Here is a 57,671-nt window from a genome sequence, read left to right on the forward strand (position 1 = left end):
CGGGTGACGGTCGACGGAAAAGCCCGCGAAGGTGTCGTCGTGAGCGACGGTGTCACCGTTGTAGCCACCGACAAGAACGGCGAATACCAGATGCGGTCGAGCGGCCGACAGCACGTTTTCATCTCCGTGCCGGCCGACTGCGAGCTGCCTGTAGAGGAAGGGCTGCCCAAATTCTACAAAACGCTCGACTTCAGTAAGACCCATATCATACAGCGCAACTTCAATCTCAAGAGCAGGGAGCCGTCAAAAGACTTCACGCTCGTGGCCTTCGCCGACGTCCAGATAGGTAGTTCCAAGGATGTTGCCGAGCTGACCAACCCCGTCATGCCGGGCATACTGAGCCACACGAGCACGCTCAAGGGCACCGTCATCGGCATAAACTTAGGCGACATCTGCTGGAACAATCCCGACCTCTACGCCGACTACAAGCGCCAGATCGTCAGAAACGACTTTCCCGTGTTCTCGGTCATCGGCAATCACGACCACACCGAGAAGTACCACAACGACACGGAGTCCGACATCGACTTCCGCAACGCTTTCGGTCCCACCTACTATTCCTACAACATCGGCGACTGGCACATCGTGGTGCTCGACGACATCTTCTATCGGGGCATGACAAGTCACAACGACTACGAAGGCAGCATCACCCAACAGCAGCTCGACTGGCTGCAAAAGGATTTGGCATTTGTCGACAAGAGCAAATCGCTCATCGTGGGATTACACATCCCCACCTCGCGCCGCGGAAGCTCCGAGGCCGGCATTTCCAACCGTGATCGGCTCTACGCGCTCATCAAGGACTATCATCAGGTGAACATCCTTTCGGGCCACGTGCACAACAACTGCACCACGACCCTCGCGCCCAACATGACGGAATACAGTCTGGGAGCCGTCATGGGAGCCTGGTGGAACCACTATGAGCACTTAGGCGTGTGCAACGACGGCAGCCCGCGCGGCTATGGCGTGTTCTCATTCTCGGGCAACGAGCTGAAAAACGAGTATTACATCGGCGACGAGACGGCCCGCGACTATCAGCTAAAGGTCTACGCGCCGAAAGAGGCCTCCATGCGCTTCGGCCGTGCCCAGGGCGCGCTCACGTCGCCTTTCGACGCCATTCCGTTGCTGACCGACGACGCCCACGTGCTCATCAATGTCTTCAACTGGCACACCACATGGAAGGTGAAGGTGAAGGAAGACGACGGTCCATGGACCGTGCTCGAGCAGAATACGCTCTGCTACGACCCGCTGGCCGTGCGCCTGCTGCAATACGGCAATCCCTGGGAACAGCGTCCCTCGGCCGGTCCGGGCTATACCGACCACGTATTCCTCTACCGCCCTTCCAACGACGCTTGGAAAACGGTCACGGCAAGGGCCACCGACCCCTTCGGAAACGTATATACCGCTTCCGCCAATCACGAATAATTTGTCGCCCATTTTCTTATGAAAAAACTATCATTGCTCTGTATTCTTCTATGGGGCAGCTTGCTTCAGGCTGCCGCCATATCCGTAACAAACCCGATTGTGCTGGGCAACAATCGGCTTACACTCATCACGCCGACGCTCTTCCGCTTAGAATACTCCACCAACGGCACGTTCGTCGACGCGCCAACGTACTTCGCTTACGACCGTAAAAGCCTGCTTCGGCCCGATGAAATCGAGGTAAAGGAGCTGGGCGATGACATTTATGAGATTCGCACGAAGGCTCTGCGCATTCGCTACAAGCACGACGGCTACCCTTTCTCGACGTCGAACCTGAACGTGTTTTACCTGAAAAACGGCAAGGAAGCGAAGTTCACCAACCGTTTCATCCTACGCAACAACTTAGGCGGACCCGTGGAGACGCTTGACCGCGTGACCCACGAGATTCCCATGAACGACGGTATTCTGAGCAAGGACGGCTGGTATATGATTGACGACGCCCGCAGCGATCTCATTGTCAACGGATGGCTCCGGCCGCGCGACACCAAGATACATCTGCAAGACCAGTACTGCTTCGTCTACGGCAACGACTACAAGGCGGCTCTCCGTTCGCTGGGCGCCATCAGCGGACGGGTGCCCATGACGCGCAAATATATCCACGGCGTGTGGTACTGCCGCTACTGGGACTACACGTCGGATGAGTTTCTCGACATCATCCGGGGCTACGACAAGCACGACTTCCCGCTCGACAACCTCGTCTTCGACATGGGATGGCACACCAACGACGCCACGACAGGCGCCGGCCACAACGGGCTACGGAACTGGACGGGCTACACCTGGAACCGAAAACTCATCCCCGACCCACGGGCGTTGCTCGACGCCATCCACCGGCAGCACGTCTACGTGGCCCTCAACGACCACCCGCACGACGGCATACGCTCTCACGAGGAATGCTACGGGCCTTTCATGCGGGCCATGGGAGCCAAGCCGGGCGACAACCTGCTCTTCAACCCGGCCGACAGCGTCTATATGCGACGCTTCTTCGAGTTCGCGCATCATCCGTCGGAGCGCGTGGGCGTGGACTTCTGGTGGCTCGACTGGCAACAAAACTACCTCTATCCCTACGTGAGGGGCACCAACACGACGACGCTGGCCTGGATTAACGAACTCTATTACCGTGACTCCGAGCGCAACGGACTGCGTGGTTGCGGCTACAGTCGCTGGGCCGGATGGGGCGACCATCGCCATCCCATCCAGTTCTCGGGCGACGCCCAGGCCAACTGGGACATATTGGCTTTCGAGGTGAAGCTCACTGCCGGCAGCGGAAACGGCGGATGTTACTACTGGGCTCACGACATCGGCGGTTTCCGGGGGCAACCCAATCCCGAGCTGACCACCCGCTGGACGCAGTTCGGAGCGCTCTCGGCAGCCCTGCGCGTCCACTCTACCAAGGACCCGAAGCTCGACCGACGACCCTGGCTCGCCGACGAGGCCAACACCAACGCCATGCGGCGCATGTATCACATGCGATCGCGGCTCATGCCCTACATCTACAGTTGCGTGTGGCAGACACACAACACCATGCTGCCGCTCAACCGCTCGCTCTTCATCGACTATGGAGCACAGAAAGAATCGTTCGAAAACGCGCAGGAGTTCACCTTCGGCGACCTCATCCTGGCAGCCCCGATCACGTCGCCTGGCATGGGCGCGGACAAGCGAGCCACGCAGACCGTGTGGTTCCCCAAGGGCGAAACGTGGTATGACTATTTCACGGCCGAACGCTTCGAAGGCGGTCAGACCCGCCGGATAGAGAAGCCGTTGGACGAGTTTCCGATGTACGTGCGCGGCGGTTGGCTGCTGCCCATGCAGCCCTACACCAACCGACCGGCCTCGGCCCGGCTCGACACACTCGTCATGCGGCTTTATTCTCCCGGCCACGACGCCGACAACAGCTTCACGCTCTACGAAGACGACGGCCTGACGCTCGACTACACGAAAGGTCACTATGCCACGACCCAACTGCAATATACCGCTAAAAACGCCCATTCCATCGTAAAAATTCATCCCACTAAAGGCGAATATAAGGAGCAGACGACACAACGCGCCTACCGGTTGCGACTCTTCGGATTCGACAAAATCAAACAAGTGAAAGTCAATGGCCGCAGCGTGAAACCTAACTACGACACGACCTTGAAATGCTACGTAGTCAATGCCGATAGGCAAAGCATTCGCCAGGGGCTTAAAATTGAATTCTAATCGGCCATACGGTAGCGCCGACAGCGGCTTTTGTCAGAAAAAACTACCTGATTTTAACACTTCTACAACACGTCATTTAGCTGCCGGCACGCCGAAAAAGGCCTTCGGTTTGCCGATTTTGAACCCCTTTTATGCTCAAAGCTATGCTTTTATCGGCTCAAAGCATAGCGATTACACGGCCAAAGCATAGCTTTTAGCGGGTGAAAGGGCCGCAATTATAGCCTGAAAGCATAGCTATTAAAAGGCGAAAAAGCGAGGGAAAAAGACCATGAAAAACGAAAAACGTTGATAACCAGCGTTTTATAAACTCGCGCTACAATCGCTTATTTGCGCCTAAGTCTTTTCTTTCTCAAAATAACGCCACTTTTTTGAGGGTAGATGTAAAGATTATTCAGGGCTCGGCAGATATCGATTGATACTTGTAAACCTGTCTCCATTAATTTTCTATTGCCCCGTTGGCAGGTCAGACCAAAATGAAGCCCGCTTTCTCACGTTTGAGAAGCGGGCTTACTTACGTTAGTATGTTATGAAATTTTTGAGAGAATAGAAACTTCACAGTTTCATTTTTTTTGTTTTACTAAACATGATTTTTATAGAGAAAGCATAGAAATATTTACTTGATAAGATGGGGATCGGGCGTCTCTACGACATCAAGACTACTGTGTTGCATCGAGTCGATGACGGCAGAATCTCCTAATGCCACGCTGACACCACTCTGATGCGTCTTCACCATTTCACCGGTAGGATAGGAATCGTCGTTGAACGGCACCTGAGCGGCATTACCCAAAGTCAGCACAATGGCTACGATGGCGGCGGCCTTGAACAGCGGTTTGAGACGATCGGTCATGGTTATCATACGTGCCTTGACCTTAACGGGGCCTGCTATCTTGGCAAGCACTCGTTTGTCGAAGTCTTCGCCCAATACATCTTCCTTGGTCTCCTGCTGCTGATAGCAGAAAATCTCTTTGTATTTCAGCAATTCGGCCGGAATATCTTCCTGGCTGAAAAAAGCTCGCAATATCGCTTCTTCCTCCAGAGAAGTCTCGCAACGCCAATAGCGCTCTACAAGTTGGTTGATGTATTTATAATCCATAATTGTCTAATTCTTGAAATTTAAGCTTGACAGCCTGCCGTGCCCTGAAGATATTCACCTTGACTTGCTCTTCACTGATCTGCAGTATCTGAGCCACTTCCTTGTATGATTTCCCTTCAAAATCACGCAGTTGCATACAGGATTTCTGCTTTTCGGGCAACTGATCGATGATCTTTCTGACGGTTTCCACTTTATCGTTCCGACTCGTTTGCTCGTAGGGGTCAAAGCTATGGTCAAACTGCTCGTTGCCATTTTCGCCGAGCGAGTCGTTCTGATTGTCGTGTTTTTTAAGGCTGTCGAGTGCCAGATTGCGACAGATCGTGAAGCAGAATGCTTCCATCGAGTCGATTTCACTCCAGCAGTCACGCTTGTTCCAGACTTTAATCATCGTCTCCTGGACAATATCTTCGGCCTCGGCATGATTCACCGTAATACGAAGCGCCAGTCGATACAACTGGTTCTTGAGCGGAAGTATGTCGTTTTGAAAACTGATGATTTTCATCCTCGTTCTGATTAAATGACGTTTGATACGGACAGAAGTTACAAGTTGCTTCTACTTTCTTCTATTTTTAAAGCTCATTAACAATACCGGCATGTTATTGCTCGGCCTTGATGACGGTGCCATGATGGCCGTCGATAGCGTCGGCCCGGGTGATAATGACCTGCTTGACGCCTGTGGCTACGGCTTGCAAGGCGTTCTTCAGCTTCGGAATCATGCCGCCCGAGACGGTTCCGTCGGCCACAAACCTCTCGAAATCGGCAGGGGTTATGACAGAAATCAGACTGCTGTCATCATTAGGATCGCGCAAAACACCTGACTTCTCGAAGCAATAGAGCAGCGTCACGTCGTAGCAATCGGCCAGAGCTTTGGCCACTTCCGAGGCGATGGTGTCGGCATTGGTGTTGAGCAGTTGGCCACGGCCGTCGTGCGTAAGGGGAGCCATGACGGGCGTCATGCCGGCTTCCAGCAATGTCGAGAGCAGCCGGGCGTCGACCCACTCCACATCGCCTACGAAACCGAAATCCGTGCCGTCGGCCGTCACGGGCCGACGGTGACCGCGGATAACATTGCCATCGGCTCCTGTCAGTCCAAGGGCATTGACGCCCTCAGCCTGCAACCGGGCCACCACTCGCTTGTTCACCAGCCCGCCATAAACCATCGTCGCTACCCGGAGCATGCCTTCGTCGGTAACGCGGCGACCATTCACCATTCTGCTTTCAAGCCCGAGCCGTTCGGCCAGGCTCGTAGCGCTGCGTCCACCGCCATGCACTAAGATTTTTCTTCCGGGCAAAGCGCTGAAATCACGCAATAATTGGCCGAGCCGTTGTTCGTCTTCAACAATGGCTCCGCCAACCTTGACAATGTAAATAGATTCCATAAAAAGGGGAGATTAAACTGAAAAAGTAAGCCCCCGCAGCGAAAAGCCTACTCTAAATAGGTATAACCGTAAAGCCCCGAACGGTAGTTGCTGAGGAAGTTCTTGCCTTCCTCCAGACTGATCTTACCCTGTCTGACGCTCTTGGTAACCCAGGTTTCCAATTGGCGCACCAGTTTCTTGGGGTTATACTGCACATAGTCGAGCACGTCCTCCACCGTCTCGCCGTCGAAAATCTGGTCGATATGATACTTACCGTCTTTCACCGAAATGTGAACGGCGTTGGTATCGCCAAAGAGATTGTGCATATCGCCCAGTATTTCCTGATAAGCGCCTACGAGGAACACGCCTAAATAGTAAGGTTCATTGCGCTTCAGCGGATGCACGGGCAGCACATGGCCGATGTGACCGCCGGTCACGAAGTTGGCAATCTTGCCATCACTGTCGCACGTAATATCCTGCAACGTAGCGTTGCGAGATGGCTTTTCGTCGAGTCTTTGTATCGGAACGATGGGGAAAAGTTGGTCGATGGCCCAGCTATCGGGCAGACTTTGGAAGAGACTAAAGTTACAGAAGTATTTGTCGGCCAGTATCTTGTCAAGTCCACGCAGCTCTTCGGGCACATGCTTGATTTGCTTGGCCAGCATATTAATTTCATGACACACGCTCCAATACATACTTTCGATTTCGGCACGAGTCTTCAAATCGACGATACCGTGCGAGAACAGTTCGAGCGCCTCGTCGCGAATCTGCTCCGCGTCGTGCCAATCTTCGAGCATGTTGCGGGTATTCAAGTTGTCCCAAATCTCATAAAGATCCTTCACCAACTGGTGATCGGTCTCTTTGGCTTCAAACTCTTCGGGCATTTCGGGCAGCGAAGCGGTTTCCAAAACGTCGATGACCAGCACCGAATGATGAGCCGCCAGCGAACGACCGCTCTCTGTTATGAGGTTGGGATGCGGGATATTATTCTTGTTGGCCGCGTCTACGAAGGTGTAAACGCAGTCGTTCACGTATTCCTGTATGGAGTAATTGACCGAACTTTCGCTACTCGATGAGCGAGTGCCGTCGTAATCCACGCCCAAGCCACCGCCGCAATCAACGAAGTCAACGTTATATCCCATCTTGTGAAGATTGATATAGAACTGGGCCGCTTCACGCAAAGCAGTTTGAATACGCCGTATTTTCGTAATCTGACTACCGATGTGGAAGTGGATAAGCCGCAAACAATCGTGCATGCCGATGGCGTCGAGCTTCTTCAAAGTCTGGAGCAACTCAGCCGAAGTTAGGCCAAACTTGCTGGCGTCGCCACCGCTTTCGGCCCACTTACCGCTGCCACTCGAAGCCAATTTAATGCGAATACCGAGATTCGGTTTCACGTCAAGTTTCTTGGCAGCCTTGGCAATGATATCGAGCTCATTGAGCTTTTCGATGACAATAAAGATACGTTTTCCCATCTTTTGGGCCAACAACGCCAGCTCAATATAGCTCTGATCCTTGTATCCGTTGCAGACAATGAGCGAATCACTCTGGCACTGCACGGCGATCACAGCGTGCAATTCGGGTTTCGATCCGGCTTCCAATCCAAGGTTAAACTTGCGTCCGTGACTGATAATCTCTTCCACCACGGGCTGCATCTGGTTCACCTTAATAGGATAGATTATGAAGTTCTCGGCCTTATAGTCATATTCCTTCTTGGCCTGCTGAAAGCAACTGGCCGTCTTTTCGATACGATTATCGAGGATATCGGGAAAACGCAACAGCACAGGAGCGGCCACATCGCGCAACGCCAATTCATCCATCACGTCGCGCAGGTCTATCTGCGTGTTGTCTTTACAAGGCGTCACAAAGACATCACCTTCTTGGTTGATACCAAAGTAAGAGGTTCCCCATCCGTTGATGTTGTAAAGTTCCTTGGAGTCTTCTATTGTCCACTTCTTCATTTGCGGTACTTCTATTCGATTGCTAACAGCTGTTTTAAACTTGCTACTGAAAATTTTATTTTCTCGTAATTATCCATCAGGCTTACGTCGAGCGTGTATTTGGCCCGGGCGTAATAAGGTTCACGAGCCCGGAGTTGCTCTCCGATAAATGTCTGCACCTCTTCGGGTGTCTTATCGAGCAACAGAGGCCTGACGGTCTTGCCCATCTTCAGATGTCGGAAGAGCACCTCGGGCGTTGCTTTCAGATAAATGGTGTCGCCTTGGCGGTTCAGATAGTCCATGTTGTCAAAGAAACAGGGGGTGCCGCCACCACAACTGACGATGACATTCTCAAACTCGGCCACCTCGTGCAGCATGTTGCGCTCGATTTTCCGGAAGCCTTCCTCGCCCACTCTGTCGAAGAGCTGCTTCACGCTTTGGCGCATACGGCTCTCGATATACCAATCGAGATCGTAGAAAGGCAGGCCCAAGTCTTTGGAAAGAGCATTGCCGACGGTAGTCTTGCCCGATCCCATGTAGCCGAGAATGATGATACGACGCATGGCGGTCAATTACTTTTTGCCTCGCTTAGCCTTAGGTTCGGGCGCGTTGTTCACGATGTCCATGCACTCGGCATAGGTCAGTTCGCGGGCTCGTTCGTGCATGGCCTTGGGCATACGGTAGTTCTTTCCGTCATAGACGATATACGGTCCGTATCGACCGTTGAGCACTTCGAGTTTGGCGTCTTCGTCAAAAGTCTTCAGATGGCGTTCTTCCTCCTGCTGGCGCTTGTCGACGATGAGGCTGACGGCACGTTCCAAGGTGACCGTCATGGGGTCTTCGCCCTTGGGAAGCGACACGTATTTCTTATCGTGAAGCACATAGGGGCCGAACCTTCCTGCACCAATCACGACGTCGGAGCCCTCATACCGGCCTATGGTACGGGGCAACTTGAAGAGTTCAAGAGCCTCTTCCAGCGTGATTGTCTCCATGCTCTTGTCGGCGGGCATTTGCGAGAAGCGGGGCTTCTCCTTGTCGTCGGCCGTACCGATCTGCACGACGGGACCGAACCGGCCGATCTTCACGAACACAGGTTTTCCCGTCGTGGGATCAATACCCAGTTCACGCTCGCCGGCCTTATGTTCCGAACGGGCATTCATCACGTTTTCCACCGTGGGTTCGAAACCTTTGTCGAAGTCCTTCATCATGGTTGTCCACTGCTCCTTGCCCTCGGCAATGCGGTCGAACTGCCGCTCCACCTTGGCAGTGAAGTTGTAATCCATGATTCCGGGGAAGTTTTCCATCAGAAAATCATTCACCACGATACCGATATCGGTGGGCAACAGCTTACCTTTCTCACTGCCGGCCATTTCCATTTTCGTGCGGCTCGCTATTTTGATTCCTTTCAACGAATCGACCGTATAGGTACGCTCCACCCCTTTCTTATCGCCTTTCTGCACGTATTCGCGCTGCTGAATGGTCGAGATGGTAGGCGCGTAGGTCGACGGACGACCGATACCGAGTTCCTCAAGTTTGTGTACCAGGCTGGCTTCCGTATAGCGGGCGGGGCACTGACTGTAACGCTCGGTCGACACGATTTCACGCCGCTGCAGCGACTGTCCCTTACGCATGGCGGGCAGCATGTGGCCCGATTCCTCCTGTGTGTCATCGTCGTCGGTAGACTCGCGATATACTTTCAGGAAACCGTCGAAGGCTACTACCTCGCCCGTGGCGACGAAACGCTCCGTCGTACCTGACACGTTGATACTGACAGTGGTCTTCTCGATCTCCGCGTCTTGCATCTGACTGGCCGCCGTGCGCTTCCAAATGAGTTCGTAGAGGCGGCGTTCCTGGGCCGTTCCCTCTATCATTCCGCGCCCCATCTCGGTGGGACGGATGGCCTCGTGAGCCTCTTGAGCGCCCTTGGAATGGGTGGTAAAGTTACGGGGACGGCTGTATTCCTTGCCATAAAGACGAATAATCTCATCCTTGCTCGTATTGATGGCCAATCGGGAAAGGTTGACCGAGTCGGTACGCATGTAGGTGATCAAACCGCTTTCGTACAACCGCTGGGCCACCATCATGGTCTGACTTACGGTGAAACCCAGTTTACGGGCGGCTTCCTGCTGCAGTGTCGAAGTGGTAAAAGGAGGTGCCGGCGACCGCTTCAACGGTTTTTTGGCGATGGAATCGATAGAAAACCGTGCTTCCCTGCACTTTTCCAAGAAGGCCAAAGCCTCTTCATGAGTCTTGAAACGGGTATCGAGTTCGGCCTTCAACTCCGATTGCGAACCGTCGGCGTTCTCCATGCCGAAGATGGCATTGAGCCGATAGTAAGGCTCACTGTTGAAGTTCTGAATCTCTCGTTCACGCTCCACGATCAGCCTGACAGCCACGCTCTGCACGCGACCGGCCGACAACGCCGGCTTGACCTTGCGCCAGAGTACCGGCGAGAGCTTAAAACCCACCAGACGGTCGAGCACGCGACGGGCCTGTTGGGCGTTCACCAAGTTCATATTCAGATGGCGAGACCTCTTGATTGCCTCCAGAATGGCCGGCTTGGTGATTTCGTGAAAGACGATGCGGTTGGTCTTTTCCTCGTCCAATCCCAGCACTTCGCAAAGGTGCCAGCTGATGGCTTCTCCCTCACGGTCCTCATCGGACGCTAACCATATCTTATGCGCTTTCTTTGCGGATGACTTCAGTTCCGAAACCAGTTTTTTCTTTTCGTCCGGAATTTCGTAGTCGGGCTCCAGCGTTTCCATGTCTATGCTGAGCTCTTTCTTCTTCAGGTCGCGTATATGACCGTAGCTCGACATGACCTTATAGTCCTTTCCCAAGAACTTCTCTATTGTCTTGGCCTTGGCGGGGCTCTCGACGATGACTAAATTTTCCTGCATGTTAGCTGATGTTATTGATTTTTGGGCGCAAATGTAGTCATTCTTTTGTTTATACCTTATTTATATAGTAATAATTTGACTTTTTTTAAGGAATAGCCTGTTTGCGGACTTCTAAAAACCGCATAAGTCCCTGACGGATAGAGCGCAGGCCAAACTGACCGGGGTCTATTTCGGCAATGGGAATCCACATGACTTCGGCCACGTCGTCCATCGCGCTGACATGGCTCGTGTCGCCCACCCGACAACGGTAAAACAGGTCGAGCGTATGGATGTCAACGCCTGAATAAGGATAGATATTGGGCAACGAAAAGAGATATTCCAACGCCACGACGTCAAGGCCGGTTTCCTCTTTCACCTCGCGACATACTCCCTCTTCGGCCGTCTCTTCCATGTCGACAAAACCGCCCGGCAGGTCGAGTGTGCCCCGAACCGGCTCTTTCTTGCGCCGTGCCACGAGCAATTCGTCACGGTCGTTGACAATCAGGGCCACGGTGGCCGACGAAGGATTGGCATAATAAGTGAAACCACAATCGGCGCATTGCCGGCTCTTTTCATTGTGAACCGAGAAGTGGGAAGAACCGCACAGCGGACAGTAGCGAAAACGTTCTAACGGATGTTGCATAATCGGTATATATGAATGGATTTTCAAAAGGGCTGCTTTGCGTTTCCAAAAGGGCTACTTTTGCAAGGTAAAAGCATAGCTTTTGGGAGGTAAAAGGGCTGCTTTTGCAAGGTAAAAGGGCTGCTTTTAAAAAGCGATTGTTAAACTGTTGATTATCAAGCGATTAAACATCAGCTTTTCGGCATCATACCAAAACGTGCTTTATCAGGGTTCAAAGTTAAGAATTTTCTTTCATAGGACAAAATCCAATACTACGTTCCGCCTTGGCAATCAGGCATTAAACATTGATAATTTTAGAAAAACTTTTGACATAAAGACATGTTTTTTCATTGTTGTTTTTTTGACATAAAGACATAAGGACATATTTTTCTTATGCTGTTTTTTTTGACATAAAGACATAAAAACATATTTTTTAGCCGCGAGGAACAAAGACATAAGGGCCGTAAGCGGCCAAGAAAGACAGAAAGCTAAGTGGGAAATGGGAAATCAGAAATGAGAAATGAAAAGCGTGGAATGTAAAATAGAATGTGAAATGCGAAAAGGTAAGCTATCTACATTTCGCATTTCACACTCTTCAGTTAGTTCTCCCTCCCTTTGGGTCGCTGTTCGCGGAGCGAGATAATTGTAAATCGCTGGCTGGAGGAAAAAGCAAAGTAATCCTTCATTTTGCCTTCAGTCGTAGGGTGGCGGACAGATTACGCCGGGGAGCGCGCACAGTCACACGGATGTCACCTGCTGCCGTACCGCTCTTCACAACGAGGACAAGCTGTCCGGCGAAGAGTTTCATCTGCGGACGGGTGAACGATTCGAGGCTTGTGGCGTCACCGTTGCAGACGGCCTTGAAAGCGCCCGCACCCTCCACGTCGAATATCAGTTGGTCATCGGCCGTGGGAACGAGGTTGCCCGCCTCGTCGGTCATCGACACGGTGATGAAGCAGAGGTCGTCGCCGTCAGCATGAATCACCGGGCGGTCGGGCTCCAGCCGCAGGCGTGCGGGGCTTCCCGCCGTGCGAACCAGCGTGCTGTCGACAGCCTTGCCCGTGGCGTCGTAAGCCACCACCTTCACCTCACCCGGCTCATAGGTCACGTCGGTCCACATCAGGCGATAGCGCCGAAGCAAGTCCATGGTCTCCATCTGTCGCTTCTCCGTGGCCTCATCGGCCGGCGGCAGTGAGTAGATGGTGTGGCGCAGGCGTCCTTGGCTCTTGCCGTTGATGAAGAGTTCGGCCTCGGGATAGTCCGTATAAACGAACACCGGCGTGGTCTGTCCTTCACGTCCGGGCCACGTCCAATGAGGCAAAAGGTGCAGCGTATGTTTCCGTTTGTTCCACACCGAGCGGTAGAGCCAGTAGCGGTCCTTGGGCAGTCCGGCCAGGTCGCATATACCAAAGTAGCTCGACCGGCTGGGCCAGTACTCGTCGTAGGGCGTCGGTTCGCCCAGATAGTCGTAGCCCGTCCATACAAACTGCCCGATGGTGTAGGGCCGGTCGTCTTGCATCAGGAAGTCGGCGTCGGGCAGATTGCTCCATGAGCAGAACTCTGTGTCGTAGCCCGAGCACTGCCCGTCGGGGTAGACGGCGTGGTCACTGATGGTCACGGGAAACTTATAGACGCCGCGCGAAGACACCGTAGAGGCCGTCTCCGACCCTAAGAGGAAGCCTTGAGGCAGACGCCCGATGCCGCTACTGTACTTGTAGTCGCGGTAGTTGTAGCCCGGCACGTCCATCACTTGGGCGAAACCGCTGCGCAGGGCCTCGTCAATACGGTCTATACCCTGCGTCACGGGACGTGTGGGATCGAGACGATGACAGAGGTCCTGCAGCCTTCGGGCCGTCTCACGGCCCTCCTCACTCCACTGCTCCGGTATCTCATTGCCGATGCTCCACATGACGATGCTCGGGTGGTTGCGGTGATTGAGCACTAAGTTGGTGATGTCGCGGTCGGCCCATTCGCCGAAGAAGCGGACGTAGCCGTTCTTACATTTGGGATAGAACCACATGTCGAAGCTCTCGGCCATGACCATCATGCCCAGCGAGTCGCACACCTCCATCTGCATCGTCGACGGCATATTGTGGCTCGTGCGAATGGCGTCGCAGCCCATCTCCTTCATCGTCTCGATCTGGCGAATGAGCGCCGCCTTGTTGACAGCCGTGCCGAGCGGTCCCAGATCGTGGTGAAGACACACGCCCTTGAACTTACGGCTTCGGCCGTTGAGCATGAAACCGCCCTCACGACCGACCGTCACCGTGCGTATACCGAAGCGCGTCGTGTGGCGATCGATCGCTTGTCGGCGGCCGTCGGCCTGCCGAATGTCCAAGGAAAGACGGTAAAGGGCGGGCGACTCGGGACTCCAAGGCCGGGGCCGGGCTACAGTCAGCAGTCGGCTTTCGGCCGTCTGACCCGTCGGTGCCCGAAACGCAGCCACCACATGGCCCTCATCGTCGATCACGCGGCCTTCCACCCGCTTGCCTTTCATCGGTCCCACGGCTTTCCAGTCTATCCTGAGCTGCGCTTCGGCGGGCGTCAGGCTGACCGTGCGCACGAAGACCGACCAGTCGTCGAGACGCGTGGCGGCCGTCGTGATGAGCTTCACGGGGCGGTAGAGACCCGCTCCGGGATACCATCGGCTACTCTCCTCGCGGTTGTTCAGGCTGACGACGATCATGTTCCGCCCGTTCCGGTTCAGAAAGGGCGTGATGTCTACCCGAAAAGCGTTGTAGCCGTAGGCCCATCGGCCCGCCTTGCGGCCGTTGACATAGACCACGGGTTCGCTCATGGCCCCGTCGAAAAGGAGTTCGGCGTGCCGGCAGTCGGCCGGAACGCTGACGGTCGTGCGGTAATAGCCCCGTCCGATCCAGGGCAGCGCCCCCGAACGGCCGCTCTTTTCGGTGGCCTGCCGCTCGCCGTTCTGCTCGATGGCCACGCGCTGCAGGTCCCACCGCTTGTCGAACGGCCCGTCGATGGCCCAGTCGTGGGGCACCTCAACGGTCTGCCAGCGCACGCTGTCGCGGCTGAACGACCAGTGGCGCAAGTCGCGTTCGATACGAGTCTTCGCCTGCAGTGACATGGCGCAGCAGGCGAAGACTAAAAAGAGAATTGATTTTTGAATATTCATGAATCATGTTTTTGGTGTTGTCGGAAAGGAAGAAAAGCCCGGCGAAGACGTGCGCCCGACCCGGCTTCTCACTGTCGGAAGGCGTCAAGAGCCTCAGTGGGCCGCCCGTTGTCGAAGCATCCTTTGTCGTAGCCGCCGTTATAGCCGGCCGGCGCCTCGGGTTCCCAATAGAAAATGCCTTGTAAGTGGCCCGTGGCACGGCCGTCGCGCATGATGGCGGCGATGCACCGGCGGCAGGCCGAGGCTTCCTGATAGCCCATACCGATTTCGCAAAGCATGACGGGCTTGCCATAAGTCTGATAGAGCTTGGCGACGTTTTCCACGCAGGCCTTGGCCATAGCCTGCCAGTTGGAGGCCTCGGGATAGAGCGACATGCCTATCATGTCGTACTTGCCGCCTTGTTGTTTCAGGTAGTCGAACATGCGGGTGTAGAGTTCGAGCCTGTCGCCGCAATCGATATGCACGATGACCTGCGTGTCGGCGAAGACGCTTTTGGCGGTGGCGTAGCCTGCGTTGAAGAGCTGAGCCAGGTTGGCCCCGTTCTCAATCTTACCCAGAGGATAGAGCATTCCGCCCCGCGTCTCGTTGCCTATCTGCACCCATTCAGGCTCTATGTCGTAGGTCTTGAGCAGGGAGAGCATGGCCTTCACGTGGTCGGCCACGGCCGTTTTCATCTGTTCGAGATCGTAGTCGGCCCAGGCGGCGGGCGTCGCCTGGTGAGCAGGATCTGCCCAAGTGTCGCTAAAGTGGAAGTCGATCATCAGGCGTAAGCCCAGACGGTGGGCCCGCCGCGCCTTGACGAGTACGTCCTGCATGTTGTTCCAGCCCTCGGCGGGATTCACCCACACACGCAGCCGGATGGCGTTGACGCCGCATTGCTCCTTGAGCAGCGCCATACACTCCTGCGGCTGTCCCTGTCCGTTGTAGAATACTTGGCCCTCGTGCTCCAGCTGCGTGAGCCAACTGACGTCGGCCCCCTTGGCAAAGGTTCCGCGCTCGACACGCGTCGTGTCGGTGCCGACGATACTCTTCGGGTTGATTTCCTGTTCGCACGAGGCCATGCCGCTCAGTGCGAGAATACTGAAAAGAAAGGAAATGATATTTTTCTTCATCATAACGATTATTTATTTGGTGATGGAATAGGTTGCTCTACAGAGGTCGACTTCGATGGTGAGCGTAGCTCCGATGAGGCTGTCGTCGAGCGGAATGTTCTTGCCCGCGTAGACGGTGGAGCCGTCGGAACCGCCGAAGAACGTGTCCCAGTTGTTATTGACGACGAACTTGAAGCCTCAAGGCGTGGCTGCCGATGGCTTGACGACGGCCCGATAGACGCCTGGCCGGGCGGTGGCTTCCATCTGAACGAGGCTCCAGTCGTCGCCAATGCCCGTCAGCTGAACCGACGTCACGGGCGTCGTGGTGTAGCTCAGCTTCTTCAGCGAAGCCGTGACGAGATAGAGACCGGCCTGTGGGGCGGGCACGTTGTCGTTGCCGTCGAGGACCAGCGTCCCCGTCGCGGCGTCGCCCGAACCCAGTCCGTAGCACGGATTCCACACGTCTTTCTCGGGATAGAACTTGTAGCCCCACTTCGAGTTGACATCGCAGAGGCCCGCGTAGCTCAACTCATCTTCGTTGTAAAGCGTCAGATAATTGTCGAAAGTCCATTTGCCCGACACGCCGTCGTCAATGCCCGAGAGGTAGAGACGGCGGGACGTTTCGGGCTGTACGGCCCCTCCTGTCTCGGCCACGCAGGTCCATCGGTAGGGGTCGGATAAGTCGAGCGTGAGCGTGTTGGGTCCTTTCTGCGCGATGGCGACCATGATATCGCCGGGCGTGGAGCCGAAGACGAGACCGTCGTTTTCCTGCGCGAAGGCCACGGTCCGGGCGATAGCCTTGGCGTCGTCGGTACCGGTGGTGAAGTTGTAAGCCTCTCCCTTACCGGCAATACGGATGGTTATCGTGCCCGACGCGGCCGCGTCGAAGGCGAGTGTCCAGCGGTTGGCCTTGCGGTTGTAGACGAGTTGGCCCGTAATGTCGCCGCTGACGTCGAGCGACGATACGTGAAGGGCGCTCCAGCGGGCGTTCCGCGTGTCGACGACGGTGTAGTAGCAGCCCTCGAGACCGGGATACCAGAAGTTCCACTTGCTGTCGGCACTGCTCATGGCGAAGGGCGTTCCCGTCACGCCATCATTGCCCCAGACCACGCCGTTGCCCTCTTGCAGGTAGTAGTTCCACCAGCCCGTGACGCCGAGGAAGCCGCTGTAGACACCGTCGAACGCCTTGGAGGCCAGCAGCAGGCCCGTATCTTCCCGGCCGGAGTTGAGCACGACGCCCCGGGTCATGTCGATGGTGTAGGGCGTCACCCGCATCGTATAGGTGTTGCTGTAGGTCGGCGGCATGTTATCGGCCAGCGTCGACCTGACGCGCACATAGAGTGGCGAGGCCTTGTCGCCCTCAAGGCCGACCCGGCCGGCGATGGAATTGAGTTCCTCTACCGTGTATTGGCGCGACGTCTCGCCCTTGTTGAGCGGCTGGTCCACGCTCTCGGCGAAGTTGTCCGATGCCGAAAACTGCAGCGTGTTGACCGTGGCGTAGTCGGGCAAGAGCACGCGGCGGTCGTTCGTCTTCATCTTGCTGTTGTCGTTCCAGTGGAGCGTCAGGGCCAGGGAAGCCTTGGCCTTGGCGCTGAGAACGGCGTCGCCCGAACCCGACAGCGTAAGAGCGTCGGGGCCGGAGGTGGCGGTCAGGTCGCCGTCGGCCGTGCAGGCGACGGCAAGAACAAGGGCTGTCACCATGAAAAGGATATGTCTGAGTGTTTTCATCTTGCTTCTCTTATTTAATAGTTGACATTCTTGAGGTTGGGATTAGCGGAGAGCTCGGCCGCGGGGATGGGGTAGACGGCGTATTTGTCGTCGGTGGAACAGCCGTCGCGGACGCCACCCTTCCACTGCCACAGGTAGCTGCTACCCGTGAAGCGGCCATAACGGATGAGGTCGGTGCGGCGCGTAGCCTCCCAGTAAAGTTCACGGCCACGCTCGTCGAGGATGAAAGGCAGCGTGAGCTGAGCGTCGGTGATGAGGCCCGTGGCGTTGCCATAGGCCCGCCGGCGCAACCGGTTCACGCATTCAAGAGCCTCGGCCCGCGTGGCGCCCTGCCCACCCCGGAGCACCGCTTCGGCCAGCATGAGATAGACGTCGGCCAGCCGGAAGACGGGGAAGTCTATGTCGGCGCCCACGGCTCCCGTGTTGGAGGCCGCCTCGCCGGCGTCGTTCAGGTTAGAGAATTTCTCGCCGAAGAAGCCTTGGCTCTGGTCGTCGACGGCTTTGGCGAGCCACTGCTGTTGGCCGTCGGTATAGAACATGGCCCGGCGGTCGCCATTATCTTTCAGGTCATTGAAGAGATGGGGCAGTTCGCCACGCACGCGAAACATTCCCCATCCGTTTGTCAGTCCATAGGCGGCGGGCGACTGTGAGCTGGAGTTGCCACACTGTCCGCAGACGATATAAGTGGTGGCGCCCCATGAAACGGTGTTCACGGCACTGACCACAAAGGGGAAGATGATTTCGTTGACGCGTTTGTCGTTATCGGCGTTGAAAAGTTTGGAATAGTCGCTTTCGAGCGAGTAACCGGCCGCCATGACCTTTTGGCAAGCCGCCACGCAATCGGTGAACCGTTCGCCGGCCCCATAGACCTTGGCGTTGAGATAGAGCTTGGCCAGCAGAGTCCACGCGGCGGGCTTCGAGGCTCGACCGTATTCACACTCGGCGGGGTCGAGCAGGCCGTCGTCGGTTATGCTTTTGAGTTCTGTCTCGATAAAGTCGAAGAGCTGCTTGCCGGTATAGGCGGGCGGCGTATAGGCTCCCACGCCCATCGTCTCGTCAACGAACGACCCCTGACCGAAGAGGTCAAGCACGTAGTAGTAGGACAGAGCACGCAGGAACCGGGCCTCCGCACGGAAGGCCTTGAGCTGTCTTGCCTCGTCGGACGCACCCTTGCCGAAGGCCGCGACTGCCTCATCGGTGGCATGACGGAGAAACTCGTTGCACAGCGAGATGGTGTAGTAGGCCCGGTAGTAGGTGTCGGCCACCCACGGGTCGTTGGCGTCCCAGGTCATATAGGTCAGGTTTTCCATCTTGTCACCTGACAACCAGGTGGCTGCCAGCTCGTCGGTGGGCGCCTCCTGCAGGTTGAAATAGCCGCGCAGGAAGTCGTAACCGCTGTTGCTTTTCAGGTCGGCGTTGCCGCCTCCCTGCTCCTGTCCGGTGATGACGAACGACGCGTAGAGCTTCGCCAGCACCTGTTTGTAGTTTTTCAGCGAGTCATAGACCTCCCGTTCGGTAGCCTGCGAACTCGTGTGGGGCATTTGGTCGAGGTCGGCAGTGCAGGCCGTGAGGGTCAGCAGCAGTGCCACGACAGCATATAATTGTTTGTTTCTTTTCATTGTTCAGGTATTTTTAGGATGTTCGTATGAAGGTTTGGCGGGTTAGAACTCAAGCCCCAGCGTGAGCGAGAAGACGCGGGGACGGGGATAGACGGTCATATCGATGCCGCCGGCGCACTCCGGACCCACACCCGTGTACTTGGTAATGGTGAATACGTTCTGCACCATGGCCGACGCGTTCAGGCTGAACCACTTCGAGATTCGGCCGAAGTTGTAGGCCAGCTGGATATTGTCCATCTTGAGGAAAGAAGCGTTCTCCACGTAATAGTCGGACTCGTGCTGCCGTTTCCTGAACCCCGTGTCGAGATAGCTGGCGTGCAGGCGGTTGAGCTGGTAGCTGTTGTACGACATTGTTTCCCACGCGCCGGTATTCATCGCCATGCCGTTGTAGAGGTAGTTGCCCACATTGGCCCGCAGCGAGGTGGCGACGGTCCACTTCTTGTAGCTGAACGACGTGGTGAAACCGAAGATCCAGGTGGGTGCCGGCGAGTGATAGTGATACAGGTCACGGCTGTCCACGGAGCCGTCGCCGTTGAGATCGGCGTAGAGTCCTTCGATGGGTCGGCCTGTCTTTTCGTCGTATATCTGCTTGTAGACGTAGTAGCTGTAGGGCGCGTAGCCCTCGGAGAGCACCTGGACGTAGTGCGACTCGATGGCGCCGACCGGCGTATTGGGCGACTGGGCGGCGGCGTTGAGGCGAAGGTTGGTTATCTTCGTGTGTTGGTAAGTGGCGTTGAAGCCCAGGTCCCAGGTGTAGTTCTCGGTCTTGACGGGCGTGGCCTTCAGTGAGAACTCGACGCCGCTACTACTGATGTTGCCCACGTTGGAGAGTATTTGCTTATCGAAATTGGTGCCGGCCGCTACGGGAACGGTGGCCAGCAGATCTTCGGTCTTACGGCGGTAGTAGTCGACGGAGCCCGACAAACGGTCGCCCCGGAGACCGAAGTCAAGACCTATATTGAAAGAGCGCGTGGTCTCCCATTTCAGATTGGCGTTGTAGGCGGAAGGCCGGTAGGTAGCGATAGGCTTGCCGCCGAACATGTAGTGGGCGCCGCTTTGGCTCAAGGTATAGAGCGGAAAGTAGCCGTAGTTGGCTATTCCGTCCTGCTGTCCCGTGACGCCGTAGCTGGCCCGGAGCTTCAAGTTGTCGACTACGCGCCGCAACGGTTCGAAGAACGGCTCTTCGTGGACGCGCCAACCCAGAGCCAGCGAGGGGAAAGTGCCCCAGCGGTTGGCCTTGCCGAAGCGGGAAGAACCATCACGGCGGAGACTGAAACTCAGAAGATAGCGCGACGCGAGGGAGTAGTTCAGGCGCCCGTAGTACGACAGCAGCACGTGACGTTGGTCGTCGGCAGCCGACGCGGCCTGCTGTTCCTGCGGATCGGCGGCATTCAGTTCGCGATAGGCGGCATTGGTATATTTCCAGTACTGGTAGTCGTAGCCCACGGTGACGTCGACGTTGCTCTTAATGGTTTCAAAGTATTTGTTGTAGTTGAAGTAGACCGTCGCGAGGCGGTTGGTGTTCTTCTGTGGCCCGTAGTCGTAGTCGCGGCCCTTGGTCAGGTAGTACTGGTAGGCTGCCGCGGGCACGTAGATGTGGCCTTCGCCCCGCGAGTTGTCGAGTCCCACGGTGACATGGGCATGCAGTTCGGGCAGGAAGTGCAGGCTGTAGTCGGCATCGAGGCTTCCCACGTAGCGCCAGACATCGCTCGTGGAGCGGTAGTTGCAGAGCAGTCCCAGCGGATTGCCCGTGGCTCCGGTGATGGGCACGCCGGCAGCGTCGGCCGCCTCTTCGTATCCAAGGAACGCTTCGCGGCCCGAGTGAACCGGCGAGAAGGGACTGCGCGTGGCCGCCGACCAGATGGCGTCGGTATTGGCGAAGCGGTTATCGCTGCGTGTGGCCTTGGCGTTGACCACTAATTTCAGGTGATTGTCGAGCAGTGAGGGCGAGAGGGTGAGGCTTCCGGTATAGCGAGTCACGTTGTCGGTGCGCAGAATGCCGTCCTGATTGCTGTATCCGAGCGACAGACGATAGGGCAAAAGACCGGCCAACTGCCCGGATATACCTATATTATTGTCGGTAGCGAAAGCCTTCTTGTAGATCACGTCGTTCCAATCGGTATTGATGTCGGCGTTGATCAGTGCCTTCTGGGCGTCGGAACCTTGCGCGTTCACCAAGCCGAACATTTCGTCGCGCGCCATCATATCGGGTGTTCTGGTCTTGTATGCCACCGAATTGGTGGTGGAAAAGCTGATCCACGGGCGCTTGGTAGCCGTGCCTTTCTTGGTCGTGATGAGGATCACGCCATTGGAAGCGCGCGATCCGTAGATGGCTGTGGAAGCCGCATCCTTCAATATTGTCATGCTCTCGATGTCGTTGGGATTGATCAGCGATAGGAAGTTGCCGCTGCCACTGACGCTCGCGCCCACCTCCATGGGTACGCCGTCGAGCACGATAAGCGGGTCGTTGCTGGCGTTGAGCGACGCTCCGCCGCGAATGCGGATGGTACTTCCAGCCGAAGGCGAACCGCCGCCGCTGACAATCTGCACGCCGCTCACCTTACCATTGATGAGCTGTTCGGGCGAGTTGACGACTCCCTGGTTGAAGTCTTTACCGCTGACGCTGCTCACCGAACCCGTGAGATCGCTCTTGCGCTGCACGCCGTAGCCGATAACGACCACCTCACCGAGCGACCGCTGGTCGGACTCGAGCTTCACATCGAGGCGCGTTCCCGCGATGGCGACGGTCTTTGACGTATAGCCCACATAGCTGAACGTGAGTCGGCGCGTGCCTTCGGGCACGCTGATTCTGAAGTTTCCGTTGAAGTCGGTTACGGCTCCCGCGCCGTTTCGACCGGTCGAAACGGTCGCGCCGATGAGCGGTTCACCATCGGCCGCGTCGGTCACAGTCCCCGTGACAGTCTTGTTTTGCGCGGCCGCCGACAGCGAAAATATCGTCAGCAGGGCCACGAGAGGCTGTAGAAACCTCGTTCGGGATAGATTCTTTAAGTTGGTGTTCATTTGTTAAAAGGTATTTGGATTTGATAGTTTGTCGATTTTCGGAGGCAAAGATACGGTTTGAAAACAAGAGGGAGAGAAACATATCGGACAAAGGAAAATACAAAACAGACAATTAATCTTAACGAGGTTACAAAAAGGACAAAGGCCCGTCTAAAATGTGTATCTTTGCCCTTGTCACGTCAATCTTTCGTTATGAAAAGTCTTTCGCGCCACGTTTTTTTATTCATAGCCCTGTGGTTTTCCGGCTTGATGGAAGCCGGGGGCACGCAACCGTATTTCAACAACATTCAGCCGGAGGGCGCGTCGACCGTCTGCAGTTTTGCCCACGACCGACAGGGAATGGTATGGCTGGGCACCGAAAGCGGTCTTTACAGCTACGACGGCTACCGTTGCTACCCCCATTTCGACGGCCACTCGCCCTATCGTTGCCGCGTACACAGCCTTGTGGCACACAGAAATTTGCTTTACCTGGGTTCCGAGAACGGGCTTTTCGTCTTCGACACCGCCGCCGGCAACTACCGTCCGTCTCCGCGCCGCTCACCCAAAGACATACGGGCCATGGCCCTCCACGGGCGAAAACTACTGCTCGGCACCTCCGACGGCCTGTACGAATACGATGTTCGACAAGAAACCTTCCGGTCAGTGGCCCTCCGTGGGCAGGCCGTTTACGCGCTTTTGCCGTCTCCTCACGGCCTTTTGATAGGCTCACTGCAAGGGCTGTATATATTAAAAGGTGGCGGAATACGGCGTCTGGCCGTCACCCACGGGCGTCAGCCGCTGGTCAACGCGCTGGCTTTTGACGGTCGCCGTGGTCGCTATTGGATCGGAACGGAGGGCGCGTTGTATCACACCGACCTCAAGGAAATCGTGCCATTGGCTCCACTTCACGGCAATTCCATCAAGGCCTTGGCCGTCAGGCAAGGGGGTGACGTATGGATCGGTACCGACGACGGACTCTTTGTCTACGCCCTTGACGGCTCCGTCAGCCGCCTCGTCCATGACGCCCGGTCGGCCTCCAGCTTAGCCAACAACATCGTCTGGGCGCTCGACGCCGACAGTCGGGGCAACGTGTGGGTCGGCACCGACAACGGGTTGTCGTTCCACAAGGGCGGTTCGGCGTTCGTCTATACGCCTTTGGCCGACGTGACGGGCAGCGGCGACGGTAACAGCCTGCACAACATCTATCGTCAGACCGACGGAACGATGTGGATGGGAGGCACGAATGGACTGTTGCGTTTCCGACCGACGTTCGCCGGTTACAGCGACGTGGCGTGGTATCGGCAAAATTCCACCCGTTTTCCGCTGTCCCACAATCGTGTGCGCTCGGTCTTTCAAGACGCTGACGGCGACATTTGGGTGGCCACCGACCATGGCATCAACTACTACGATCGGCAACGACAACAGTTCCGCAACTTCGTGTTGACCGAGCCTACGGGTCACTACAACTCCAATTGGGCCTACGATGTGCTGCTCGACGGGCGTGGACGCCTGTGGGTATCGGCCTATATGGGTGGTATCTTTATCATCGACAAGCGACGATTGCTCCGCTCCGAAGGTGTCGTCAGGGCCGATCATCACCTGGCCGGCGGCCCTCGGGAGTTGCGTGGCATTCATGTGGGACAGCTGGCGCAAGACCGTCGGGGACGCGTCTGGGCGATGGTTTACGACGAAGGACTCTGCCGCGTCGATCCACAGACGCTGCGCCCGGACAGCATGATCGGTCGGCCGTCGTTCAGCTACGTCACCACCGACGGGCGGGGCAACGTGTGGGCAGGCTATGACGGCGGCGTGCTGCGCGTCGACGCGGACGGGACAAGCCCTGTGGACATCCGTTTCAACGACGGAATCGGCAAGCGTAGTGTCACCACCATGGCCGACGTAGCGGGACGTATGTATGTTTTCAGCGGATCGGTGTGCCGCGTCATCCACGACGGAAAGATAGAACGCCACTTCATCGTGCCCCTGCTATCGGCTGTTACGTCGCTTTACGTGCCCGCCACCCGAAGTCTTTACATCGGCGGAAACGATGGTTTTGTCACGCTCTCGGCTCCCGTTCCATCGACCCGCATGCCCTCCGATCGCCTCTTTCTGACGTCGCTGCTCGTCAACGGGCGGGAATACGCGGGCGGACGGCAGGCAGTTCTCTCCGAAAGTAGCGTCAAGCTACGCAGCCGCGACAATAATCTCAGCTTCCGATTCACCGACCTGCCCTATGCCGGCGGCCTGCGTTCGCTCTACGTCTATCGGCTCGAAGGCATTGACCGGGCGTGGCATGACCTCGACAACCTGGCCGAAGCTGTTACCTACAACGGACTGCCCCACGGTCGCTATCGGCTTTTGGTGCGCAATATCGACGCGCCTTCGCAACGCTATGCCTACACGCTCGACATCCGAATCAAGGCTCCATGGTATCTCACACTGTGGGCCAAGCTGGTCTATCTGCTGCTGGCAATGGGCGCAGGGCTTTGGGTGATGAACTTCTACGCCATGCGAAAAAACCTTCGGCAGGAGCAAACGGCGCGCCGCCGGCTGCTGGAACAGAGCCACGCCCGGGCCACTTTCTTCGCCCTTCTGTCCGAACGTCTGAAGCAACCGCTGGCCCATATTCTGGCGCCTGTCTATCAACTGCTGGCCGCCGACCGCGGCGACGAGCTGCTGGAAGACATCCGCAGCAACGCCACCGCCCTCAATCGGATGATTTACGAGTCGCTTGACAGTGACGGCGAGGCTGCCGAAACGCGGCAGCAGCCCTTCCCGACCCCTGTCGACGTGGTGACCTATCTGCGTCGTGTGGTGGCACGGCGCAAGGCGGAGAAGCAAGCGGGACCATTGCGGCTCGACACCGACGTCGCTTCGCTGACCGTCTGTGTCGACATCGTGCGGTGGGATATCGTCGTTCAGACACTCGTCGATTTTGTCGGAAGCCACGCCCAACCCACCGGCGAGACCGTCATTACCTTGCGCAGCGACTTGGAAAAGCAAAGGCTGACACTGACGATAGGCAACGGAACGCTCCATATCGGCGACATCGAGCGCAACCAGCTCTTCATGCTCTATGCCGCGTCGGCCGACAACGAGCCACCCGCCTACACGGGACTGTTCGTCATCAGGCAATACGTAGAGACGAGTAAGGGCAGTCTCACCTTGGATCAGGGCGGTTCGGGGAGCTGGCATTTCCGTGTCGTGCTGCCCATCGACAACCATCGGACGGCGTCGCTTCCCGACAGGCAGCCCGTCGCCGACAAGCTCTTCGCCCAGGCCACGGCCGTCATCGAGACCCATATTGCCGACGCCGATTTCAACGTGACAGGCCTTCAGGCCGCCTTGGGCGTGGGCGACAAGTTCCTCTATCGCAAGATCAAGCAGCAGTCGGGCATGTCGCCCGTCGAATACATCCGCAACATCCGCATGCGCAAGGCGTCATTGCTGTTGCGTGAAGGCAAGTACAGCATATCGGAAGTGATGTTCATGGTGGGTTTCAGCAATCCGGGCTACTTCTCCAAATGCTTCCAACGGGCCTACGGCATGACGCCCACGGAATACCTGAAACGGCAAGGTTGAGACGCGATCACCTTTCAAAAGCGCCCTTTTACGACGTACTTCAACTTTTTTTATTATCTTTGCACTCGCCTTGCGCAGGAAGCAAGGCGTTTTTTTATTATTTTATTTTATGTACAAAACGATTTTCAACAAGCGCGGTAGCTTGCGGTTCAAGCAGTTCTCGAACCACGGCTACGCTCTCTTCTCATGCTTAGGCAGAGAGGTTCTCGTCGGCACGTTGAGCGTTGCTACGTTGACCTACGCGAAGGCCGACGGCATCAGCAACGACATGGCCAAGGTGACCTCTGACTCTGTTTACAGCTGGCAGAAGACGCTCGACGAGGTGCAGGTCACCGGTTCAAGGGCGCCGCTGACCCTTAGTCAGCAAGCGAGAATGGTAACTGTACTGAGCCGCGAGGACATTCAAGCGGCACCGGTGCAAAGTGTTAACGATCTGTTGAAGTACGCCGTAGGCGTCGATGTCAGACAACGAGGGGCCATCGGTGCCCAAACCGACATCAGCGTGCGCGGTGGCAACCACGAACAGATCACGGTTTTGCTTAACGGCATCAACATCTGCGACCCGCAGACGGGCCACAATGTGGCTGATTTCCCTGTCGATATCAGTGAGATTGAGCGCATCGAAGTGTTGGAAGGGCCGGCCGCACGGGTCTACGGAACGTCGTCGTTGCTGGGTGCTATCAACATTGTGACGAAGACGCCACGGCAATCGGGGCTCTCGGTCCATGCCGAAGGGGGCAGCTTTGGCTATCTCAGCGTAGGCGGAAGGGCCAATATGGCACGAGGAAAGTGGAACAACCAGCTATCGGCAGGGTATGCCCGCAGCGATGGTTACACCCGCAATAAGCAAGGAAAGCTCAACACCGACTATGAAAGAACGCGAGCTTTCTACCAAGGCAATTACACCGATGACGACCTGATCGTCAGCTGGCACGCCGGCATGAGCCTGAAGGATTTCGGTTCGAGCACGTTTTACAGTCCGAAATTCGACAATCAGTTTGAACATACTTTCAAGAGTTTCACCGCCCTGCAGGCCGAAACGCGCCACGGACGGGTTCGCTTCCGCCCTGCTGTTTACTGGAACCACCAGTACGACCGCTTTGAGTTGCTGCGTGGCGACGACGCCCGGACGGGCAAAATCCCATTCAATTATCACCGCACCGACGTGATGGGTGTCAACCTCAACGCCTATGTGGACTGGTCATTGGGCCGCACGGCCGTGGCCGCCGAGCTGCGCAACGAAGACCTTGTCAGCACGAATCTGGGCGAACCGCTGCACCAGCCGCGCCCGATACATGGCACCGGCCGCCTATACAAGAAGGGATTGAACCGCACCGGCACGCAGTTTATTCTGGAACACAACGTGCTGCTCGACCGTCTGACGCTTTCGGGCGGCATCGTGGCGGCGAAAAATAGCTGGGGCGAACGGCCTATGCACGTCTATCCGAGCCTCGACGCCAGTCTGCGCGTGGCCGACGGACTGAAGGTTTACGCCAGTTACAACACGTCGCTGCGCATGCCTTCGGTGACGGAATTGTATTACAGCAAGGGCGGTCATTTGGCCGATCCCAACCTGAAGCCCGAAGAACTGGCCGCGCTGGAGGCCGGTGTGCGCTACGCTTCCAATGCCGTGACGGCGTCGGCGTCGGTCTTCCACAACCACCACACGAACCTTATCGACTGGATCAGTGACGGAACGAAGGACGAAACGGGCACGTTGGTGTGGAAATCGGTCAACTTCGGCAAGATCAACGCTGTGGGCCTGGAAGCACAGATGAAGCTCGATACATGGCAACTGCTGCGTGGCCAGCGACTGTTGCGCGAGTTGAGCCTCAGCTATTGCTATATCCAACAGCACCACGACGAGCCTTCCGACATCCAAAGTCTTTACGCCTTGGAGTATCTGAAGAACAAATTCGTAGCCAACGCGCGGCTGCAACTGTGGCGACAGCTCGAACTGAGCCTGCATTATCGGCTGCAACACCGCACCGGAAGCTATAAAGACCTCGCCGGCGAAAGCCATCGCTACGGCACCTACGGCCTGCTCGACGGCAAACTGCAGTGGACGACGCCCGCTTGGAACGTGTATTTGGAAGGCAACAACCTTACCTGTCGTAAGTTTGTCGACATAGGAAACGTGCCCCAGCCCGGCCTTTGGATCGTGGCGGGAGCAGCCATTCAGATGAATCTATAGAGGTTGTGAGGGTGGTGGGGTGGTGGGATGAATAGTTAGCATGGTCTCAGAAATCGATTCCGTTCGTTCAGATAGTCAGACTAAACATTCATCCTTACACCCCAACACCCTCACAACTCTTCCCGATTTATAAGACTGCAAATCCCTGAATTATCTTTACATATACCCTCAAAAAAGTGGCATTATTTTGAAAAAGAAAAGAGATGGGCGAAAATAAGCGATTGTAGAGCAAATTTATAAAACACTGATTATCAATACATTGTACTTTTAAGGGTGTTTTCCCTTCGCTTTTTTACCCTTAATCGTTATGCTTTCAGGCCGTCATCGCGGCCCTTTCATCAGCTAAAAGCTATGCTTTGGCCGTGTAATCGCTATGCTTTGAGCCGATAAAAGTATCACTTTGGGCATAAAAGGGTGTCGAAATTGGCAAAACGAAGGCCTTTTTCGGCGTGCCGCCACTTAGATGACGTGTTGCGGAAGTGTTAAAATCTGGTAGTTTTTTCTGACAAAAATCACGGAAGCGCTGAATCAATTTGTCCCCACAAATTATCCAGTGAGCCGAAACTTTTTCATACTTTGAGTAATTTTAATAAGAAAGTGTTAGTATTGAAAAACCTAAACTCTTTAAAATCAACCTTCCCCAATGCTCAATCTCCACACAAAATATAATATCAAGCAGCCAATTTAACACACCAAAAGCAACAGCTAATATTACAAAAATCTTTATGGTCTTCATTTGGTTATTATAAAAGTTTAATGTTGCTAATATAATATGTTATTTTAAATTTATAAGAATTTTACCATAAATAATGATAATTATTAACTTAAATATTACAATTAACAACGTTGCGAAAGATTATTTCAAGTTAAAAGCTTGAAAAACGTTTTTCATCCAAAGGTTATCCTTTAGATAAGAGTAATTAGATTTATCTATTCTAAAAGTTTTTTACTTAACCTTTAGGCTCAAAGCAAATCATCAAGACCTACCTTCCACCACCCCTCCACCCTCACAACTCCCCCCTATTTAACTTCTTTAACTCATTAACACCCTAAACTTGCGCCATTTAGCTTAACTTTGCGTCTGATTATGGTGTTAAACTACATTTGGATTGCGTTTTTTATCATCGCTTTTATCTTTGCGGTCATCGGACTGTTGATGGGCGACACGACCGTCTTTCAGAAGATTGTCGATTCCACTTTCGATTCTTCGAAGACGGCATTCGAGACTTCCCTGGGCCTGACAGGCGTACTGGCACTGTGGCTCGGTATCATGAAAATCGGCGAAAAGGCCGGAGCCGTCAACGCGTTGGCCCGCATGCTCAGCCCGGTGTTCACCAAACTCTTCCCCGACATTCCCAAAAACCACCCCGCCATGGGTTCCATGTTCATGAATATAGCGTCGAACATACTGGGACTCGACAACGCCGCCACGCCGACGGGACTGAAAGCGATGGCCCAGTTGCAGGAACTCAACCCGAAAAAGGACACCGCCACCAACCCCATGATCATGTTTTTGGTGCTCAACACCAGCGGACTGACCATCATTCCGACCACCATTCTGGCTTTCCGTGCGTCGTATGGCGCGGCCATGCCCACCGATGTATTCATCCCCATCTTGCTTTCCACCACCATTGCCACGCTGGCCGGCATCGTGCTGACGCTGCTGTGGCAGAAGACGAGCCTGCTCCAACCGGCCCTCTTGGCCACTTTGGGCGGTATCGTGGCTTTCGTGGGACTGCTCATCTGGGGCTTCGGACGGATGGACAAAGACACGATGGGCACGGTGACGAGCGTCGCGAGCAACCTAATTCTGTTGGGCGTAATCGTCGCTTTCATCTTAGCGGGACTGTGGAAGCGCGTCAACGTATACGACGCTTTCATCGAAGGAGCCAAGGAAGGCTTCACGACTGCCGTACGCATCATCCCCTATCTCGTGGCCATCCTCGTGGCGGTGGGCGTCTTCCGGGCGTCGGGCGCGATGGATATGCTCATCGGCGACATTCGCCGGGGCGTGGAACTGCTGGGGCTGAACGGCGATTTCGTGGGCGGTCTGCCCACGGCTTTCATGAAACCGCTGAGCGGTAGCGGCGCCAGAGGCATGATGCTCGAAGCCATGAAGACCTACGGCGCCGACAGTTTTGTGGGCCGTCTGAGCTGCATTCTGCAAGGCTCGACCGACACCACCTTCTATATCCTGGCCGTATATTTCGGCAGCGTCAGTATTAAATACACGCGCCACGCCGTGGCCTGCGGACTGCTGGCCGACCTCATCGGTACGATTAGCGCCATCACGATATGCTACATCTTCTTCTAAATACAGGTATTGATGGGGTGTCAGGGTGTTGTGTTGTCGGGATGAATGATTAGCCTTGCTATGTGATTCTTCACACTTCACTTAAAATCAGTTTGATTCTTCACCCTTCGTTCTTCACGATTCACTTAAAATCAGTTTGATTCTTCACGCTGCGTTCTTCACACTTCACTTAAAACTATGGCAAATCTGAAGCCTCTATTGAAAGATACCGCCATCTATGGTATCAGCAGCATTGCTGCCAGGTTCATCAACTACCTGCTCGTGCCCATCGAATCGTACTCGTGGGTGGCCAGCGGCGGCCAGTACGGCATCATCACCAACGTCTATTCCTATATCGGAATCCTCATCATCGCCCTCACTTTCGGCATGGAGACCACCTTCTTCCGCTTTGCCAACAAGGAAGGAGAGGACGCCCGCATGGTCTATTCCACCGCTTTGCGCATGGTGGGAGCCGTCGCTTTGGCCTTCGCCGTGCTTGTTATTCTCTTTCTGAAGCCCATTGCCACGTTCATAGGCTACGGCGATCATCCTTGGTATATCGGCTCTATGGCCATCTGTGTGGCCATCGACGCGTGGTCGTGTATCATGTTCGACTACCTGCGCTACCAACACCGCCCCGTCAAGTTTGCCACACTGAAGTGCCTCAACATCGCTATCAACGTGGCCCTCGTGGCTCTTTTCCTCATCGTTTTCCCCTTCCTGCGCGTCAACGCGTTCGGCATTTACGACGCCAACTTCATACCCGACGTGGGCATTGTGTTCTATCTCAACCTCGTGGTGAGCGTCATCACGGCCCTGCTTTTGCTCAAGGAGATGAAGGGAATCACCTTCGGCTTCGACCGGGCGATGTGCCGCCGCATGCTCTCCTACACGTGGCCCATGCTCATTCTCGGCATCGCGGGGCAGCTAAACCAGAGCGCCTCGACGCTCATCTTCCCCTATTTCTACAACGGCAGCATGCAGGAGGCCCGTGCGCAGCTGGGTATCTACGGCAGCACCATCAAGATCGCAATGATCATGGTCATCATCACGCAGGCCTTCCGCTTCGCCTACGAGCCGTTCGTCTTTGCCAACAAGAGCGCCGACAAGAAAGAAACGTATGCCAAGGTGATGAAATACTACATCATCTTTACGCTGCTGGCCTTTCTCTGCGTCATCGGCTACATGGATATTCTGCGCCACGTGGTGGCCCCCGACTACTGGGAAGGACTGAAAGTTATCCCCATCGTGATGGCCGCCGAAATCATGTTCGGCGTCTATTTCAACCTCAGCTTCTGGTACAAGCTGACCGACCGCACCATCTGGGGCGCCTATTTCTCGGGCTTGGGCTGCGTGGTACTGTTGATTATCGACGTGCTGCTCATCCCGCGGTTCAGCTACATGGCCTGTGCCTGGGCCGGTTTCGCGGCCTATGGCGTCAGCATGGTGGCCAGCTACGTGTTCGGACAGAAATATTATCCCGTGAACTATCCGCTGAAAGATATCTTCCTTTACGTGGTTCTGGCCGCGGCGCTCTTCTTAGGCATGATCTTTGCCAACCGCCAATGGGGCTCATGGCCGGCCATGGGCTTCAATACGATACTGATAATGCTGTTCGCCGGTGTCATCGTCAAACGCGACATTCCGCTCGGCAGTTTGCCCGTCATCGGCAGAAGGTTCCGCAAGTAGTTTGCGAAAGCTATGCTTTTAGCTCCTAATAGTTACCCTTTTAGCCGATGAAAGCTATGCTTTTAGGCGCTAAAAGCATAGCTTTCGCAAACCCGTTTGTCACACTTCATTTTCAACCCACCGATCATTCATTTTTAAAACATAGACTATGAGAAAATCAAGAGTAACCCTTTTCTTACTTTCTTCCCTTTTTTCTTTCCTGCCGTCTCATGCCGACGAAGGCATGTGGACGCTCTACAACCTGCCGCAAGCCGTGTATGAGCAGATGCGGACGGAAGGTTTCAAGTTGCCCTACGACGACCTCTATCACGGCAAAGACGCCATCAAGAACGCCGTGGTCAACTTCTCGGGCCATTGCTCGGGCGTCGTGGTGAGTCCCGACGGACTGGTCTTCACCAACCATCACTGCGGCTTCGAGGGCATTCGCAGCCATTCGACGGTGGAACACGACTATATGCTCAACGGCTTCGTGGCCCAAAGCTATGCCGAGGAGCTACCGAACGAGAACATGTTCGTCAGTTTCATGGTGGAACAGAAGGACATCACGCCCGAGTTAGACAAGCTGGGCTTCAACGTGCTGTCGAAAGAGCGACAGGCCTTTCTGGTCGACTCGCTCGAAAACGCGCTGACCCGCGAGGCCCGAAAGCGTGACAAGAGCTATCACGTGAACGTGGACGCCTTCTACGAGGGTAACAAATTCTACGCCACGACGTATCAGGACTTCAACGACCTGCGCTTAGTGTTCGCCGTTCCCAAGTCGATGGGCAAGTTCGGCGGCGAGACCGACAACTGGATGTGGCCCCGCCAGACGTGCGACTTCAGCGTGTTCCGCGTCTATGCCGACCCCAAGACCAACGGACCGGCCGACTACAGCAAGGACAACGTGCCCTACCGGCCGAAGCATTGGGCACAGGTGAGCCTGCAGGGCTACAAGGACGGCGACTTCGCCATGACCATGGGCTATCCCGGCAGCACCAGCCGCTACCTCTCCAGCTATGGTATCCGCGAGATGCGCGACGCCCAAAATGCGCCACGGGCACAGGTGAGGGGCGTGAAACAGGAGGTGATGACGCGCCACATGCGGGCCGACGAGGCCGTCAGAATCAAGTATGACTCGAAATTCGCCCAGAGCGCCAACTACTGGAAGAACTCAATCGGCATGAACAAGTGTATCGACTCCATCGGCATCATCAACCAGAAGAAAGCCTATGAAGACCGTATCGCGGCCTGGCAGGACAGCACCGGCTTTCTCAAGGGCAAGCTCGACTTCGACAAGACGCGCCGGTTCTACGCCCAACGGTTCGACATCATGCGCAACCTCACGTACTTCAACGAGACCTTCCGCCGCACGAGCGAGTTCGCTACCCGTGCCGCCAAGCTCGACCGAATAGAGGTGCAAGGACCCGAAAAGAATCCGAAGAAACAGTATATCCTGTTCAAGGACAACAGTGGAGAATGGGACGAGGCGCTCGACAAGGAGGTGATGGCCACGCTGCTCAAGAACTATCGTGCGCATGCCGACGCCGAATATCTGCCGGCTTTCTACAAGACCATCGACCGGAAGTTCGGCGACGACTACCAAGCCTATGTGGACTATCTCTATAAAAAGTCGTTTCTCATGAAGAGCGGCACGAAGATTTACGTCAACAAGAAGAGCTATAAGCAGGATCCCGGCGTGCAATTCGGACTGGATTTGCTGGAGACGCGAGGCGCGCTCGTGGCCGGCATGCGCGAATATGCCGACTCCATCGCCGACCAGGAACGCTGGCTCTGCGCCGCCAAGCTGCGTATGGAGGAAGACATGCCCCACTACAGCGACGCCAACTTCACCATGCGGCTCTCCTACGGACAGGTGGGTGGCTTCGACTTAGGCGGCCGTCCGTCGGGCTATTACACCACGGCCGAGAGCCTATTGGCCAAGATGAAGCAGGGCGACGCGGGCGTTTTCGACTACCGGGCCGAGCCCATCATGCACCAACTCATGAGCGCTACCGACTACGGACGCTACGCCGACAAGGCCAGTGGCAAGCTACAGCTGTGCTTCCTCACCAACAACGACATCACGGGAGGCAACTCAGGCAGCCCGATGTTCGACGGTCTGGGCCGACTCATCGGTCTGGCGTTCGACGGTAACTGGGACAGCCTGTCGAGCGACATCAACTTCGACAAGCGATTGGCCCGCTGCATCGGCGTCGACATCCGCTACGTGCTCTACATGATGGACAAGTGGGGCCATGCCGACCGCCTCATCAAGGAAATCAACGCACGATAGGCGTTGAAGTTAACAAGTTGACGAGTAGACGAGTAGACGAGTTGATAGTTTCCTTTCATTAGGCTTACTATCAACTCGTCTACTCGTCTACTCGTCAACTTGTCTACTTGCCAACTAAAACTCTTGCCAATCTGATTCCCACAAAGCCCAACAGCGCCGTGGCTCCTACCACAAAGGCAAAGCTCCAGGGAGACGACAGCGTAAGAATGACATTGGCATAGTCCTGCCCCATCTCTTCGATGGTAGCCTCGTAATAGTTTTGTGGATTTGTCCAAAGGGGAATAAACCAGGCGATGGGAGCCAATGCCAGGATGGGATAGGCCCAGAAAGAGCTTTCGGCCGTGTCGGTGCCCATCATCTGTCGTACCACATCGGACAGCACACCTACCATCACAGCGATGGTGGCCGTTTTCAAATCGATCTCTCCGCAAGCCAAGAAGAAAAGCACCACAGCTAACGACAACACGGTGGCCAGGCCGCTCTTGCGCCACCGGCGGGCCAACCACGCGTAAGAAAAGGCACACAGCAGCGAGGCCAAAATAGGACTGCCCACCCAGAAATAGGCAGAAAGAAAGCCTAAGAGCGACGCTCCCAGCACACTAAGTACATAAACAACGACAACACACACGATACCGATAATCGTCTTCTTTTCCATTTTAATAAACCGTTAAAGTGAAACATGGCGATATGTCATGCTTTTCATGCAGTCAAAAATAACAGGAAAAAACATGCAAAGCAATACCCAAAACAGGTGATTCACAGGGCAATACCATTCTTTTCAACGCCTCCCATCCCGCCGCGCTCATTCTTTCATCTTCCGATTTTAGAACTCATAATTGCCAGTTCGGGATTGAGGGCGTATGATTTATTCGGAGAATCTCATACAGGAGAAACGAAAAAGGAGACGTAATCTGCTCGATCACGTCTCCTCGGCTCTCTATTTCTTATCTTTGTATTATATTTTTCCTACCAGGTCGATACCGGGTTTGAGGGTCTTATCACCCTTCTTCCAGCGTGCGGGGCACACCTCGCCGTCGTGTTCAGCCACGAACTGGGCAGCCTCTACCTTGCGGACGAGTTCGTCGGCATTGCGACCGATACTGTTATCCTGTATCTCGGCCAACTTGATAAGACCTTCGGGATTTACGAGGAAGGTGCCGCGGTAAGCCACGCCCTCATCCTCCTTGTACACGCCGAAGCCACGACTCAACTGACCTGTGGGGTCACCCAGCATGGTGTAGTGTATTTTCTTGATGGTTTCGGAAGCGTCGTGCCATGCCTTGTGTACGAAATGAGTGTCGGTGCTCACCGAGAACACTTCCACGCCCATGCTTTTAAGCTGCTCGTAGTGATCGGCCAAGTCTTCCAACTCCGTAGGACATACGAAAGTGAAATCGGCGGGATAAAAGAAGAATAAAGCCCACTTGCCTTCAATGTCTTTACTACTTACGGTCTTGAAACTACCGTTCTGGAATGCCTGAACCTTGAATTCAGGCGCGTGCTGATTGATAATTGGTTCCATTATATGTTTACTTTATTATTGTTTAATGTTCTTTTCTATTGAAAAAATACGTTGAGGCGTTTATTTCAGACGGCTTGCCACGATGTCCCAGTCTACGATATCCCAGCTGGCCGCAACATGATCGGCACGCCGGTTCTGGAAATCGAGGTAGTAAGCGTGCTCCCACACGTCGAGTCCATAGAGCGGATTAAGCCCATGACGCAGCGGATTGCCACCATTGGGTTCCTTGGTGATGACGAGTTTACCGTCCTTATCCTGCGAGAGCCAAGCCCAACCGGAGCCGAAGAGCGTCGTAGCGGCCTGCGCGAACTGTTGTTTGAAGTTGTCGAAACTGCCAAAGGCCGCGTTGATACTTTCGGCCAGACGACCCGAAGGAACATTGTTCTGCACGGGCGACTTGAACTGAGCGAAATAGAGCGCGTGGTTGAGGGTCTGTCCGGCGTTGTTGAACAACGGGCCTTCGGGTGCCGACACCACGATTTCTTCTACGCTCTTATCAGCAAACTCGGTATCTTTCGCAAGTGAAGTCAAGGTGTTGACGTAATTCTGAAGGTGCTTGCCATAATGGAAAGCTATTGTCTGCTGGCTGATAACGGGTTCCAAAGCATTCTCTGCGTAAGGAAGTACGGGCATTTGTATTGTCATAATCTGAATATTTTAATCGTTATTATTATTTTATTTTGATGTTGCAAAGGTAGTATCTATATACATTTATCACAACAGATATTATCTATCGACTCATAGACAAAAATCTATCACCCCTATACAAAAGCCCTGTTTATAGGCTATCACATTGCACACTTCACCCCCTTTTCAGTTAGTTCTCCCTCCCTTTGGGAACCGAAGGTCGCTGTTCGCGGAGCGAGGCAAAGCAATGGCCGGGGTAGGTTTTCTTATGTCTTAACCCTGAATAATCTTTACATCTACCCTCCAAAAAGTGGCGTTATTTTGAAAAAGAAAAGACTTGGGCGGAAATAAGCGATTGTAGAGCAAGTTTATAAAACATTGGTTATCAGCATATTACGATTTTTAAGGCTTTTCCCCTTCGCTTTTTCGCCCTTAATCTCTATGCTTTCAGGCCATAATCGCGGCCCTTTTATCGGCTAAAAGCTATGGTTTAGCGACGTAATCGCTATGCTTTGAGCCGATAAAAGCATAACTTTGAACATAAAAGAGTATAAAAATCGGCAAACCGAAGGGATTTTTCGGCATGTCGGCACCCGGATGACGTGTCGTAGAAGTGTTAAAATAATGCGATTTTTTATAACAAAATCACTTATAGACTTGTCCCTCACAAATTATCAGATAGCCTCCGGAGCAGCACAAAACAAAGGCACGGCCATGAACGTTTGCTCACAGCCGTGCCTTTGATTGATAAATGTAATGTCGTCAGACGTCGGTTATTTCCCGAAAGTCTCGTCGAGGAAGGTGTAGAAAGCCGGATCTTCACCCACAATAGTCTTCACGATCTTGCCGTCGGGACCTACGAGTATCTTCGTGGGGAAGCCCGATACGCCATAGTCACCCAGCACCTTGCTGTCTCTGGGGTTGTAGACATGGAGCCAGGGCAACTGGTGTTTCTGCACGGCAGCTCTCCACTTGGCGTCGGTATCGTTGCAGTCTACGCCGATAATCTCGAATTTGCCGGCATATTTCTGGTAGTATTCCTTCATCTTCGGCATACCCTTGATACACCATCCGCACCATGAGCCCCAGAAATCGAGCAGTACGTACTTGCCATGGAAGCTCGACAGCGTCAGGTCTTTGCCGTTGATGTCCTTCAACGTGAAGTCGGGAGCTACGACGCCGGCAGCCTGTTTCTTGGCATTCTCCGCCTCCTTGGCCCGGTGTTGCTTGATTTCCTCAATCGGATCATTGTAGAAACTCTTCATGCGACCGTTCTTCACCGCGGGCGAGAGCAAGCCGACAGCCTGCTCCATGAGGCTCAGCTCGTCCAGATTGAGTATGATGGCGGCGCTGGCTTCGCTGTCCGGATGAGTCTTGATGAAGTTCATGATGGCGTCGGCGTAGGCTTTTTGCAGGGCCGGAGCCTTCTCGTGGTATTCCTTCATGATGGTTTCCTGGTTCTCACCGGCCTTCATGCGGTCCGTGAGAGCCTTCTGCAGTTCCTTCAGCGGGTGATGTGCCTTCTCCATCGCCAGGTCGGCCTCGTGGTATTGCTGATAGAACGTAGAGCCGTTGATGTCGTAACGATCGTTCAAATCGCCCTTCAGCTCGCACTTCTCGCCCGGTACGGCTACGACAGTAGTATACTTCGTTTCCTCTTGACGCATGGTGCCGGGCGTCACGAGCTGCAGCGTTGTGGGCTTGGCAATATCCAAGTCTACCTCGAACTTGCCGTTTTTAGCCACCACCGTTTCCATTTTAGGGCTTTTGTGAGCGGCTCCGGGGATGACTACGATCATGGTGTCGCCGAAATTCTTCAGGTCAACCTTCAAGTTGAAATTACCTTTGGGGGCCGCGAAACCTGACAAAGCGGTCAGGGCCACAGCCATTGTTAGAATGATTTTTTTCATCTGTTGTTATATGATTGATTATTGTTATTGAAAATCCAGCCATACGAAAATGGCATGTCGTGTCTACAAAAGTAGGATGATATGGCGCAAGATGGAATAAAAAGGTTATATATTTAAAGTTTTATAACATGGTTTCGCCCCCGATCTTACGCCCCCGCTCACTCACGTGTGGTTTTTATCCGCTTCTTCGAGCCTCGTTACCAGCCTGCGGACACGCGATTTCGACACTCCTTGAGAAAGAGAATACGTAAAATAAGCATTCAGACAAGCCGAAACAAAAAGCAGAAAAGGCCTGCATCACTGCAGACCTTTCCCAATCAGTATAACTAATCATTACTCAACGTATGATAGAAAAAATAAAAACATTTTGAGCTAATCTTCTGGTTTTGCTTCGACTTTCGGTAAACAGAAGTAACCGTAGTGCAGGTAGTCGTCTTTGAGAACGGACATGATGCCCCACACGTGGGTATCGGTAACCTTGAGGATCTCCACGTTTACGTTGTCATAAGCTTTGAGAGGATTCCAATAACTATCTTTGCTTTCCACCCTACCGCCGGTCTTCTTGCCCACGGTGAGGTCGCCTTCAAACCAACACTTGAGGTAGGACTCGCCGTAATAACTCCATTGCGCAAGCCACTTACCGTCGTCTTCGCTTATATCCATCGTGCCCCAGGAGGGAGTGGGAGATTCGTCGAAAGTGATGGTTTCTTGTGTAGACTGCATGATTTTGGCCTTTTCCTCCTCGCTATAAGCTACGTCGGTGGTTTCGACCGTTACCTTCACAGTCTTGGTCAGGCCCATCATATCGGTGATGGTGATGGTTGCCGAACCGTTTTTCACGCCCGTAATGGTAACTACATTCTCACGAACATACTTGATGCGGGCCACGTCTTCATGGTCGCTGACCGCTTCGTAACCACCGTTTCCGCTAATGACGGTCACCTCGGCAAGGCCATCGGTGTGGCCGATTTTCATGCCGACCTTCACCTCTTCTTTGTCAAGCGAAATCTTGGTGTACATCGACTTCACGATGACACGCTTATAATTGCCGGTGGCATCCGAAACTATGATACCCGTTTTTCCTTTCACCGCACTCTTGACGGTCACGGCATTACCCGCTATCGTGGCCGAAGCGATGTCCGGATTCTCTACAATCAGTTTGTAATCGCCGCCTCCGGCAGTGATATTAAAGGTGGAAGACTCGCCCACTCCTACCTTCACCGTGTCTGTACTTAAAGTGATGGGCGTCGTCTCTTTCGGCTTCTGCTCTGGTTCGGGCATATCATTCTCGTTGCTGCAGGCTGTAAGAGCCACGGCGAAAACGGCTGCCATCATAGCCGAATATATATATTTTACTTTCATCTTTTTATATTTTTAGCGTGTTACCAATCTTTTGCGTAGTTACCCGTCCGTATGGTTTCCTCGCCATAGAAGGCTTTTGTGATCGTGCTGAAACGAGAAGCATAACCGTTACGGGGATTCAGTGAGAACACCATTGTGCCACCGTAGCCGTCAGACTTGATCTTTTCGGCCTCCCATGAGCTAATAATACGTCCTTGAGCAAACTCGGACGAAGCCTGAATCATGCCTTTCTTGGCCAATCCGGGATAGTTGCGGCTCAGGTTGCTGTAGCGTCCGTAGTCCTGAATAGCGTAGTCGATGTATTCGCCGGGCTGATGTCCATCTACTTCATACAAGCTTCCGGTACGACTGTAGACGTACACTTCCATGAGTTTGTCGGGCATAGCACGCTTGCATTCATAGCAAAGACGCGATGCGGCTTCATTCGACGGGCTGACAAAACCGGGATAGCTGCCGTAACTGGAATACTCGTCATCAAAGAAAATACCATCGAGTTCGTAAGCAGCAACCACTGCTTTCAGGTCTTGTGCAAATCTTTTGGCTCCTTCTTTCGACAAATTGGCGACACCTGAACGATCGTGGTTGCCCAGAATTCCCAGAATAACTTTCATGCCTTTCTGCTGTAATGGCTTCAGATATTTTTCCCGATAGTCGAGCAGGTGTTGCACGTTCTCGTTGTTATAGTTATAAACTTCGCCGGTCTCTACGTTATAGTTGATGTTTCCTGAGAAGAGAATCACCTGATCGATAACGAATTTACCCGACTCTTTCAGTGTATAGCAGAGATTATGGAGCGGATTGGCGTCGTTCACTTCCATGCAACTGATCACCTGCAGGCCGTTTTCCTTGTGGCAGTTGGGCATTTTGGTGATGTCGCGCACGATGAGTACGAACTCGCCTTTATCCTTCGACGCCTGAGCGGCACCCTTCACGCTCACGGGAATGGCATAGATGCCGTTCTTCTCAAGCTCTTCGGCCGAAGTATATTCCACCGTCACCTTTGACGACTTCATGGCTCCGGCAGCCACTTTAGCCGCTCCGCCTACCTTGATGAGCTTCTCGGGCAGGGCCTTAACGTTGGTTCCGTGAGCCTTATTGTAGTTTTCGAGGGCCTTGGTGTCGTACACCAACGTATATTCTTGATCGGTAGTGGCAGCCTTCGATAGGTTGACATAGAAGTCGATGGAGCCTTTTTCGTTAAAGATAAGCGAATCTTGATGGCTGCATCCATATTTATCGGTAATAAAGGCGAAGCTGTTTTCCGATATCCGATAGTTACTTTCGTCGACGCCGGGCACGTCTATATCGTTCGTACAGGCTGCCGCTATGGCCAGTCCTGCCAACGAGAGAGCCAGCATCTTGATGCTATTGATATTCATAAATTTCATGTGATTTAAGTTAAAGGGTTATTTCTTTTCGGGCAGCGACACGTTATGCCATGACAAAGGCTTGTTGGCCGTAGCGTCATTGCCGTTACCAGTGGCGTCCTTGACGATGTTTGGGCTTGTGCTGTCGTCCATCTTCCAGTAGCCTACCAAGCCTTTCGACTTGGGATCGACACTATAGAAGTTGGCGGCAATTTCTTCCTGCGTGCGCACTACGTTCCAAACGCGCACCTCGGACATGTTGCCCTCGAACCAACGGGCATCATCGTACGACTTGCCGAGGAGGAAGTCGCGGTCAGTACCGTTCCCTACGATGGAAACTCTGCCACATCGGAGCATCCCCTCCGACTGTAAGCTGCCGTTGACGTAGACCTTTACCTCGCGCGTATCGGCGTCGTAGGTCATGGCTACATGCTGCCAGCGGTTGGTTTGCAGGCCCTTGTTAGAGTCGGCGTCGGGGAAATTGCCCGCACCGGTGGCTATCTGAATCTGGTTATCAGGGAAACCGGCGTCGCCAATACGCATGAGGAAGTTTCCCTCAATACCCATAACGGTGGAGATGAGCTTACCAAATTCGCGCGGATAGATGAGCGCTTCCATCGTAATCTGGTTCATATTGTTCACCAAATCGGGCGTTGCCCATTTCACAGTGAGGTAGTTTTTGCTCATGTCGGCTACCACATTGATGAGCGCGCCCGCACGGAACACGAAGTAATAGTTCTTCGCCGACTGCAACACCTCAATGTCCTGACAGTTCACTGTTACAGGTAACACGTAGGTAATGGCACGATCCAGATTGGCCAGTTTGAAGAAAGCAAACTGCGCTTCGTTGCTGTTCACGCTACCTTGGTTAATCTTCACGTCGCCCTTGACCACCTTATAGCAGGTATCGGGCAACATGACGGCCTTGGCATAGTAGGCTTGGTTGTAGGTTTCTACCAGATTGGCAGCCACGCTGAATGTGGCGTTCAGTTCCTTTTCGGCCGGACGTGCCGTCGAAAGCGTGAGCGACTTCACGATGTTTGTCTCGCCCTTGATAATCGTTTCCGAAGTGAATGTCTTGCCGTCGATGAACGCCTTGCTCTTGAAGTTGGCTTCATCGTTGTTCTGGCAGGCCGTCATCAGAAATGCGGCAGCCACAAGCGGCATATATTTAAATAGCTTCTTCATTTCCTTTTATTCTTTAACGGTTGGATTGATAGTCGAGATTACCTTACGCAGATTGGGATAAGTGAACGACGCGTTGTAGTAATCTATGTTGGCATTGAGCAGTCCCATGCCGGCGCAGGTGTAGCCGGTGTGATCTGAAGCGACGAACTTAGCGATGCCGTGCATGGCCAACGTCTTGCCCCAGTAGCCTGTCTTAGTATCGGTTTCATCAGCCGACTTGTTGTTGGCCAGCAAAATGAACTTGTCGGAAGGCACGCCTTCATCCAAAGCCTTGCGTACGAGAAAGTCCACTCCATAGACCGACTTCTCTGCCTGCGTAGGAATGATGATGTAGCGGGCCTGTTCCAACAACGTCTTATCGGTTACGTACTGCGGACGACCCATCATAATGAGTTCCTTATTCTTATGTCGTGCGGCCCAATCCTTGGCAATTCCGAGGAACACAGCCTCCACTGCCATGGCCTCAGCCTTCTGCTCTTCGGTCAGGTAAAGGGTCAGTTTGGCATTGAATCCCATGATGACGCCGTCGTAGTTGAAGTTATCGACAAGCTTCATCTGCGTATTGAGCGAATCGACAAGGTAGGTATTGAAGTCCTTGAACGCTTTCCCCGCGTTATCTGGATTCTCTCCGAAGGCCTTCTTCTGCGCGTCATAAGCCACCTTAATGTCTTCGCAGCTTACTTGGAACACCACTTTCATGCCTTTCTGGCTCCGCACTTCCTCAATTTCTTTCATCATCTGCTCGGTGAGCATTTCCGGTTTCGTCAGCACAACATAGTCCACGCTGTCGGGCACGGCGTTGATATGCTGGGCCTGACTGAAAGGAATGGCCTGGCCGTTGTCGAACCATGCCATCATGATTTTATGATGACCTGCCTTGTAAGCCCTGAGGTTTGTAAGGTAATTCTGATAGAGTTCGGCATTCTGCCGTTCAATACCTGCTGGATTGATGTCTACAGGTTCAACGTCCGTATCACAGCTACACAGGAATAGAGCCGCCGCGCAGACCGTTGAAAATGTCAGACTCTTGATGATATGTTTCATTGTTTTTATTCTATTTAATTCGGTAATCATTATTTATATATCCGTATTCTTACCTTCAACTTACTTGGCCCACCACACGTCGGTAGCCATATTGTCGGCTCCTCCGAGCATTCCTACGGCCGCATTATAGTTGTCGAGATTGTTGGTACGCTCTTCTTGCGGATACGCCAAGCGACGTGCGCCACGCTCCGTGTTGACAATACCGCCACTATTATTGACCTTGACGGGCATGAGCAACGGATAACCGGTGCGGCGATAGTCGGCCCAAGCCTCAAGTCCGAGTGGGAACATGGCCAGCCATTTCTGCGTGATGACACGTTCGAGTTGACGCTCCAATGCGTCTCCGTCGTTCCACGCGATGGTAACGGTCGACGTCTTGCCGCTATAAGAATTATTACCAACGGGGTCATTGTAAAGCGCCGGTGTGCTGGCAGCGTCGGCCAGATACTTCTCCGCTCCGCTTACGCCCCACTGTTCGAAAGAGAGTTTAACGCCCTTCGCGTAGAAATTGCCGGCCTTATCGCCCATATTCCAGCCCTTCAACGCGCCTTCGGCACGCAGGAAAGCCACCTCTGCCGCATTCATCCACAACAGTTTGGTGTCTGTCTTCACGTTATAATTAGAATAGGCATGGGCAATCTCGCCACCCGGAATCTGTATTCCGGAACGCAGTCCATAGTATCCGTTAGTTCCGTTGGCAAAGGTTGACTTAGTGAACATCGCGGCACGACGCGGATCGTTATACCCGTTCATATAGGAAGTGATATCGGCTCCGACACGCGAGTCGCCACCATTATACTCGTACATGATTACTTCAAAAGGATTGGTGCTCGACAAGGTCATGAAAGCATTGTCGTCATTGCCGGTCATAACGCCCACTTCGTGGTTCACGGCAGCCTCAGCCTGCTGTTTAGCCGTTGCGGGATCAGCTTTTGAAATACGAACGGCGAGGCGCAGACGCAGAGAGTTGGCAAACTTAATCCATTTCTCTACATTTCCACCATATACCTTGTCGGCCTTGGGAGAGAAGTTGGCTGTGCGATTGGCCGTCAATGTTTTGACCGCTTCATCAAGCTTTTGGAAGAGCCGCGTATAGACTTCTTTCTGCGAATCATAAGCGGCGGTAATATCACCGTTCACGCCCACCTTCGAATAAGGGATGGGACCATAAGCGTCGGTAACGCGATGAATACCCGCAACCTGCACAACATTGGCCACAGCCAGTGGCACCGGATTATCGGTTGCGCCCTTCACTTCGTTGAAATAGATGAAAAGCTTCGGGATAATATCCTTGAACAGCACGCGGCTCCATCCGTTTTCAGGACTATACTGCGCAAAGTTCTTTCCGGCAAAACCGGCATTTGAATCAGAGATATAACCGCTGTAAGAACCGCCACACAGACATTCTGTGAACTGATTGGTATTGACATCGGTTGGAACTACCCAACTCTGGAGGTTCACCATGGCAGCACCCAGCGAGTAAGCGTCGCGCTGCATTTCCTCCTTCGATACGCCATAAGGATTCTGGTTGTATTCCTCATAACTGTTGGTACAAGCCGCGAAGCCCAGTACAAGGCCGGCCGATACCGTTGATAATATGATATTTTTATATTGTTTCATAATTCTATGACTTCTCGTTAGAATTTAAGTTTGATATTGAAACCAAGGTTGCGTGTGCTTGGTGTCATAAACTTGTCAATGCCCTGATAGTAGTTACCCGTGGTAGCTGTTGTCTCTGGATCGAACGGCGCTTTGCAATAGAACATCAGCAGGTTGCGTCCGGTGAAAGAGAGCGTAAGATCGCCCAGTCCGAAGAAATGCTTCTTCTTGAAGGTATAGCCCAAGCTGGCTTCCTGCAAACGAACATTGGTGGCACTGTAGGTATAGAATTGCGGAATACCATCGCTGGCACCGATGGTCGAATACCACGATTCGGGGTTGAGATAGTCGTTACCATTGACTTTCACATATTTATTATCACGAGCCTTCGCGCTGGCTTCCGATACGCCGTAGAGGTCGAGCGCGGCCTGTGTGGCTGAATAAACGATACCGCCAAAGCGAGCACTGACCATCACGCCGAGGCTGAATCCCTTATAAGTAAAGTCGTTGCGCCAAGCCATATTGGCCTTCGGGAACACCGAACCCAACTTGACATCGCCTACATTATTATTACGATACACTTTGCCATCCTTGTCAACATACACGCGACCCTTGTCATCGCGCATCACATCGGTCAGAGAATAGAGGTCGCCCAGCGTACCGCCTTCCTTCAGAATGAAGTGAGCATTGCCCAAACCACCTACGTCGAGGCGATCCTTATTGATGACGGCACCCGTCTCAGGGTGAACGTAATTGCGCACAAGCTCATTGATTCTGTTGCGGTTTGAACTGAAAGTATAGTTGCTCGACCAACTGAAATGGCCCCATTTGTTATTATAACCGAAGGCCAACTCAATACCGTTATTCGACACGTTACCCGTTTGGATGTAGAGCGCGGAGTAACCTGACGATACGGAAATGTCGGGATTGAACGTCTGATTGAATGTTTTAGTCCAGTATAAAGACACATCGAGATTGAAGTGTTTCAGGAAACGAGCCTGCAAACCCACTTCCCACGAGTTGGTTGTTTCAGGCTTCAGGTCATAAATAGGATAGATGGTCTGGCTCTTCCACTGCTTGGTGTTGTTATCCCATTCATGTTTCGGGTTGGCAATTTCGCGAACGAAAGGAATACCCACCGAAGCAAACGAACCGCGCACCTTCAAATAATCAATGGCTTTAGGCATCTTCAAGGTCTCGGAGATAATCCATGAACCCCCCACAGATGGATAGAAGAAAGAGCTTTTGTTGGAGTGTGGGCCGGCCAACATCGAAGGCCAGTCGTTGCGACCAGTAACTGTAATGTAGTATTGGCTTTTCCATCCCAGTTCGACACTGGCAAAGAGTGACTTCGTCTGTTCGTGATAACCTCTGGGTTCACGCTTTTCACGATTGACATCAATCTGATATTCATTGAAGACATTGGGTATCAAGTTGTCGGCTATCGGCCCGTCGATACCCGTCTGGTCTTGCTTATTGTCGGCGAGCGACGCACCGATGTTGGCCACCACAGAGAGTTTGTCTTGCAACAAACGCTTGTTGATATTCAACATCAAGTCACCATAAGTCTGCTTGTCATCAGTTTTAATCTTAGCATACTGACCGTTGGCACCCGCAATGGTTGTATTGGTGCTGGCAAAATACTTCTTTTCAAAAGTATTCGTAGCGTTATCAATACGGATACGACCCGAAACATTCATCCAGTCGGTGAGTTTATAGGTCAGTCCCACATTCATCATGTAGCGATACTTCTTGTTGGTACGGCGGTTGCGGTAGTTAATCCAGTAAGGATTCTGTCCCACGAACTCGCTCAACAGGTTGTTCCAGTTCTGCGTATAAATGTTTCGTCTGGTGTCGAAGCGCTCAAACATGGCCATATCGTTGTAGTCGTTGCCGCGCGGATAGAGATAGGCCGACACCAAGGGGTTGGCATACACACCCTGATTGGTCATGTTACGGTCGTTCTGAATGATATAGCTGGCACCGGCATCGAGCAATAACTTATCGTTTAACAAGCTCGACGTGTTGCGGAACGTAAAGTTATAACGGTTATAGCTGTTGTTCGGAATGATACCACCGGAGTTCAACGCACTGGCCGAGAAGTAAGTCTGGTTCTTCTCCGACCCTGTCGACACGGAGAAAGCCTCTGTTGTCATGATACCGGTCTTCAGATAATCCCTCTTCGGATCGTAACCCATGTAATTGGCCTCATTGAGTAAGCGGCCCCAACTGTAACTATCCGCACCGGCCTGACGCATACCGCTTCCCGTTCCGTAGCGATTCTGGAACTCCGGAAGACGGAATGCCTCCGAGAACTCGGTGCTCTGGGTTACAGTAAACTCGGTGTAACCGGCCTTACCTTTCTTAGTGGTAATGACAATGGCACCATTCGACGCACGGTTACCATAAAGGGCGGCAGCGGCCGCACCCGTCAACACCGACATTGATTCGATATCCTCGGGATTGATGTCGGCAATACCTTCAGTCGTTCCGTTAGAACCGAATGACGAATCACCGCTACCACCGAAGTTAAACATGGGCACACCGTCGATGACATACAATACATTGCTCGACTGTTCAATGCTTCGTGTACCACGCATTACTACCTTCGACGCGCCACCGGCACCCGATGAGCTGGCGTTGATATTCACACCGGCCACCTTACCATTCAGCGAATTGATGAAGTTAGCGTCCTTATTGGCCACCAGCTCATCGCCATTCACCTGTTGCACATTGTAACTCAGCGCCTTCTGTTCGCGCTTGATACCGAGGGCCGTAACGACAACTTCATTCAGTTCTTTGGCCGAACCCGACGACAAACTGATGTTGTAGCTGTTGTTCTTGCCCACACGCACGGTCTTCGTATCATAGCCGATGTAGGATATTTCCAGCTCGGATCCTTCGTCAACCATCAATGTGAAATGACCGTCAAGATCGGTAATGGTTCCACCCTGAACACCCTTCTGCCGGATGGTGGCACCCACAACAGGCTCGCCGGTTTCATCTTTGATAACGCCGCTCACCTTTTTCTTCTCACCGACATTTTGCTGTCGCTGTGTGTTTTGCTGTAAAGACTTGGAGACGATAATGTTTGTCCCTTTGATTTCATACGACAGACGCTGTCCTTGCAGAATCTGTTCGATGGCTTGTTTGATATTCGTCGCGTTGACGCTGACAACCTTCTGTATATCCAGATCGCCGGCTTCAAACACGAATGAATATCCACTCTTCTGTCTCAACTCTGTCATGGCTTTCTTCACCGTAACGCTTTTCAGATTGAGCGAAACGTGCTGAGCCGCCAGATTCAGGTTCAGACATAACAGGAACGCGGTCACTAACAGACCTTTTCTCTTGCTATTCATTCAACTTTATAAATTTAATTGGTTAATAAGATAATCACAGATTTCTTTCGGCCCCACAGCTTGGTTTGAATTGTCTTGCCGTGGAACCGGAGAGATATGTTGATATTTTCTGAGTTAAGTACTTTTGTCGATTATTTACTGTTCATTGGGGGTTATTTGTTTTAGGGTTTATAGGATTCAGGTCAGATATCTTTGATGTCAATAAACGACGGCCTTTCGCTCGTCTACCATCCGATAACGTATCTTGCCCGTCGAAGAGAGGGCGTCGAGCACGTCTTTCAGGCTTTGCGACCGTCGGGTAAAGGAACCGTAGAAGTGCATGGAAGCTGCCCGCCGGTTGGTTATTTCGACATCGGCATTATAGCTGCGCGACAGTTGCAGGGCGATATCCTTCATCGACTTGCCGTCGAGCACGATGGTGCCGTCGGTCCACTGGCTGGCATTGGTAGCCACGCAGTCGCCGATATACACCCGGCGAGAGGTCTTGGAGAATACGGCCCGCTGGTTGGGACGCAACTGATAGTGGCGATCGGGACGTGCCGTTACATCGAGGGCCACGCTGCCTTCGGCCAGATCGACCACGGCTTCGTCGTCCGTGGCGTAGTCGCGGAAGTTGAACTTGGTGCCGAGCACGCGCACATTGAGGTTGCTTGAGCTGACCGTGAAGGGCAGCTGCTTGTTCTTCGCCACCTCGAAATAGCCCTCTCCCGTGAGTTTCACGTTGCGGTTTTCCACGCCGAAGCCCTGCGAATAGCTCACCGTCGAACCGGCATTGAGCCATACCCGGGTGCCATCGGGCAACCGCATCTTGGTGGTCGACCCCAGCGGAGCCTCTATGCGGATGTCGGCAAAGGCGCTCAGCAGTCCCTGTCGCCCTATATTATAAGATAGGTAAGAGAACAGACCCACCGTCAGTACGGCCACGGCTGCGTATTTCAGCAGGCTCATCCAGCGACGGCCGCGAGGCTGTTCGGCCTCCTGAGCCATAGCCACACGCTTTAGAAACTCATCATAGGCACGCTGCTTATGAAACCGGTTGTCGACCTCCGGCTCCGCAACAGAAAACCATATCTCTTCCAACTGACCGAAATAGGCACGGTTGTCCTCGCTCTCGGCTTTCCAGTTGTCAAGTTCGAGGCGTTCGTCAGCGGTGAGGTCGTCGGTGAAAAAGCGGACGATCAGGTCGTCAATGTGGCTGGTAGGTTCTGTCATCATTTGAGTTTAGGTATTAGAGAGACGATAAAAAAAGACAAGGGGGTAGTGAGAAAATTATTTTTTTGTCTGATAGGGCCGCGATGCCTGCCTGACTCCAACGCATTAGGCCATCAAGCAAAATACGCCATCAGCAAAAAAACGAAGTATTTACCCAACTGCTGCTGTAAGAGTCGCAAGGCATGCTTCATGTGATACTTCACAGTATTGACCGAAATGCCTAACTCCCGGGCTATCTCGGCATTCTTTTTGCCCTCAAGTCGACTCATCTTGAAGACACGCCGACAATCGTCCGGCAATCTTTCGATGGCGTCGTTGATGGTCTGTTCGAGTTCTTTTTCCAACAGATAGCCCAACGGATGGTCGTGATTGGCAGGTCGTTCGAGCAGGCGGCTGTCATCGGATAGGGTCGAAAGCGTCTGTTCATGGCGAAACCGACGCGACTTCAGATAGTCGAGACAACGGTTGCGCACGCTTCTGACAAGATATTGACGCAAGGACGTTTGGATATCGATGTTCTCACGCGTTTCCCAAAGGTGGAAAATCACGTCGCCCACCACACTTTCGGCTACAAAATCATCATGCAGATAACGGGCCGCGATGACGCACAACACATCATAGTGGGCATCGAACACATACTTATAAGCATGCTCGTTACCCTCCTTCAGATTTTGAACGATCAAAGTTTCCGATAAATCCATGTGTAAACTGTTATACGTGAGATGGAATTGTAAAGGTAAAAAATAAATGATAAAGTGACACCACTATCATCACAACCTTGTAATATCCGGCATACTTCCAGTCAATCGGACAGATATCAATTGAACGGGAACGTCAGTCCCTAATCTCTATAAACTGACAAGGCGAAGTTATCTGCGGAACTTTACCCAAAGCTTGAAAAAGTTCTTTGCGCTACTCAAATTTAACTTTCCTTTTCATTATACAATAGACAACTCCGTAATTATCACCTTCAATAGTATAAGGGGTACCATGTTGAATATCATTTTGCTGACCTAATTTACTGGTCCATTTTCCATTTCTCAGTTGTCTTGCCGCATGTGTACATTCCGTTGTGTTGCGGACGACATACAAAGCTATTTTCTGGAATCCCTCTTCATAATCCTCCGTATCACAACATTCATATCCCTTTAAACGAAAAGCTTCAATAAAAGCTCTGACATCAGGAGTCTTTATAATTTTATCAGGCCAATAATAAATACCATCTAAAGAAGACGCTTCAGAAGCCGGCCACATCCACCTGTCTTTTATCTGATATGCCCATGCAATACAATTATAATTTGGTGTGGCAGGGCTGGTAATCTCAAAGTCTTTATCATCATTTAGACCGGGAAAGGCTTGTTTCAAAATTTCTATGATCTCAGCGCTTTTACCCATAGCTTACATGCCTCTTCAATAGTTGTATTGGGAGTATCGGTGATTTTTTTCTTAAAAATCAAATTCAAAGCCCATACAAGGTTGGATGGTTTTGCCTCAATCTCCTCTAAGATGAAAGGAACCGCATTTCTGCCCATAGCAACAATCGCTTTAAAATCAGGCAAATCAATGATTCGCTGAATCGATGATAAAAACATCGTTTTGGATTGCCATGCGGTAAGATGATTTCTAAAACTTATCTTATCATTTAAAATGATATCATTTTCATTATTAACTTCTTGAATATACTCAGCTGTGTCGGTCCGATTTATTACAGCCACAATCTTACTAAACTGATCAATATCGGCATAGACAGGAGTTTTTGCGACGGTAATTAAACCTGCCGCAAGTGTAAGAGGCATCCATCCTCTCTTTATATTGCTCAGTTGCATAATGCGATGGTCTTATCTGTTATATTATTAAAGAAAATAGTATTCTTAATATTTCTCAAGTCTTCAAGCACGCATTCTAATGAGTCAGACGTATATAAAAGGTTATTTCTGTTCAGTACATCTATATCAAAAATATATGTGTATTTATCTGTTTTCTTATCAACATTTTGGTTGATGATAGAATAAACACCTTCTTTTACGTCTACTGTCATCCTAAAACCATATTTTAGCAATGGATATGGTAAATGGCGCTCATCTCCAGTAGAGGATATGACGGTATTAAAGTACTCCGCAGGGTCATCAAATTCAGTTATTTCGAATTGATTAATGAATCGGATAGAAGTACGTTTGATCGCAACAGTTTCCAAAATAGGTTTAAACAATTCTGTATATTTAAGTACTGTCGTCTTAAAATTGTCCCACCCCATATATGCCGCCTCACTTGTATAGGTAATTCCATCTGTTGAAATTTCCAATTTTTCTTTTTGATCCTTCGAAAAATACAAGTAACCTGTAACCTTAGTGTCAGAAATTCCCTTAATAGGAGCTTTACCAAGTGGAATAGGTGTATTGGTTTTCAAACTAATACTTGCGGCAATATTATGATTCCTTTCCGGAAGATACCTTCGCAGATTAGCATCAAAACGTAAAAAATCATCTATCGCAACATTGCTTTCGTCAAACTTAATTTGACACATAGCTACAACAACCGGAGCTTTCTCCAGTTTAGACCACTGCTTTGTAACAATATGATTATCAGATGCCATTACGCATGATTAATTTAATGTTGCAAATATAACCATATTTTGCCAAGTCTCCAAATTAATTAAGTTTTCTCTACATAACATTGCACTAATAAGACTTTAACCTTCTCCCGTGATTTTGTTAGAAAAAATCGCATTATTTTAACACTTCCGCAACACATCATCTAAGTGCCGGCACGCCGAAAAAGTCCTTCGCTTTGCCGATTTTTATCCTCTTTTATGCCCAAAGTTATGCTTTTATCGGCTCAAAGCATAGCGATTACCCCGCCAAACCACAGCTTTTAGCCGGTAAAAGGGCCGCGATTATAGCCTAAAAGTATAGCTATTAAAGGCAAAAAAGCGACAGCAAAACGCCTTGTTGATCACAACGCACTGATAATCAATATTTTATAAACTCGCTCTACAATCGCTTATTTTCGCCCAAGTCTTTTCTTTTTCAAAATAATGCCACTTTTTTGATGGTATATGTAAAGATTATTCAGAGTAAAGACAGAAAAACATATTCTTCTCATTGTTGTTTTTAAGGACATAAAGACATATTTTTCTTATGTTGTTTTTAAAGACATAAAGACATAAAAACATATTCTTCAGATTGTCGGAACAAAGACATAAGGGCCGCAAGCGGTCAAGAAAGACATAAAGCTAAGTGGGAAATGTGAAGCGTGAAATAGGAAATGTAGAGTGTGAAATAGGATGTGTGAAGTGCAAAAAGGTAAGCTGTCTACATTTTACATTCCACACTTCCCATTCTTTTCAATTAGTTCACCCTCCCTTTGGGCTACTCTTTATACACATCTCGATTAACTTAAAATTTGTGATAAGAACTCTGTTGTTTGATGTTGAAATCATTGACTTTTCGAGATTATCTTACTTAAATTCTGTTTATAGCATACGCTATTTTTTAAAGAGTTTTTTGTTAAACAGAGATGTGTATAAAGAGTAGTCCCTTTGGGAGGGCCAGGATAGGTTTTCAGATTGTGGGGAATAAAGACATAAAACTAATGGAAAATGGGAAATGTGATTAGCTTCTTTCTACCGGCCCGCTTTTATAACGCACAAAAGGATAGCTATTGGCGGGCAATAGCTATCCTCTTGGAAAAGTGTCGGTTTGATCTTATTTATTCGTAGAGATCCTGCGGTTGCCGGATCCGCTTGAAATCACGCAGAAAATCGGCGTATTCCGCTACGACGGCCTCAGCAAAACGCCTACCCTTTTCGGCCGTAGCAAGGGCCGGATTGCCGATACCCGTGTCGTCGGGCGATGCCAAATTCCAATGGCGAGGCAACCAAACCTTGCCTTGTCGCAAGGCTTTGACGGCAAAGCCGTGGCCTTCGCCCGGGCCGGCTTCGGACAGGTTGACCCACTCGGGATGGTAGTGCATCATCACAGATGTCTCTACTTCGTCGGCATGATCGCCCGGTTGGTCGAAGTATTCGGCCACCGGCGCCATCTTAAACCACTCACCGCAGGCGATGAAGAAGTCGGGATAGGCCGTCGAGAGGTCGTGCGACAGAATACAGTCGGTCAGATAAGGCAGATGCAGGTTGTGAGGCTCTGTGGCACCCCACGGCAGCAGCACGATATCGTAGCTGTGCTGCCGGGTAATGCCATAGTTGGCCATGATTAAATCATATTCTCGTTGTTCCATCCGATGGGTTTCGTTTAGAACTTTTCAAGAATTTCATTACACAACGTAAACGACTTGATCATCATGCGTGGGATATGGAAAGGCCCTTTAAAGAGGTTTCCCTTGGCCGGTTGGGCCACCGTGCCGTCGCGATGCAGGTATCCGTACCACTCACCATACTCCTTATCGGGGAAATGAGCGTATGTCCACTCGCTGATTTGGCGGTGACGATAGAGGTATTCCTCGTCGCCCGTACCCAGATAAGCGTAGAGCGAGGCGATGATGGTTTCACTCTGCGGCCACCAGAATTTCATATCCTGCGAGTAATCCTGTGGAGGCAGGTTGCGACAATCGCGGAAATTGATGATGCCTCCGTACTCTTTGTCCCATCCCCAGTCCCATGACCAGTTGAAGATGGTGAGCGCGGTGTCCATCAAGTCTTTGTCCCAGTTGCGTTGCCGCGCCTCTTCCATAAGGAACCAGCTGGTCTCGATGCAATGACCGGGGTTGATAACGCGGGTCATATTGGTATCGACGAACTCGCCGTTAGGACCTACGCATTCGAGCAAAGCCTTGAATTCGGGGTGCATGAAGTAGCGACGCAACTTGTCGATAGAGTCGTTGATCTGCAGCGTTAGTTTGGGATTGTCCACCACGGCGCGCAAACGGCTGCCCACATTGATGAGAATCATGATGATGGAGTGGCTCTGCAACTGCACCTCTGGCTCGAATTTAGGCGCAAGGAAGCCCGGTGTGGCCAAGAAACGCTGGGTGTCTTCAAACACCTGCATAGCGCGTTCGGCATAGTGCATGTCGCCTGTGGCCAGCGCGTATTCAGACATGGCGATGGCGGCGAAGGTCTCGCTGAAGACATAACGGCGCTTCCGCAACGGCCGGCCGTCGGCAGTGACGGAGAAATACATGTGCCCGTCCTTGTCGAAACAGTATTTTTCGATGAAGTCGATGGTCGTTTTGGCGGCCTGAAGCCATTCCTCGTTCTTCTCTACATTATTATAAGCGTAGGCGCAAACGAAGGCGAAGCGGCCTTGGAACCATACCGACTTGGTGGTGTCCATGAGCGTTCCGTCACGGTCTACGCAGGTATAGACACCTCCGTGTTCACGATCGAGGCCGTACTTCATCCAGAACGGCATGATATTTTGGGTCAGGTCGTCCTTGTAAGAACGTGCCCATTCGCTGATATATGCTTTTATATCTATCATAAGTCTTGTTTTAGAATTGGTTGCAACGGTCAAAGAAGTGAATGCTTTCCAGCTCGGCTTTCATGCGTTGTTCTTCTTCGTCGGTCATATTTTGGAACGGTACGCGGTTCGGACCTAAGTCGAAGCCGATGAGTTTCATAATGCGCTTGCCGCCAACGATGTTTCCACGGAAGTGGCAGATGACGTTTATCACCTCCTGAGCGAAGTTCTGATGGTCGCGCGCGGCCTCGATGTCGCCACGTTTCCAAGCGTCGATGATGGCCACAAGCTCACGGCCGTTGTAGTTGGTGGTACCTCCGATGCCGCCCTGAGCGCCTCCTTGGGCCAGCGAAGGCAGGATCGTTTCGTCCTGCCCGTGCAACATGTCGTACTTGCCGTTGGCATAGAGGCGACACTGGTTGTACTCGTAAAGGCTCTCGAAGGTGTATTTGATACCCGCGAAGTTAGGAATGCGGCCATCAACAGCCTTGAGCAGGTCGAGCATAGGCAGGAAAGCGCCGTTGAAAGCGGGGATGTGGTAGTAGTAGAAGGGCAACTCGGGCGCGGCTGCGGCAATCTGTTCGCAGTATTTCACGAGTTCTTCGATGCGACCAATCTTCGGGAACGGAGGTGCCATCGAACCGATTCCCCACGCTCCGATCTGCTGGGCGTGGCGGGCCAATTCGACACTTTCGCGCAGACAACAGCTGCCCACGTGTACGATTACCTTGAAACCGGCGGGCACACAGCTCACCCATTTCTCGGCCAGAGCTTTGCGTTCGTCGGTCGTCAGCATGTAGCCTTCGCCCGAAGAACCATTGATGAATACGCCTTTGAGTCCGTTTTTCTGCAACATAGCCGCATAAGCAGCGATAGGTTCGAGGTTTACGTCACCGTTGGCGTGGAACGGTGTAAACGGCGCGTCTATGAGGCCGATAATCTTTTCCATAATGTTTATAGTTTAAATTACAGTATTTGAGTTAGTTCATGTTATCTGTTTTGGGCTTCAGGAAAGTCAGCTGGATAATGAGAGCCACGGCCACGATGCCGCCGAGGAGGGCAAAACCCGTGCCTAAGCTACCGCCGTCGGCCCACTTTCCGAACACTTGCGTGACGGCGGCGCCGGCAAACACGCCCGTCATGTTCATGATACCATAGGCCGTAGCACGGTATTTAGAAGAGATAAACTGGCAGAGGATAGGCATGTTGTTGGCATCGAACATTCCGAAACCTACACCGAAGAGCAGCCCCGCGCCCACGATGGCCGGCAGACTGTGGCCGTAGCCCAGCAGCACGAGGGCCGGAATGGTGAGGCCCAGGCCGATGGCACTGGTGTAGACGCGGCCCTTGAGGTTGTGCCGCACCCACTTGTCGGACAGGTAACCGCCGAAGATGACGCCGATGAACGACGAGGCGGCGATGGTGATTGTGGAGAGCGGACCGGCACTTTCCATGGGTATGCCCAGGTTGTTGGCGAACAACGTCGGCAGCCAGTTCTTCGTTGCCCATCCCGGAAGGCTGGGAACGGCGAAGAAGAAGAGGATGATCCAGAACGCCCAGTTGGACAATACGACGCCGAAGCTCTGCAGCAGTCCGCCCGCCCCGGGCTTTTGATCTTGCGTGGAGGGCTTCGCGGCGTGGCCGGCCTTCTCATGCAGCAGGGCTATCAGCACCAGAGAGTAGGCTATTCCGATGATACCGAACCAGTGGAAGGTGGTCTTCCACGAGAGCATGGCGGCCACCACGGCCCCGAAGCCGCCTACGGCCTGACCCACGTAGATACCCGTCATGTGAATGCCGATGGCCAGTGAGCGGCTCTTGCCTTCGTGCCAGTCGGCCAGGAGCGACAGGGCCGAGGGGATGTAGAGGGCTTCGCTCACGCCCATGATCCCACGCAGGTAATACAGTTGGTCGAAGCTGGTGGCGAAACCCATGGCCAGCGTGACGGCCGACCACACGAAGAGGCTGCCGATGACGAGCCACTTGCGGCTCACGCGGTCGGCCACGAGGCCGGCGAAGGGCGACACCAGTCCGTAGATCCACAGGAATACGGCCATCAGCGCGCCGAAAGCCTCGGCTTGATTCAGTTCTTGGATGTCGGCCTTCATGGACTCCTGCATCGTCGAAAGCATTTGGCGGTCCATGTAGTTGAGCAGGGCTACGATCCACAAGAGGCCCACGACGAGCCAGGGATATGATTTCTTGTCAATCAGTTTCATAGAGATTTAGCGGTTGAAGTTGAGTCGATAGATTTCGGGGGTGCGTATACCGGGCTTCAGTTCGCCGCCGATGATGTAGACGGCGTTGCCTTGCTTGGCCAGCGCAGCACCGGCGCGCGCCCCCACTTGGTTCCTGCCGGCGATGTGCCAGCGGCCCTCTTGGAAGACGCAGATGTAGGGATTGAACCGATACCACTCCACGGCGTGCGTCATGTAGCCGGGCTTGGGGTTGTTCACCGCGTCGAGAAAGACGTCCTTGTTCACCCCTCCGACAATGACGATGGCGTCTTCCGACAGGTTCAGGGCAGCTGCCCCGCCGAGATAGATTTCCGTGCCGACGGTGTTGGTGGGCGGCGGCAGCGTGGCGGAAGGGTTGCCGAAGCTCCGTCCCGGCATGTTGAGTCGGCTCAGCCGCTCCGCCGTCTTGGCGGTGCAGCCGCCCCAGAGGCAGAACGTTCCGTCGATACTGCCGCTGACGGGCTGGCCCAGTTTCTCGTCATGGTGGGCCGGCGCTTCGCTCCATCCTTGTTCGGGCCGGGCCAGGTCGAGTGTGTAGAGGCGGTGCCCGTCGCTCACCGTCGCCGTGTTGGCGCAGCGGCAACCCGTGAAGTTGTCCATGGCCACCGGCAGGGCGGGGTATGGTGTGACGACGGCCCGGCCGTCTTCGAGGC

At 53.0% G+C, this 57,671-nt stretch carries 40 protein-coding genes and 1 pseudogene (2 of these 41 running past the window's edge); 7 read left to right on the forward strand and 34 right to left on the reverse strand.

Features of this window, described 5'->3' with window-relative positions:
* Together JHU38_RS00575 and JHU38_RS00580 are read left to right on the forward strand one after the other, a co-directional pair.
* A protein-coding gene (locus JHU38_RS00575) for a calcineurin-like phosphoesterase C-terminal domain-containing protein (protein WP_107581535.1) crosses the window boundary here: on the forward strand, positions 1–1,419 show its 3' portion. It extends 141 nt beyond the left edge of the window; only the last 1,419 of its 1,560 coding nucleotides appear in the window; the start codon falls outside the window, past its left edge; its stop codon occupies positions 1,417–1,419.
* 18 nt (positions 1,420–1,437) lie between these two features.
* On the forward strand, positions 1,438–3,672 hold the full coding sequence (locus tag JHU38_RS00580; RefSeq protein ID WP_107581534.1) for a glycoside hydrolase family 31 protein: 2,235 nt from the start codon (positions 1,438–1,440) through the stop codon (positions 3,670–3,672).
* Positions 3,673–4,285: 613 nt separating this feature from the next.
* Here the strand turns inward: JHU38_RS00580 and JHU38_RS00585 are convergent.
* The 13 genes and pseudogenes from JHU38_RS00585 to JHU38_RS00640 form a co-directional block, all read right to left on the reverse strand.
* Positions 4,286–4,765 (reverse strand): pyruvate ferredoxin oxidoreductase, encoded by a 480-nt coding sequence (locus JHU38_RS00585; RefSeq protein ID WP_107581533.1) that lies wholly within the window; start codon positions 4,763–4,765, stop codon positions 4,286–4,288.
* Complete coding sequence (locus tag JHU38_RS00590) at positions 4,755–5,267, reverse strand: RNA polymerase sigma factor (protein WP_107581532.1); 513 nt, start codon at positions 5,265–5,267, stop codon at positions 4,755–4,757. Before JHU38_RS00590 ends, JHU38_RS00585 begins: the two co-directional genes overlap by 11 nt.
* A gap of 94 nt (positions 5,268–5,361) precedes the next feature.
* Entirely contained in the window at positions 5,362–6,144 is a 783-nt protein-coding gene (gene argB / locus JHU38_RS00595; protein ID WP_107581531.1) for an acetylglutamate kinase, read from the reverse strand.
* Positions 6,145–6,191: 47 nt separating this feature from the next.
* Entirely contained in the window at positions 6,192–8,084 is a 1,893-nt protein-coding gene (gene speA / locus JHU38_RS00600) for a biosynthetic arginine decarboxylase (RefSeq protein ID WP_107581530.1), read from the reverse strand.
* A gap of 11 nt (positions 8,085–8,095) precedes the next feature.
* Entirely contained in the window at positions 8,096–8,626 is a 531-nt protein-coding gene (locus JHU38_RS00605) for a shikimate kinase (RefSeq protein ID WP_107581529.1), read from the reverse strand.
* A 9-nt stretch (positions 8,627–8,635) separates the two neighbouring features.
* Positions 8,636–10,963, reverse strand: a complete 2,328-nt coding sequence (topA, locus tag JHU38_RS00610; protein ID WP_107581528.1) for a type I DNA topoisomerase — start codon at positions 10,961–10,963, stop codon at positions 8,636–8,638.
* Positions 10,964–11,048: 85 nt separating this feature from the next.
* The gene (locus JHU38_RS00615) at positions 11,049–11,585 is read right to left on the reverse strand and encodes an NUDIX domain-containing protein (protein WP_107581527.1); all 537 of its coding nucleotides are present in this window, start codon (positions 11,583–11,585) and stop codon (positions 11,049–11,051) included.
* Positions 11,586–12,246: 661 nt separating this feature from the next.
* Entirely contained in the window at positions 12,247–14,700 is a 2,454-nt protein-coding gene (locus JHU38_RS00620; RefSeq protein WP_199222645.1) for a glycoside hydrolase family 2 TIM barrel-domain containing protein, read from the reverse strand.
* A 68-nt stretch (positions 14,701–14,768) separates the two neighbouring features.
* Positions 14,769–15,815 (reverse strand): glycoside hydrolase family 53 protein, encoded by a 1,047-nt coding sequence (locus JHU38_RS00625; RefSeq protein ID WP_232369786.1) that lies wholly within the window; start codon positions 15,813–15,815, stop codon positions 14,769–14,771.
* 174 nt (positions 15,816–15,989) lie between these two features.
* Positions 15,990–17,126 (reverse strand): DUF5114 domain-containing protein, encoded by a 1,137-nt coding sequence (locus JHU38_RS00630; protein WP_317195994.1) that lies wholly within the window; start codon positions 17,124–17,126, stop codon positions 15,990–15,992.
* A gap of 3 nt (positions 17,127–17,129) precedes the next feature.
* Positions 17,130–17,519 (reverse strand): annotated as a pseudogene (locus tag JHU38_RS12570) (SusE domain-containing protein); the annotation flags it as partial.
* Positions 17,520–17,533: 14 nt separating this feature from the next.
* Entirely contained in the window at positions 17,534–19,138 is a 1,605-nt protein-coding gene (locus JHU38_RS00635) for a RagB/SusD family nutrient uptake outer membrane protein (RefSeq protein WP_107581524.1), read from the reverse strand.
* A gap of 42 nt (positions 19,139–19,180) precedes the next feature.
* A complete protein-coding gene (locus JHU38_RS00640; protein WP_107581523.1) occupies positions 19,181–22,159 on the reverse strand; it encodes a SusC/RagA family TonB-linked outer membrane protein in 2,979 nt (992 codons plus the stop codon).
* A 192-nt stretch (positions 22,160–22,351) separates the two neighbouring features.
* On the opposite strand from JHU38_RS00640, the gene JHU38_RS00645 reads away from it, so the two are divergent.
* Positions 22,352–25,720: a two-component regulator propeller domain-containing protein gene (locus tag JHU38_RS00645; RefSeq protein WP_107581522.1), complete on the forward strand. Its 3,369-nt coding sequence runs from the start codon at positions 22,352–22,354 to the stop codon at positions 25,718–25,720.
* A gap of 109 nt (positions 25,721–25,829) precedes the next feature.
* Positions 25,830–27,914, forward strand: coding sequence for a TonB-dependent receptor (locus tag JHU38_RS00650; RefSeq protein WP_107581521.1), 2,085 nt, complete (start codon positions 25,830–25,832; stop codon positions 27,912–27,914).
* A 586-nt stretch (positions 27,915–28,500) separates the two neighbouring features.
* On the opposite strand, the gene JHU38_RS00655 is transcribed toward JHU38_RS00650, so the two are convergent.
* Positions 28,501–28,650, reverse strand: coding sequence for a hypothetical protein (locus tag JHU38_RS00655; RefSeq protein WP_158267287.1), 150 nt, complete (start codon positions 28,648–28,650; stop codon positions 28,501–28,503).
* 351 nt (positions 28,651–29,001) lie between these two features.
* Here JHU38_RS00655 and JHU38_RS00660 point away from each other — a divergent pair, with 351 nt between their 5' ends.
* The 3 genes from JHU38_RS00660 to JHU38_RS00670 all read left to right on the forward strand — a co-directional run bounded on the left by JHU38_RS00660 (position 29,002) and on the right by JHU38_RS00670 (position 34,168).
* On the forward strand, positions 29,002–30,228 hold the full coding sequence (locus tag JHU38_RS00660) for a nucleoside recognition domain-containing protein (RefSeq protein WP_107581520.1): 1,227 nt from the start codon (positions 29,002–29,004) through the stop codon (positions 30,226–30,228).
* A gap of 177 nt (positions 30,229–30,405) precedes the next feature.
* Positions 30,406–31,896, forward strand: coding sequence for a polysaccharide biosynthesis C-terminal domain-containing protein (locus JHU38_RS00665; RefSeq protein ID WP_107581519.1), 1,491 nt, complete (start codon positions 30,406–30,408; stop codon positions 31,894–31,896).
* Between the two features lie 148 nt (positions 31,897–32,044).
* Positions 32,045–34,168 (forward strand): S46 family peptidase, encoded by a 2,124-nt coding sequence (locus JHU38_RS00670; protein ID WP_107581518.1) that lies wholly within the window; start codon positions 32,045–32,047, stop codon positions 34,166–34,168.
* A 103-nt stretch (positions 34,169–34,271) separates the two neighbouring features.
* On the opposite strand, the gene JHU38_RS00675 is transcribed toward JHU38_RS00670, so the two are convergent.
* The 20 genes from JHU38_RS00675 to JHU38_RS00770 all read right to left on the reverse strand — a co-directional run.
* The gene (locus tag JHU38_RS00675) at positions 34,272–34,823 is read right to left on the reverse strand and encodes an MptD family putative ECF transporter S component (protein WP_107581517.1); all 552 of its coding nucleotides are present in this window, start codon (positions 34,821–34,823) and stop codon (positions 34,272–34,274) included.
* Positions 34,824–35,123: 300 nt separating this feature from the next.
* Positions 35,124–35,690 (reverse strand): alkyl hydroperoxide reductase subunit C, encoded by a 567-nt coding sequence (ahpC, locus tag JHU38_RS00680; protein ID WP_107581515.1) that lies wholly within the window; start codon positions 35,688–35,690, stop codon positions 35,124–35,126.
* Between the two features lie 60 nt (positions 35,691–35,750).
* On the reverse strand, positions 35,751–36,338 hold the full coding sequence (locus JHU38_RS00685) for a superoxide dismutase (protein WP_304589954.1): 588 nt from the start codon (positions 36,336–36,338) through the stop codon (positions 35,751–35,753).
* A 752-nt stretch (positions 36,339–37,090) separates the two neighbouring features.
* Positions 37,091–38,227: a TlpA disulfide reductase family protein gene (locus JHU38_RS00690; RefSeq protein ID WP_107581513.1), complete on the reverse strand. Its 1,137-nt coding sequence runs from the start codon at positions 38,225–38,227 to the stop codon at positions 37,091–37,093.
* A gap of 372 nt (positions 38,228–38,599) precedes the next feature.
* Positions 38,600–39,589: a hypothetical protein gene (locus JHU38_RS00695; RefSeq protein WP_199222644.1), complete on the reverse strand. Its 990-nt coding sequence runs from the start codon at positions 39,587–39,589 to the stop codon at positions 38,600–38,602.
* Between the two features lie 20 nt (positions 39,590–39,609).
* The gene (locus tag JHU38_RS00700; RefSeq protein ID WP_107582341.1) at positions 39,610–40,968 is read right to left on the reverse strand and encodes a BT_3987 domain-containing protein; all 1,359 of its coding nucleotides are present in this window, start codon (positions 40,966–40,968) and stop codon (positions 39,610–39,612) included.
* 27 nt (positions 40,969–40,995) lie between these two features.
* The gene (locus tag JHU38_RS00705) at positions 40,996–42,144 is read right to left on the reverse strand and encodes a DUF1735 and LamG domain-containing protein (RefSeq protein ID WP_107581512.1); all 1,149 of its coding nucleotides are present in this window, start codon (positions 42,142–42,144) and stop codon (positions 40,996–40,998) included.
* Between the two features lie 6 nt (positions 42,145–42,150).
* The gene (locus JHU38_RS00710; protein ID WP_107581511.1) at positions 42,151–43,188 is read right to left on the reverse strand and encodes a glycoside hydrolase family 18; all 1,038 of its coding nucleotides are present in this window, start codon (positions 43,186–43,188) and stop codon (positions 42,151–42,153) included.
* Positions 43,189–43,248: 60 nt separating this feature from the next.
* Positions 43,249–44,808 carry a RagB/SusD family nutrient uptake outer membrane protein gene (locus JHU38_RS00715; protein WP_107581510.1) on the reverse strand — a complete coding sequence of 520 codons (1,560 nt, stop codon included), beginning with the start codon at positions 44,806–44,808 and terminating at the stop codon, positions 43,249–43,251.
* A gap of 17 nt (positions 44,809–44,825) precedes the next feature.
* Positions 44,826–48,149, reverse strand: coding sequence for a SusC/RagA family TonB-linked outer membrane protein (locus tag JHU38_RS00720; protein WP_232369787.1), 3,324 nt, complete (start codon positions 48,147–48,149; stop codon positions 44,826–44,828).
* Positions 48,150–48,347: 198 nt separating this feature from the next.
* On the reverse strand, positions 48,348–49,364 hold the full coding sequence (locus JHU38_RS00725) for a FecR family protein (protein WP_107581509.1): 1,017 nt from the start codon (positions 49,362–49,364) through the stop codon (positions 48,348–48,350).
* 110 nt (positions 49,365–49,474) lie between these two features.
* Positions 49,475–50,062, reverse strand: coding sequence for an RNA polymerase sigma-70 factor (locus JHU38_RS00730; protein WP_107581508.1), 588 nt, complete (start codon positions 50,060–50,062; stop codon positions 49,475–49,477).
* Between the two features lie 211 nt (positions 50,063–50,273).
* Entirely contained in the window at positions 50,274–50,756 is a 483-nt protein-coding gene (locus JHU38_RS00735; protein WP_199222643.1) for a DUF7689 domain-containing protein, read from the reverse strand.
* The gene (locus tag JHU38_RS00740) at positions 50,732–51,187 is read right to left on the reverse strand and encodes a hypothetical protein (protein WP_107581507.1); all 456 of its coding nucleotides are present in this window, start codon (positions 51,185–51,187) and stop codon (positions 50,732–50,734) included. Before JHU38_RS00740 ends, JHU38_RS00735 begins: the two co-directional genes overlap by 25 nt.
* Complete coding sequence (locus JHU38_RS00745) at positions 51,178–51,954, reverse strand: TIGR04255 family protein (protein ID WP_107581506.1); 777 nt, start codon at positions 51,952–51,954, stop codon at positions 51,178–51,180. The genes JHU38_RS00740 and JHU38_RS00745 overlap by 10 nt, the downstream gene beginning before the upstream one ends.
* A 1,115-nt stretch (positions 51,955–53,069) precedes the next feature.
* Positions 53,070–53,600 carry a creatininase family protein gene (locus JHU38_RS00750; protein WP_107581505.1) on the reverse strand — a complete coding sequence of 177 codons (531 nt, stop codon included), beginning with the start codon at positions 53,598–53,600 and terminating at the stop codon, positions 53,070–53,072.
* A 14-nt stretch (positions 53,601–53,614) separates the two neighbouring features.
* Positions 53,615–54,802, reverse strand: a complete 1,188-nt coding sequence (locus tag JHU38_RS00755) for an AGE family epimerase/isomerase (protein ID WP_232369788.1) — start codon at positions 54,800–54,802, stop codon at positions 53,615–53,617.
* A gap of 10 nt (positions 54,803–54,812) precedes the next feature.
* Entirely contained in the window at positions 54,813–55,730 is a 918-nt protein-coding gene (locus JHU38_RS00760; protein WP_021588446.1) for a dihydrodipicolinate synthase family protein, read from the reverse strand.
* A gap of 31 nt (positions 55,731–55,761) precedes the next feature.
* Positions 55,762–57,000, reverse strand: coding sequence for an MFS transporter (locus JHU38_RS00765; RefSeq protein ID WP_107581504.1), 1,239 nt, complete (start codon positions 56,998–57,000; stop codon positions 55,762–55,764).
* Between the two features lie 6 nt (positions 57,001–57,006).
* Positions 57,007–57,671, reverse strand: partial view of a mutarotase gene (locus JHU38_RS00770; RefSeq protein ID WP_107581503.1) — the 3' portion only. The gene runs 421 nt beyond the window's last position; the window shows 665 of its 1,086 coding nt (coding positions 422–1,086); its start codon lies off the right edge, out of view — the gene reads right to left on this strand; the stop codon is at positions 57,007–57,009.

Source organism: Prevotella illustrans, assembly GCF_017426725.1.
Lineage (GTDB): Bacteria > Bacteroidota > Bacteroidia > Bacteroidales > Bacteroidaceae > Prevotella > Prevotella illustrans.

Coding starts and splice junctions, on each gene's coding strand:
- JHU38_RS00695 (WP_199222644.1), bottom strand. CDS start 39,589: ATGAAAGTAAAATATATATATTCGGCTATGATGGCAGCCGTTTTCGCC.
- JHU38_RS00655 (WP_158267287.1), bottom strand. CDS start 28,650: ATGAAGACCATAAAGATTTTTGTAATATTAGCTGTTGCTTTTGGTGTG.
- JHU38_RS00635 (WP_107581524.1), bottom strand. CDS start 19,138: ATGAAAAGAAACAAACAATTATATGCTGTCGTGGCACTGCTGCTGACC.
- ahpC (WP_107581515.1), bottom strand. CDS start 35,690: ATGGAACCAATTATCAATCAGCACGCGCCTGAATTCAAGGTTCAGGCA.
- JHU38_RS00660 (WP_107581520.1), top strand. CDS start 29,002: ATGGTGTTAAACTACATTTGGATTGCGTTTTTTATCATCGCTTTTATC.
- JHU38_RS00690 (WP_107581513.1), bottom strand. CDS start 38,227: ATGAAAAAAATCATTCTAACAATGGCTGTGGCCCTGACCGCTTTGTCA.
- JHU38_RS00620 (WP_199222645.1), bottom strand. CDS start 14,700: ATGAATATTCAAAAATCAATTCTCTTTTTAGTCTTCGCCTGCTGCGCC.
- JHU38_RS00650 (WP_107581521.1), top strand. CDS start 25,830: ATGTACAAAACGATTTTCAACAAGCGCGGTAGCTTGCGGTTCAAGCAG.
- JHU38_RS00580 (WP_107581534.1), top strand. CDS start 1,438: ATGAAAAAACTATCATTGCTCTGTATTCTTCTATGGGGCAGCTTGCTT.
- JHU38_RS00590 (WP_107581532.1), bottom strand. CDS start 5,267: ATGAAAATCATCAGTTTTCAAAACGACATACTTCCGCTCAAGAACCAG.
- JHU38_RS00760 (WP_021588446.1), bottom strand. CDS start 55,730: ATGGAAAAGATTATCGGCCTCATAGACGCGCCGTTTACACCGTTCCAC.
- JHU38_RS00670 (WP_107581518.1), top strand. CDS start 32,045: ATGAGAAAATCAAGAGTAACCCTTTTCTTACTTTCTTCCCTTTTTTCT.
- JHU38_RS00750 (WP_107581505.1), bottom strand. CDS start 53,600: ATGGAACAACGAGAATATGATTTAATCATGGCCAACTATGGCATTACC.
- JHU38_RS00625 (WP_232369786.1), bottom strand. CDS start 15,815: ATGATGAAGAAAAATATCATTTCCTTTCTTTTCAGTATTCTCGCACTG.
- speA (WP_107581530.1), bottom strand. CDS start 8,084: ATGAAGAAGTGGACAATAGAAGACTCCAAGGAACTTTACAACATCAAC.
- JHU38_RS00675 (WP_107581517.1), bottom strand. CDS start 34,823: ATGGAAAAGAAGACGATTATCGGTATCGTGTGTGTTGTCGTTGTTTAT.
- JHU38_RS00735 (WP_199222643.1), bottom strand. CDS start 50,756: ATGGGTAAAAGCGCTGAGATCATAGAAATTTTGAAACAAGCCTTTCCC.
- JHU38_RS00705 (WP_107581512.1), bottom strand. CDS start 42,144: ATGAAGAAGCTATTTAAATATATGCCGCTTGTGGCTGCCGCATTTCTG.
- JHU38_RS00605 (WP_107581529.1), bottom strand. CDS start 8,626: ATGCGTCGTATCATCATTCTCGGCTACATGGGATCGGGCAAGACTACC.
- topA (WP_107581528.1), bottom strand. CDS start 10,963: ATGCAGGAAAATTTAGTCATCGTCGAGAGCCCCGCCAAGGCCAAGACA.
- JHU38_RS00765 (WP_107581504.1), bottom strand. CDS start 57,000: ATGAAACTGATTGACAAGAAATCATATCCCTGGCTCGTCGTGGGCCTC.
- JHU38_RS00645 (WP_107581522.1), top strand. CDS start 22,352: ATGAAAAGTCTTTCGCGCCACGTTTTTTTATTCATAGCCCTGTGGTTT.
- JHU38_RS00665 (WP_107581519.1), top strand. CDS start 30,406: ATGGCAAATCTGAAGCCTCTATTGAAAGATACCGCCATCTATGGTATC.
- argB (WP_107581531.1), bottom strand. CDS start 6,144: ATGGAATCTATTTACATTGTCAAGGTTGGCGGAGCCATTGTTGAAGAC.
- JHU38_RS00740 (WP_107581507.1), bottom strand. CDS start 51,187: ATGCAACTGAGCAATATAAAGAGAGGATGGATGCCTCTTACACTTGCG.
- JHU38_RS00730 (WP_107581508.1), bottom strand. CDS start 50,062: ATGGATTTATCGGAAACTTTGATCGTTCAAAATCTGAAGGAGGGTAAC.
- JHU38_RS00720 (WP_232369787.1), bottom strand. CDS start 48,149: ATGAATAGCAAGAGAAAAGGTCTGTTAGTGACCGCGTTCCTGTTATGT.
- JHU38_RS00585 (WP_107581533.1), bottom strand. CDS start 4,765: ATGGATTATAAATACATCAACCAACTTGTAGAGCGCTATTGGCGTTGC.
- JHU38_RS00640 (WP_107581523.1), bottom strand. CDS start 22,159: ATGAACACCAACTTAAAGAATCTATCCCGAACGAGGTTTCTACAGCCT.
- JHU38_RS00710 (WP_107581511.1), bottom strand. CDS start 43,188: ATGAAACATATCATCAAGAGTCTGACATTTTCAACGGTCTGCGCGGCG.
- JHU38_RS00615 (WP_107581527.1), bottom strand. CDS start 11,585: ATGCAACATCCGTTAGAACGTTTTCGCTACTGTCCGCTGTGCGGTTCT.
- JHU38_RS00745 (WP_107581506.1), bottom strand. CDS start 51,954: ATGGCATCTGATAATCATATTGTTACAAAGCAGTGGTCTAAACTGGAG.
- JHU38_RS00725 (WP_107581509.1), bottom strand. CDS start 49,364: ATGATGACAGAACCTACCAGCCACATTGACGACCTGATCGTCCGCTTT.
- JHU38_RS00700 (WP_107582341.1), bottom strand. CDS start 40,968: ATGAATATCAATAGCATCAAGATGCTGGCTCTCTCGTTGGCAGGACTG.
- JHU38_RS00715 (WP_107581510.1), bottom strand. CDS start 44,808: ATGAAACAATATAAAAATATCATATTATCAACGGTATCGGCCGGCCTT.
- JHU38_RS00755 (WP_232369788.1), bottom strand. CDS start 54,802: ATGATAGATATAAAAGCATATATCAGCGAATGGGCACGTTCTTACAAG.